Below are 56512 nucleotides of genomic sequence, written 5' to 3'. Positions count from 1 at the left end.
TTACAAACTCATCAAAGTTGGGGGCTTTCCTGCCCCCATCAAAATGGGGCGCAGCTCCCGCTGGCTGAAAAGTGAAGTGGAAGCCTGGCTGCAGGCGCGTATTGCACAGTCCCGTCCGTAATTTTTAACCACTAACCCTTCGCCCAAAGCAGACGCAATCTCCGGCCTGCCGGCGGCGCTCTGCTGCCTGTTATCCCCCGTGAGGAATATGAAAATGAAACAACAGTATCAGACCCGTTACGAGCTGCTCCATGAAAACTACCAGAAATGGCTGACCGGCTTCACCCGGCACGCCGTATCATGGGGCGTGTGTCATCCGAATATCTACTATTTCCATAATCTGACGCCCGGGTGGGTGTCATTCAATGGCGAAAAACCGGAGATTGCCATCGTTCCCCAGAGTCTGCACCGGCTGATTTATGGTCCGGACAAACGGAGCTCCCCGTCCCTGGATGATGATCTGGTGGTGAATTTATGCACCAGCGAACACCTGCTGGTTCATCATCCGATGCTGGAAGGGATCCTGCTGTCTGAATGTGAGCGCCTGAAGCAACATTCTCTGGCAAACAAACTGATCAGCCTCTTCCGTCAGTTTGGCGGCACGGAGTTACGTCTCAAACTGGTCTGGCTCTGCTGGCTTGACTTAATGACCGGAAACAGCCTTGACGACTGGACGAAAAACCTGAAACACAAATCAGAAAAAGATCTGGAGCAATGGATCATTGCACGTCAGGGTCAGAGTGAACCACTGACAAATCTGATGGATCAGTACGTGCTTATGGCATACCGTACATCGGTTGATGCCGCTCACAGTTGATGTCTGATAACCACAGGGCTGGCAGCAGAAAACCAGCCCTGTGGTAAAATACAGTAATAGCGGCGTACATCAGGCACGCCGCTCACTCGTCCACAGATCATATACGTCATTATACTGCGCGATAACGGAGGGCTTCAGCACCCGGTCATTTCTGAGCGGGTATGAATACCATTGATGATGCGAAGCAGCCACGGGCAGAAACGTTCTTCACAACCAGGTGCCTCCATCTTCACTGCAGGCTGAATGTGCCGGCTTGTTATCCACCAGAAATGGTATGCTCCGGTACATGCATACCCCGGAGACTATAAACGCACTGAATCATAGCCTCCCACCTCAGCAGGAGGCAGTCAGCTTTCAGGCGGAAAAACGTTGCAGTTAAAGATCGTGAGAATCGCTGTTTCGTTGCATAGCAACCCGAACAGTTGTAGTTGAAACATTTTACCTGCATCAGCACATGGTCAGGCGCCGTCTGTATGGCGTGGAATACTGATGTTTCGGCTGATGGCAAGCCTCATTCTCTGTGGAAACAGGGGCGCGCATTAGCTTCTCAACCAGAGAGTGTCACAAAGACAAATATTGCTGAAAATCGCATTCATCGTTCAGGCGTGAATGCCCGGAGACAAAAGCCGCTGTCCGCACAGCCCCCCTCTGATCTGAACAAAAAGCATACACACAACAGGCTCACCTGACCCCGAAAAACCATAACTTCAGCAATACCAGTGACACCAGCACGTTACCTCAGTGCCACATCTTCAGACCGCGATCAATCTGAAATGTGACTATCGGGGCAATATCCCAGTTTTGTGGTACACGATAACCAGAAAACATCCCCTGAACCGCCAGCCAGAAAGACCGGCCACAAAAGGGTTAAGCTGAAATCGTTTATGGATTACATCGACATATGCCTGGCAGAGAATGTCCGGAATGACGAGGTTATCTTTGCGGAGATTAAGGCAATGTGTCAACGACGGATGAAAAGTGATCCACTTATATCTCCACCAACGGCCCAATATTGATCCACCGTTTTACTCAGGATTAGCTTCTGCTATAACCCCGGCTTTTCGTTTCTGTCTGAGTCGATAGCTTTCTCCTTTGATTTGAACGACATGTGAGTGGTGTAAGATACGGTCCAGCATCGCTGAGGTCAGTGCTGCATCACCGGCGAACGTTTGATCCCACTGCCCGAACGGCAGATAGCCTATTTCATCAATGATGAGCAGGCGGGGGGCCATTACTCCACGCTGAAGCGTCGTTTTATAACGGCCCTGACGTTGTGCCGTAGATAACTGAAGTAACAGATCTGCTGCTGTTGTGAAGCGAACTTTGATACCTGCACGGACGGCTTCATAGCCCATCGCTATTGCCAGATGGGTTTTCCCCACACCTGATGGCCCCAGTAATACGATATTTTCATTACGTTCTATGAAGCTGAGTGAGCGTAACGACTGGAGTTGCTTCTGCGGTGCTCCGGTGGCGAATGTGAAGTCATACTCTTCGAACGTTTTCACCGCCGGGAAGGCTGCCATTCGGGTATACATCGCCTGTTTACGTTGATGACGTGCCAGTTTTTCTTCATGAAGCAGATGCTCCAGGAAGTCCATATAACTCCATTCCTGGTCTACTGCCTGTTGTGACAGCGCAGGCGCTGCGCTTATAAGGCTTTCCAGTTGCAACTGCCCGGCGAGCGCCATCAGTCGTTGATGTTGCAGTTCCATCATCACGCCACTCCTCTGCAGAATGAGTCGTAGATGGAGAGTGGATGATGCAGGGGGTGTTTGTCGAAGTTCACCAGATTTTCACCAGGATGCACGTCATACTCTTTTTTCTCCGGAGGCAGTGCCAGCATGGACTGCTGCTCTTCGAGCCAGCGATCGCAGGGACGGGCCTGGATTGTTTCATGCTTTCGTTGGTTAGCGACATCGTGCAGCCAGCGCAGACCGTGGCGGTTGGCTGTTTCAACATCGACAGTGATCCCCATCGGGCGCAGGCGAGTCATTAGTGGGATGTAAAAACTGTTACGGGTGTACTGCACCATCCGTTCCACCTTACCTTTAGTCTGTGCCCTGAAGGGGCGACACAGTCGGGGAGAGAAGCCCATCTCCTTGCCGAACTGCCACAGCGAAGGATGGAACCGGTGCTGACCGGTCTGATATGCGTCACGTTGCAGAACCACAGTTTTCATATTGTCATACAACACTTCGCGCGGCACACCACCAAAGAAGCGGAACGCATTACGATGGCAGGTTTCCAGCGTGTCATAACGCATATTGTCAGTGAATTCGATGTACAACATTCGGCTGTATCCGAGAACAGCAACGAACACGTGAAGCGGTGAGCGGCCATTACGCATAGTGCCCCAGTCAACCTGCATCTGTCGTCCGGGTTCAGTTTCGAACCGAACGGCAGGCTCCTGCTCCTGAGGAACCGAGAGAGAACGAATGAATCCCCTGAGAATGGTCATTCCGCCACGATATCCCTGGTCTCTGATCTCGCGAGCGATTACCGTTGCCGGGATTTTGTAAGGATGAGCATCGGCGATGCGTTGACGAATATAATCCCGGTATTCATCCAGGAGTGAAGCAACAGCAGGTCGCGGCGTATATTTTGGCGGCTCAGATTTTGCCTGCAAATAACGTTTAACCGTATTGCGGGAGATCCCCAGTTCTCTGGCAATCGCCCGGCTACTCATTCCCTGCTTGTGCAGGATTTTAATTTCCATAACTGTCTCAAAAGTGACCATAAGCTCTCCTGAATCAGGAGAGCAGATTACCCCCTGGATCTGATTTCAGGCGTTGGGTGTGGATCACTATTGCACCGTTCGTGACACAATGGGCCATACGGGCCGACGTTCCATGCCGCGTTACTACATTCAGCCCGGACGTAAAATGCGCCCGTCAAAAAGAACGGTTCGCTTCGAAACTCAGCCAGGATACCACCTCTCCGCCACACCCGGGAAGAAGTTGATATGGTGGTTGCCGGACAACAGAGCTCTTGGATTGACTGCTGCATCACTCAACCACGCTGAATATCAAAGGAGAGCGTTACCGGTTAAAAGAGAAACGTAAAGCTGTGGTGATGACCCAAAACGCAACGCCTGTCAGTGAGGATGAAATGGTGAAAAGCGGACAGCATCAGTAACGGAAGTATCTTAGCGGGTACGAAAATGGCAGGATCGTGACATTGACAGAATATCTCCTGATCATCCTGAATGACTGCAGTTGCTGTGGAAAAGTAAGCTGTCTCCACCCACGGCACGACTTAACAGGCATTCCGTAACTCCCCCAGACTTACTATGACGCATTATCGGTGCACTTAAAACCGCAGACCGCATTGCGGGTGTTACTGCATGACAGTCTGACCGTATTGTGAGATGTCGGCAGGAACCGATGTCCGCGCAGGGGGGAACTTCCTGCAGTACCTGACGCTTCAAATAGTATTAACCGTAGGGCGTTGTTGGTTCCGGATCGCGGAAATGGGAGCACAGGTCTGCTACGGGGTGTACCTCTGACAGTAAATCCGGCTCGCTCATCTGACAGCCTCTCTCCCGGAAAAGACCAAAAATGAGATCGTCTCCTCAACAGCAGAGAAGAGGTCTTGACAGACAGGCTACATTGCATACGATTTATGAAGAAAAAGACAGCAAATATGGAGGTTATAGCGGAGAACACCCTACGAAATTCCTATGAAAAACGATTGAAAAAAATATCAAATTCGATTCGTTTTTATATGCTTTTTGGGAACGTGGCGATGACGAACTGTTGCATGTGCAGAGGAGAATGCACCCGGAAGCACCAGAATCATCCAGAAAGGCAGAACGATTACGCATCAAACCAGGAGACAGCAATATCAAGGTAATACACTGATTTAAAATGAATTTACAGCAATACGTGAAAACATTTTTTACTTAAAGGAGACAGATGCGCTGAAGAGAGTGCAGGTATTTTTATATAAAAATGAGAAGATTACGGGATATATATCCGGCACACTATGACCGGAGAATACCAGTCAGGCTTAAAAAGACAATAAATACAGTGAGTTAAATACACAGAGAAAACGAAAACGTAGTATCAGAGGGTACATCTTACAACAGAGACTGAATTTCCGGTTTTTCATAACCGGCGCATTCCGGAAAATGCAGGCGGCCCGGAGCTCTTCTGACGCCAGTACCTGATAGATTGTTCTGTACATTCTGTACATCATGTACGGAGGTTTTTGTTTGCTTTCTTAAAATCTGCAAATGTGGGAAGAGCAGGTGAGGTGTATTGTGGGAAAGGAACTGGATGATATCTGCACCAGCTGTCCGTATATCGATGCTGTAAAACGGCACAAACAACAGCTCGGTGCCATAGAGGAATATACAAAGTGGTTAAAAAAAGAACCACGGGCATCTTATTTTTTTCTGTTCCGGCTGTATACCCGCATTCACAATACATTTTTCCCCCAAAAGCAACAACTCCCGTTCACTCCCGGTGGCACTCACTGCCCGGAACCTGATGTCACCCTTCGGGACTTAACGCTTTCCCCGGGCTACCACAGTGATTATGCCCCTCACCCCATTCCGGAGATGGACAGTTCTATTGTTGTTCCCCCCACTAATGAAAACACCTCGCCTCCGGAAGATACTCCCGACAACACTCCGGCCGGAGGCAATACCGGACAAGCGGAAAAGACCAGAAACGCAGGACTCACACCCATTCCTGAAAAACGTTCAGGAATGCCCCCGGAACATCTGCGGTTTGCCATGGGTTTTCCATCGCAACCGAAGATTGCCGGTCCCAGAGAAAAGCCGATGCGCACCGTGCATCCGGATAATATCTACCGTGAAATTATATGGTTCTGCTCCAATTACCTGCTGAAATCCGGACCAGAGGCTACGAGGACGATTATCAACTCAGTATTCTCTGAATGGGCCAGCATAAACAATGATTACCCCTCCCCCTTTTCGTGGGTGGACAGCAGGGACAGTGAACAGTGTGACTGGTTATGGAACGCCATGCAGGTCCGGTGTGTGGGAACCCCGCTGAATCCCCTTACCCCGGAGCAGAAATACTGGTTCGCCTGCGCCACGTTTGATAACTGGGAAGGCTGGAATGAGCAACAGGTACAGTTTTTACTGGAAAGTAATCCCAGACGGAACAGAGCGAAGTTTACGCAGGCCTCCTTCCAGGCCCCCAGGATTCAGCATAAAGCGATTCTTCTTGATGAGCTGAAAAGTGCCCGGGAGCAACAAAAAAGGCGTGATGAACGTGCTGATGGTTCCGTCCCGCTGAAACTGTCCGGAAAAATCCACAAACAGCTTGAAAGTATTGCCCGAAGTCGTGGTGTCCTCCCAAAAAAACTGCTGAATGAAATGATTGAGCAGGCGTACCAGGACTTTGTGGCAAATGAGCAACACAAGACACTGAGTTAAGGACCGCAGGGCCTCCGGTTACCGATTCTGCAGCATACACAACGAATGTGTCCGGCTCTTACCTGTGGGGGCCGCACTAAAGTTACGCATTGAGTATGAGTGGGTAATCCCGGATGAGAATATCCCAGTTTTTACACTATTCACTGAAGGTGCGACATATCATTCAGTCTCTCTGAATTCTTCATTTCAGTGGCCCCGGCTACAGTCGTTTAATCTCCTCCACGAACCGGGGCCGCAACTTGTTGTGTCAATACCAAATTGTTGGTCATTACTGTCTTGTGTCACTGGCGCTGACAAGTGAACTGAAATCCGCACCTTAATATTCTGACTGGCTGCGTACATTCATGGCATGAAGCGGCCGGAGCGGCTGAACTGAAGGTCCGTTGTGAGCGAACAGCGGACATTCACTACACATGGTTCAAACATGAACCGGAGCTTTATTGTCTAGCTGTCAGTGTACTGCGATTTACCCGCTCGGCTGTCCAGAAAATCGGTCTGAAATCCAGTCATTAAAGGGCCTTAGCCTGACATTAAGCAACTTGGTAGGCGGATAGATAATAGAAATAGGAATGCGCAGGTCTGTCATGTTGCCTAGAACGGTGACAAGCTGTCCGGTGCGAAATCATTCCGGCAGCGACAGGCTCATGTGTCAGCCCGACGCCCAGACCGTCAACGAGCATGTGGATCTGCGAGGCGTTATCGTTCGCAGCGATGTTAAAACGAACAATCTGCTCATCTTCTAGAAGCACAAGTGCTTTAATGACATTAAGGCGGTCTATATGTTGCATTACAGACTTCCTATTGATCTTTACCTGAGGCTGAAGCAACCACGTTAATCCGACTATTTTTCGATTGCACCATCCACTATCACCATCGATCTTCCCTGAGCACAACGTTCAACTCTCCCGCGTACGCCGTATACCTGCGCAAGGCTCTCTGCATGGATCACCGTTTGCGGGTCGCCGCTGTCGATAAGTTTCCCCTCTTTCAGCATGATGACCTGGGCGGCATGCCGCAGTGCGATATTGATATCGTGTAAGACGACCAGCGTAACCATATTGCGTCTTCGCGTTTCGCGCGATACAACATCCATCACATGGAACTGATAATTGAGATCCAGCGCGCTCAGTGGTTCATCCAGCAATAATAATTCGGGGCGGCGAATAAGCGACTGTGCAAGCCCCACCAGCTGCTTCTGACCGCCGGACAGGCTATCGAGGTAGTTCATTGCCAGATGTGCGATGCCTAGCTCTTCGAGCAGCGCTATAGCCTGCGCCTGATTTTGCCCGGCGCCGGAGGCGCGCTGGGCGACAACCACCGACTCCAGCACCTGTAAATGCACGCCCTGCGGCAGGGACTGCGGCAGGAACACAACTTTTTCAGCCCGACGAGCAAACGGCAGCGATAAGAGATTCTCTTCATTCAGCCAGGCTTCGCCACTGGCACGATTTAGCCCGGCCAGGGCGCGCAGTAGCGTTGATTTACCGCAGCCATTAGGCCCCAGCAGTACAGTGACTTCGCCGCGCGGCAGCGTAGAAATCGACAGATGCTCAATAATCCGCCGTTTGCCGTAACCGGCGCACAGCGCATTAATCGTAAGCCCGCTCATGACATACTCCCTCGATGACGCATTACAATGCTCAGAAAGAACGGAACGCCTACCAGCGAGGTAACAATTCCTACCGGTAAAATGACACCGGGAATGATGTTCTTCGACGCTACCGAGGCCAGCGATAGCACCAGCCCACCGATAAGGATGCTTCCGGGCAAATAAAAGCGATGATCTTCTCCCAGCAACAGGCGGGAAATATGCGGTGCAACCAGGCCAATAAAGCCAATTGGCCCCACAAACGCAACCGAAAGGGCCGCCAGCAGGCTGATGCGCAGCAGGGAACCCAGGCGCAAACGGCGAACATCAATGCCAAAACTCATCGCCCGCTCTTCGCCGAGGCGTAGCGCGGTAAGCTGCCAGGCACGACGCAGCGACCAGGGTAAAACAATCGCCATCGCCGCCGCCAGCACCGCCAGTTTCTCCCATGATGCGCGAGCCAGGCTGCCCATCGTCCAGAACACCAGGCCCTGCAAAGTATCTTCATCGGCGACAAACTGCATAATGGACACCAGCGCATTGAAGGTAAACACCAGCGCAATCCCAAACAGCACAACGCCCGACGTCGGCACGCGCGTCCAGCGGGTCAGACTATCGAGCAGCAGGGCGGACAGGAGCGCAAAAAGAAAAGCGTTTGCCGGTATAAACCCGCTTTCGGGAACGCCGGGAATACCGATGCCCAGAACAATCGCCAGCGCTGCGCCAAAGGCCGCCGCCGACGAAACGCCAAGCGTAAACGGGCTGGCGAGGGAGTTATTCAGAATAGTTTGCATCTCTGCCCCGGCCAAACCCAGCGCCATTCCTACCAGGAGCGCCATCAGCGCATAGGGCAAACGGATGTCCCAAACGATAACCCGCATGCCGTTAGTCGCCCCGGACGGATGCATCAAAGTCTTTATCAGCGAATGTAAAGGGAGCCCTGAGGGGCCGAGGGTGAAATCGAGCAGCAGCGAAGCAATGATAGCGATAAAAATAACCGCCAGTATTACCAGACGCTGGCGAAAAAGCTGGCGATAGCGGTTCTCGACCGACAGCGTACTTTCCAATACAGTCATGGTTTTTCACAGCCTCCGTTAGCGCGGCGGATTGAGCACATCGCTCATCTGCGCATCGCTTAACGTCAGGCCAAAGAACTGCCGATAAAACTCACGCGTCTCTTTGCGTATATCCACATCAGCAAATCGCGCAGGATAAAGCGTTTTCGCCAGCCACAAAAATTGCAGCGCCTCTTCGCTGGTTTCACGGCACCACCAGAACATTCCTTTCGGATTAACGTAAACGCGATGATGAATGACCGCGTCCACGCTTGCCCACTGCGGAGAACTCAGAATGGCATCCGCGTCGCGCTTGTTCATCGCGATGATAACCGCCGGATTGGCAGTGACAATTTTCTCCAGCGCGACTTCACCCGAACGGTTTTGTTGATGCTCGCCAAACCAATTTTCAGCGATATTTTTGCCGCCGGCCAGGTCAATCCAGTCCTGGTTTAGCGAGGGTCTACCGGTGGTGGTCAGCGGATTGCCCATACTGTGATAGAGCGACACGCGCTGTGACGCAGGAAGATCTTTCAGGCGCCCGGTGACCAGGGCCACGTTGCGATCGAAGTAGCGTTGATAGGCGAGCGCTTTTTGCTGCGCATCGGGCCCCAGCACCGCTGCCGTTTGCTGTACGCGCTGCGTTAACGCCCGCAGTGAATTCGCCTCAAACGCCAGCACCTGCACCCCAGCCTGTTTCAGCAACGCCTGTTGAGGCACTACCATATTCTGCGGTACAAAAAGCATATCGACCCCCAGCGCGATAATCTGTTCGGGATTGATTTCATGCCCGCTGTTTACGCTAACTGCTGCGACTTTCTCTATGCGCGGCAGGCTCTGGCGAAACAGGGGGATCCTTTTTGCAATCATCGAGGTTCCGACAATGTTATCGCCGTACCCCAGCATGGCAATAATGGTATTTTGCGCCGGCCACGGTGACGCGATACGCACCTCCTTGTGCGTATTTTCTGCGTGCAGGCTGGCCGCCAGCAGCAGCGCCAGCAGCGGAAATAAACGGGAGAGTTTCATCATTTATCCATCAGAAATCGAAGGTGACGGATGCACGCACTTCGCGGCCGCCGCCGATAAACGCACTTGGGGAACCGTTATCGCCATCGGTACCCGATGGGAAGATAGAAGCCCAGTAATGTTTATCAAACACGTTGTTTACCACCACGCGGAAAGTGGTTGGGACGTTGCTCACTTTCGTGGTGTAACGCGTTCCCAAATCCCATGTGGTATAGCTGCTGGCGTAAGAGGTGTTGGTATCGTTCGCCGCGCGTTTGCCCGTATAATGGACGTTAGCGCTGTAAACCCATTCCGGTATGGACGGCAAACTGTATTCCGCCAACAGATTGGCCTGCACTTTCGGCACGCCGACAACCTGTTTATTGCTGGTTGAGGCATTCGCCGTATCTTTCAGTTTCGGGTCGAGGAAGGTCACGCCGCTGTAAATATTCAGCCCCTGCCACACATTCCCGGCAGCGGTTAACTCAAGGCCGTTGTTAACCTGGTTACCCTGCTCTTTATACACGTTATCCGTATCAAGATAGGCAAACGGACGTTCCAGTCGGAACAGCGCGGCGCCTAGATTCATCTCGCCGATGTCCGATTTTAGCCCCACTTCATACTGCTTGCTGCGATACGGGTTTAGCGTTTGACCGGCATTTTTTACGCTCTCATCCGTCGGTGCGGTACCGCCCTGCTCCAGCGAATCGGCATAGCTAACGTAGGCCATTGTGTTAGGGGTAATTTTATACATCAGCGCGGCGTTCGGACTTAAACCATTTTCATCAACCTGGTTCGTTTGATTACCGTGCTTATCGTAGTTTTTAGTCTGCAGCCAGCTCTGGCTGAGATAGAACATTGCCGACCACTGCGGCGTAAATGTCACCGTATCGCCGAGCGTAACGCTCTGCTGAGTATTTACGCTGGAGCGGTATCGCGGCCCGCCGGTGCGGATTTTGCCATCGCCCTGCTCATCTATCGCATCCGGGTGATACATATTTGTTGTACCCCAGCTATAGCTGGAACCTGTTCCTTTGGCACTATAAAGCGACCAGACATATCCCGTGGTAGAAAGTGACAGATCGTGGCAGATAGAGCCGGTATCAATATGACCATTCAGCCCGGCGGTGTTGCTCAGGACGCGAAAACGTCCGGCAGCGGTGGAATCCTTCATCGAACGAGAGATATCGCCCTGATTGTTGAGTATTTTACTGGAAACACTACGCATCGCGCGGTCAGCCTGCTGCCAGCCCACGCCAGCGTTCATGGACCAGTCGTCGTTAAAGTAGTGGATCAGGCGAGTGCTGATGGTATCGGTAGTGAGGTCGTTGCCCGCAGTGCTGAGCGCCAGATTTTTGTCCTTCGGATTCGGCGCAGACGGCAGTTTGACGTTCGGCCCATAGTTAAAGCTACCGACATAGCCTTTCTGGATAAATTCGTAATGGCTGGCGTCGAGCTGTAGCTGAGTGCCCGGCTGAATATTCCAGTCGAGCGCAACGGAAACGAGTTTGCGACGCAGCGTGCTGTCATGCACATTGCCTTCCCCTTCCTGATCAAGCAGGTTCACGCGATAGCCAAACCGTTTGTTTTCATCAAAATGGCCACCCAGATCGGCATGGCCGGTAAACGCACTGCGGCTTTGATAGCCCAGCGTCACTTTACGCAGCGTCTCTTCGGTTGGGCGCTTCGCCACGAAATTAAACTGCCCTGCTGGGCTCGCCGGGCCGTACAGCGCGCCGGTCAAACTGTTAAGCACATCCATGCGCTCAAGCATTTCCACCGGAAACGCGGTTGTTGAAACGATATTCAGCCCGTCCAGACGGCTGTTGGCCACCACGCTGCCCTGCATCCCCCGACTTTGCGGACGCCCGACATCCATTCCACCGCGCGCCTGCATTTGCGTACTGGGAGAGTATTTCAGCATCTCGCTGACGCTTTGCGCCTGCTGATTTTCAATCATCTCTTTAGTAACAGTGGTGCTGGAATATGGTGTTTCGATCCAGGATTTCGTTCCCAGCGGGCCGACATCTATATCGTTCGTTTTGAAACCGGCACCGGCGGCAGAATCGGTGGTGTCGGCGGCGGTGTTGCCCGTGACAATCATTTCATCTTCAGAAGTAGACGAGGCATGAGCATGAAGCGGTATGAAAGACGCTAATGCTGGCAAAAGCGCAGCGAAAGTTATTTGAGTTTTCATGAATCACTGATCGTTATGTAAATATTTATATTACGATCGGTGCATAGGCAAAATTATGATCCAGATCACACGTGAATGTAAGTTATTTACAAATTACGCTAACCTTCTGTCTCCGCTCTTTGCAGCATAAAAGTATGGCGGCGCGTTGTTGAAAGCAGGAGCGGCCGGGTTGTCAGAAAGCTGGTTTGGACGCAAGTAATATATAACAACTCTGATTACCGCATACTGTCAGGACAGTATCTACTTGAGCGTCCGCCTTTGGCACAAAGCGGACTGTCAGATTAGATTCAGACCTGTACTCATTAGCTGATACAAATCAGCCACATATACCTGCATTCAAAATAATTTCAGAAAGATATTATCTCCGTGAATCCCCCGCCACCTTTCCGGTGCACGGGGTTTTGTCTTTTTTCACTGGGAATACATGTATGAATCCGTCTGATGCCATTGAGGCAATTGAAAAACCGCTCTCCTCCCTGCCTTACCCGATTTCCCGTCACATCCTGGAACATCTGCGCAAACTCACCCGTCACGAACCCGTGCCTGGCATTATGGGTAAAAGCGGGGCCGGTAAATCCTCACTCTGTAATGCACTGTTTCAGGGGGAGGTCACCCCGGTCAGTGCACTCATGACAGTGCTTCCCGGACATGCCGCCATCCCTCTGATGACACGCCTGCAGGACGAACTGCGCACGGAGTCTGTCCGCACTCAGACCCGTGAACAGTTTACCGGTGCGGTGGACCGGATATTTGACACGGCGGAGAGTGTCTGCATTGCCTCTGTTGCACGCACGGTTCTGCGCGCCGTCCGTGACTCGGTGGTCTCTGTTGCCCGCGCGGTATGGAACTGGATTTTCTTCTGAACCCGGTGGTGATGTACCAGGCTGTTGTTACAGATTTTTAACTCCATGAAAACACTATGCAAACGCAGCCATACCCGGGGTGTCCCCTTGCGTTGTGTTTTTCAAGTTAATAGAATACATCGATCGTTACTATCATATCGATCGTTATAAACGATCGTTTGTGGTAAATGACCTCCTCCGTGGTTGTCATGAAAATGCGTCTCAGGAAGGTTAAATAATGCACGAAAAGAACATCGCCCTGCTTTGTGATGAAGCCGACCGACTTTTGCAACTGAACATTAATCTGCTCCGGCAAATGGTTGAGGAGCCAGATGTGTTATCTGACAGTAAGAACGAAAAAAGACTGCTTTTTGATAAACAGAAAGCACTGAAAAGAATTGAGGAGCTGGAGGGCGAACAAATCAAAACCGCCCGCAGGGAGATGGTGCTGGCTGTTGTCGGCACGATGAAAGCAGGTAAATCAACCACCATCAACGCCATTGTGGGGCAGGAAATTCTGCCTAACCGTAACCGCCCCATGACCTCTGTACCGACGCTCATCCGCCACGTTCCCGGAAAAACTGAGCCGGTTCTCCATCTGGAACATATTCAGCCTGTCCGCAATTTATTAATCACACTGCAGGAAAAACTCGCCACCCCGGCAGGACAGCAGGTCGCACAGACCCTGCAGCAAACCGGGGATACCCGCGAACTGCTGGATATTCTGACGGATGATGGCTGGCTCAAAAATGAATACCACGGGGAGGAGGAAATCTTTACCGGACTGGCATCGTTAAACGATCTGGTTCGTCTTGCTGCGGCAATGGGGAGTGAATTTCCTTTTGATGAATACGCAGAAGTGCAGAAACTGCCGGTGATCGACGTGGAATTCAGCCATCTGGTGGGGATGGATGAATGCCAGGGAACACTCACACTGCTGGATACCCCCGGCCCTAATGAAGCCGGACAACCGCAGATGGAAGTGATGATGCGGGATCAACTGCAGAAAGCCTCTGCGGTGCTGGCGGTGATGGACTACACCCAGATGAACTCGAAAGCCGATGAGGAGGTTCGTAAAGAGCTTAATGCCATTGCTGATGTGTCTGTCGGCCGCCTGTTTGTGCTGGTCAATAAATTTGATGAAAAAGACCGTAATGGCGATGGGGCTGATGCAGTCTGTCAGAAGGTACCGGCAATGCTGAACAGCGATGTGCTGCCCGCCTCCCGCGTTTATCCCGGATCCTCACGCCAGGCATACCTGGCTAACCGTGCGCTTCATGAGTTACGGAAAAACGGAACCCTTCCTGTTGATGAAGCCTGGGTCGATGATTTTGTCAGGGAAGCCTTCGGTCGCATGAAAAAAGATTACGTCTGTAAAGACAGCGAACTGGCAACTGAAGGGGCGACAGACCTGTGGGAAGGCTCACTTATCGATCAACTGATAACGGAAGTCATACTGAGTTCACACTCCAGAGCTGCGGCACTGGCGGTTGATTCTGCCGCCGCAAAACTGATGCAGAATGCAGAAAATATCAGTGAATACCTGTCGTTACGCCATCAGGGGCTGATGCAAAGTATTCAGTCACTGCAGGCGCATATCACCAGCCTGCTTGAGGATATCCGGGAAATAGCAGACTGTCAGGAGCAGGTGACCGCTGATGTCAGAATGGCCATGGAGGAGATCGATGCCAGAACCCGGGAATTACTGACGGGGGTCTGCACCTCACTGGAAGAGGAGCTGAATGACTATTTCAGAAGCGGTAAACGCAAAGAACAGCAAATGCTGGAGGAAGAAAATTCAGCGCAGCCCCGGGAGAGAAACGCATTCGCTTTCTTTCTCGATATTTTCGGAACCGGAAATCAGCATGACAGGATGCGGGACTTTGATCCCGACAGCCCCGAAATAAAATTCAGTGATCGCAGGGAAGCCCTTGAACTGATGACGCAAATCGAATCGACCGTGACCAGCCTGCACCGTGAGGCTGAAGCACAGTTCCGGCCTGAGCTGGAGAAAATCGTCAGCGGGATTGAAACAGGTTTTCGTGGCACGGCCCTGTACGCCACAGAAAACATTGCCGGTCGCATCAATACCCGCCTGGAGGATGAGGGCTTTACCGTAAAAATCAGTTTTCCGGCAGTCAGTCAGTTACAAACCCGGCTCGCGGTAAAAACAAATCTGAGTGCGCTTATGGAGGAAAGAACGGAGACCGTCACCCGTCGCCGTCGGCAGAGTGGTTTATGGGGAAAGATTTGTGGAGCGTTTGGCACCAGTGACTGGGGCTGGGAAACCTATAAAGAGGATGTGAGCCGCAGTGTTATCAATATCAACACCGTCAGGAAGGAAGTTATGTCACTGACCCGGGCATATTTCGGGGAGCTGCAGGCATCCATTGAGCAGGATATTAACCAGCCCGTCCGCCAGGAAATCGATGCCTTTTTCTGCGCATTCAGGGAGAAAGTTGAACAACTGCGTAACACGCTGATTCAGAGCTCTGAAGATCATAAACGCGATCAGCAGGCACAGGAACGGCTTACCAGGAGACTTCAGGCATTAAATGAAAGGGTTCCTGAGCTCATTACTGACAGTAAGGCGCTGAGGGAAGAGCTGGAGACAATGCTGTGACTTCACCATTTATTCAACAAATTGCTGATAACCGGGTATGTCAGGTACTCACCTGTCTTCCTGAAAAATTTGTGGTTGATTTCGCAAACGGAATCGATGTTGCACAGGAGCATATCCGCACGGCCGGAGAGCGCACGTTCTTCCGGCGTTTAAAAGAGGGACTGACCGGCGAAGGCGCTGCACGGCAGAATGCCATCAATGCTTCGGTTGCACAGGGCCTTGAGGCGTCCCTGCGCTGGCTGACGGAGCTGACAACGTCACTTGCCACCACAAACTACGCGATTACCCGGGTAAACGACAGGGTCAGTTCACTGGTCAGTGATACTGCCAGGCTGGCGCATTATTCCGCAGATACACGGGAGCAGTTACTCATCCTGGCCGATCAGGTTCACCATAAACTGAATCATCTTGAAGAAAAACTCCACCGTGTTGACCAGGTTCAGCGGGCGCAGTTACATCTTGAGCAGATATTCTCATGGTGGAGCGCCGGGCGATATGCGTCATTTTCCCCTGCCGGACGTTGTTATGTGGCGCTTGAAGAGCTTCGCTGGGGCGCGTTTGGTGATGTGATACGTCAGGGCGAAACAGGCCAGGTTAACCAGCTACTGGATATTCTCAGACATAAAGCATTAACGCAGATGGCACAGGAGAGTGGCGGTAGTGCAACCGTGCGTCTGAACACTCTGGACTGGCTTGGTGGTCAGGGCCGGGAGCAGGCAGATAACGAGTGGCATGACGCGATTAACTGGCTGGGAGACTGGTGCAGTGAAGAGCAGCATCCGGTGATCTGGTCAACCACGCAGGCTGCAGAACACTTACCGGTTCGCATGCCTCGCCTCTGCTCTGCAGAACGCCTCTCTGAAAGTATGGTCGATGAAATATTTCAGAAGGGGGCTGGATGAGTACAGAAATGAAAACGGGGCTGGTGCTGTCCGGTGGCGGGGCGGTGGGCGCTTATCAGGCGGGAGTGGTTAAGGCACTGGCAGAGTGTGGTACACAGATCAGCATGGTTTCAGGGGCCAGCATTGGCGCATTCAATGGTGCCATTATCGCGGCCTCTCCCGATCTGTCAGAAGCTGCCGTACGCCTGGAGGCGCTCTGGGATCATCTGGGGAATAATCAGGTGCTGTCGGTAAACCGATTGGTTTACTTTTCATTGCTGAAAAAATTGTTCCAGGCAATGAACCTCTGCCAGATCCCCGGACGTGCAGGAGCACTGCTTACGACGCTTCTTCGCCATATATCGATACTCAACGGGTTTGACAATCTGATGGCTCAGCCGTTGTTGTCAGATGAGCCCCTGACAGCGCTGTTGGATCATTATCTTGATACTGATGCTCTGGCAGACGGGCTACCGCTGTATGTGTCGCTGTACCCCACAGAAGGGGGCATGCAGGATATTATTGACTGCATTCGTGCTGAACTGGGTGCCGGAACCACGAAAAACGCCGTTTTTCAGCATATCCAGAGCCTGCCCCGCGGACAGCAGAAAGAGGCTCTGCTTGCGTCAGCCGCGCTGCCCCTGCTGTTCCGTCCCCGTGAGGTTCAGGGGACAATGTTCGGTGATGGTGGTATGGGAGGATGGCGAAATATGCAGGGAAATACCCCTGTGACGCCTCTGGTCGATGCCGGATGCAATATGGTGATTGTGACGCATCTGAGTGACGGTTCTTTATGGGATCGCCAGGCTTTTCCGGACACCACAATCCTTGAGATCCGTCCCCGGAAAAGGCTGAAATATGCAGGTGATGGTGACAACAGCGGCGGTCTGCTCAGTTTCACGTTGGAACATACCGACGCCTGGCGTCAGCAGGGCTATGAAGACACGATGCTGACGATGGAGCATATCCGGAAACCGCTGGCAGCACGTCAGGTACTGTCCCGGTCAGAAACGGTGTTGCAGAAAAGTCTGGAGATAACGGAAGAGGCAGATTTGGCACTGAGAAACGCGATGGCCCGGATTAAATAAAGACGCCCCAAAGAAACGCCACCGCCTGTGGTGGTGTTTTTCCTGGCTGGTGTTATTGAAAATATTTTCAGATATATATTACCTGAGAGAAAGTTTTACCCCTCACCTGTCAATTCACTCACTGGAAATTTAATTATGCAATTACCTGTAAAGTTATTAATGAGCCTTATATCTCTGGTCAGCGTTATTGCACGTGCCGGGAAATATAAAAATTACATCCGGGATGAAATAAAATACTGGCGATATACATCATACAAGGGGGGGGAATTTCCGGAAGGTTTCACTGATGAGAAATTTTCCAGCGCCATTTACAACGGAAGAATATTTACAATGAAACGTTTACATACCCTGATGTTATTTCTGGCGGTTCTGTTTACTGGCTTTAACGTGGAAGCAGCGAGCGTGAAACAAGCGCTCAGCTGCGACCCAAACGCCCGGGCTGAACAACCTGGAGCGTGTCCAACAACGTACGAGTTGTACGAAGGTGACGCTGCCTACAAAGCTGCGCTTGACAAAGCATTAAAACCGGTCGGACTGAGCGGCATGTTCGGTAAAGGCGGGTATATGGATGGCCCTGGCGGAAACGTAACGCCAGTAACCATTAACGGTACAGTCTGGCTCCAGGGCGACGGTTGCAAAGCCAATACCTGCGGCTGGGACTTTATCGTAACACTCTATAACCCAAAAACCCATGAAGTCGTTGGCTACCGCTACTTTGGTTTAGATGACCCGGCCTACCTGGTTTGGTTCGGCGAAATTGGCGTGCATGAATTCGCGTATCTGGTGAAAAACTACGTAGCTGCGGTTAACTAATTTAAGGAGTCTGTCATGAAAACTTTTATCAAAACTTTACTCGTTGCTGTAACTATTCTGTTCTCTGTCTTCGCTGCGGCGAAACAAGTAAAACTGCCAAACAACATCAAATACGTTAATACTACAGAGGCGTTTTCCTGTACTGAGATTGACGGTATGAATTGCCAGACGAAGAATCCGTTCAACTATAAAGATAACAGCTATGTTTTCGTGCTTGAACGTGGTGGTGCCTGGTGTTACGACTACACTGTCTCGGTACTTAACCTGAAAACCGGGAAAGAACAGATGCTCGAATACAAAGACAACCAGCTGTGCTCAGGTAGCAACAAACCGTTCTTCGAAATCAAAAATGGCGTACCGACGGTAGGAGTCATCGACACATCCGGAAAACCTGTCGTTGTGGCTCTGGACAAACTTAAAACCTGAGGAGTAAACCATGCGTTTCTCTGCACATTATTAATATCAAAGGTAAATACAGCCCCAGCCATTGTTGCCGGAAAGCCGCTTAATGCGTGGCTCGCCAGTGAAAGGCTTCTCAGACAATAAACCTCATTCATTTCACCCGTCAGGCCGCGTCTTCTCCGGGAGACGTGGCTTTTTTCATTTATTACACCAGTAAATCTTAACCACCGATAAGGAGCAAATCATGCGATTAACCAGTCGTTTTGGTTATGTAAACCAGATACGCCGTGACCGTCCGCTGACACACGAAGAACTGATGCACCATGTACCGGGTATTTTCGGTGAAGACCGGCATACCTCCTGCAGTGAACGCTATACGTACATCCCCACCATCACCGTACTGGAAAGCCTGCAGCGGGAAGGCTTTCATCCATTCTTCGCCTGCCAGACCCGCGTACGTGACCCGGACCGCCGGGAATACACCAAACACATGCTGCGTCTGCGCCGTAACGGAGAGATAAACGGAGAACATGTCCCTGAAATTATTCTGCTCAACTCTCATGACGGTACCTCCAGCTACCAGATGCTGCCGGGTTACTTCAGGTTCGTCTGCCAGAACGGATGCGTCTGTGGTCAGTCTCTGGGGGAAGTGCGTGTTCCGCACCGGGGAAATGTGGTGGACAGAGTCATTGAAGGGGCTTACGAGGTGGTGGGCGTGTTTGACCGGATAGAGGAGAAGCGTGATGCCATGCAGTCGCTGATTCTGCCGCCACCGGCACGCCAGGCGCTGGCACAGGCGGCACTGACTTACCGTTATGGTGACGAACATCGGCCCGTCACCACCGCCGACATTCTGACGCCACGACGCCGGGAGGATTACGGTAAGGACCTGTGGAGTACTTATCAGACCATCCAGGAGAATATGCTGAAAGGCGGGATTTCCGGTCGCAGTGCAAAAGGAAAACGTATCCACACCCGTGCCATTCACAGCATCGACACCGATATTAAGCTCAACCGCGCATTGTGGGTAATGGCAGAAACGCTGCTGGAGAGCCTGCGCTGATGCAGCATGTCCCTGAAGGCGTGATTCAGGCACCAGAATCACCCGACGCCCCGGAGGCGCTGCCGGGGTGTCGTTCCATTTCTGATGATGACCTGTGCGCCTGGTGTACCCGTCTGCTTTACCGTCCCGGAGAAATCAGTCTGTGCAGACTGAGTACAGGCAATGGCATCTGGCCATCCGTCTGTGACCGGAACGGTTACGCGTACGGCTGTCCGGAATTTCAGCCGAATATCATTCATCCCTGATATTACCGGGTCTCACGGTCAGTGATGAACGTGATGTTGCCAGCTCCCGACCTTTACTCCCTCTCATTTATTCACATTACAAGGATTTCATACATGAAAACATTGTCTCAGAACACCACCTCTTCGGCCTGTGCACCGGAGACTGGCCTGCAACAACTGGTTGCCACCATAGTCCCTGATGAACAGCGCATCAGCTTCTGGCCGCAGCATTTTGGCCTCATTCCACAGTGGGTGACCCTGGAGCCCCGTGTCTTCGGCTGGATGGACCGTCTGTGCGAAAACTACTGCGGTGGTATCTGGAATCTGTACACCCTGAACAACGGCGGGGCATTTATGGCCCCTGAACCGGATGACTATGATGACGAAACATGGGTACTGTTCAATGCCATGAACGGTAACCGCGCTGAAATGAGCCCGGAAGCCGCCGGCATTGCCGCCTGTCTGATGACGTACAGTCATCACGCCTGCCGTACGGAGTGTTATGCCATGACGGTTCATTATTACCGTCTGCGAGATTACGCCCTGCAGCATCCGGAATGCAGCGCCATTATGCGCATTATTGACTGAAAGGGGGCCGGAACAATGCAACAGATTTCCTTTCTGCCCGGAGAAATGACAACCAGAGAGCGCAGCCTCATTCAGCGGGCCCTGAAAACCCTGGACCGCCATCTTCATGAACCCGGCGTGGCCTTCACCTCCACCCGTGCGGCACGGGAATGGCTGATTCTGAACATGGCGGGACTGGAGCGTGAAGAATTCCGGGTGCTGTATCTGAATAACCAGAATCAGCTGATTGCCGGTGAAACCCTCTTCACCGGCACCATCAACCGCACGGAAGTCCATCCCCGGGAAGTGATTAAACGCGCCCTGTATCACAATGCCGCAGCCGTGGTGCTGGCGCACAATCACCCGTCCGGTGAAGTCACACCCAGTAAGGCAGACCGGCTTATCACCGAACGTCTGGTACAGGCACTGGGCCTGGTGGATATCCGGGTGCCGGACCATCTGATAGTCGGTGGCAGCCAGGTTTTCTCCTTTGCCGAACATGGTCTGCTTTAACCCGTCACAACCACATCACACCTGTTTTCACTTTTATCTTCTGTCTTCAGAGGTATCCCACTATGAAAATCATCACCCGTGGCGAAGCCATGCGTATTCACCGTCAGCATCCTGCATCCCGTCTTTTTCCGTTCTGTACCGGCAAATACCGCTGGCACGGCAGTGCTGAAGCGTATACCGGTCGTGAAGTGCAGGATATTCCCGGTGTGCTGGCCGTGTTTGCTGAACGCCGTAAGGACAGTTTTGGCCCGTATGTCCGGCTGATGAGCGTCACTCTGAACTGAGTCAGTAAGGGCATTCTGATGAGCAGAATTATCACCACCACCGTGTATACACTGCATGAGCTATCCTCCACCGCACAGGAAAAAGCCCGCGACTGGTACCGTCAGCATCATGCTGACAGCAACTGGTATGAAAACGTGTATGAGGACTTCAGGGCGGTCTGTGGCATTTTCGGAATTGACCTCCGCCAGCGCGTTTTCCGGCTCAGCAACGGCAGGTTTATGGAAGAGGCGTGCATCTGGTTCAGCGGATTCTGCAGCCAGGGGGACGGAGCCTGTTTTGAAGGACGCTGGCACTGGCAGCCAGCAACAGCCAGAAGGCTCCGGGAGTATGCCACACAGGACCATGAACTCCATCGTATCGCGGATGCCCTGCAGGCGGTGCAGAAACGTAACTTCTGGCAACTGCAGGCTGAAATCCACCACCGGGGACGTTACTGCCATCCGTACAGCATGGATATCACTGTTACCCGGAACAGTCCGACTGGTCAGGCTATGACAGCCGATGCGGAAGCCGCTGTCAGCGAAGCCCTGCGCGACCTGGCCTTCTGGTTGTACCGTCAGCTGGAAAACGAGTACGACAGGCTGACCTCTGATGCCGCTGTGGATGAGGCCCTTCTCATCAACGAATACACCTTCACCGAAGCCGGTCTGCGCGCCGGCTGACCTGAGGACTTTATCGTGTCAGACAAACTCCATGAGACAAATTATCCCGACGACCATAACGACCGCCTCTGGTGGGGACTGCCCTGCACCGTGACGCCCTGTTTCGGGGCACGTCTGGTGCAGGAGGGTAACCGGTTGCATTACCTTGCCGACCGCGCCGGTATCAGAGGCCTGTTCAGCGATGCAGATGCGTACCACCTGGACCAGGCCTTTCCGCTGCTGATGAAACAACTGGAACTCATGCTCACCAGCGGTGAACTGAATCCCCGCCATCAGCATACCGTCACGCTGTATGCAAAAGGGCTGACCTGCAAAGCCGATACCCTCAGCAGTTGTGGTTACGTTTATCTGGCTGTTTATCCGACGCCCGAAATGAAAAATTAACTCTCCAGAATAGCCTTCTGCTACGGCCTGGTGTTTTCACCACGCCACTTTTCCATTTTTATATCTGCATATCAGGAAAATCTTCAGTATGAAAACATTACCTGTATTACCCGGGCAGGCGGCCAGTTCTCGCCCGTCTCCTGTTGAAATCTGGCAGATACTGCTGTCCCGACTGCTGGACCAGCACTATGGCCTCACACTGAATGACACACCGTTTGCCGATGAACGTGTGATTGAGCAGCATATTGAGGCAGGCATTTCACTGTGTGATGCGGTGAACTTTCTCGTGGAAAAATACGCGCTGGTGCGTACCGACCAGCCGGGATTCAGCGCCTGTACCCGCTCTCAGTTAATAAACAGCATCGATATCCTCCGGGCTCGCAGGGCGACCGGCCTGATGACCAGCGACAATTACAGAACGGTAAATAACATTACCCTGGGTAAGTATCCGGAGGCGAAATGATGACACTGGAAGCCGACAGCGTTAACGTACAGGCGCTGGATATGGGGCACATTGTCGTTGACATTGATGGTGTTAATATCACTGAACTGATTAATAAGGCCGCTGAAAACGGTTATTCACTCCGCGTGGTGGATGACCGTGACTCTACCGAAACACCGGCAACTTATGCCAGCCCTCACCAGTTGCTGTAAGACAATGCAGTGATACAGGGTATAGTGCCATTAACCACAGAAACAGCACTGTTGTCCTGTATTAAGCAGGCAAGAGAAGATGTCCTTACCCTGCGCCATCTGCAGCTTCTGCACCAGAACCGGTGAATCTCACTCAACAGGCTTCATTTCCCCTGACGCCAGCCTGAATACAGCTGGCGTTTTCATTTATAAACAGAAAGGAAAACCGATAATAATGGAATGGACGCCCCGACCATGAAGCAACGGTAGGATATTACTGATAAACCTTCCAGTGGAGGTGCGTTATGGCCGTTTTAACGATTAGCATTGACCTGACAAAAAATGAATTCCAAATCCACGGTCTGGGTAGGAACAGAAAAATCTAAGCTCAGAAAACGGATTAAAGTAAGCGTCAACGGAGCACCGTATTGACGCTTATTTATTGGTGAGAACTACGTTCCATGGCAGGAGTTCGTCAACACGGTTGGAGGGCCATTCCGGCAGTATGCTCAGAATATGGCGCAGATACGCTTCCGGATCGATACCGTTCAGACGGCAGGTGCCTGCTTTTCCGGCAACAAGCAGGAATCTCAGCGCTGAAGCAGGAATTAGAGGTAAAAACGCCCTACCGGGCCATGAATCACCCGGTCATTGGAGTAGTAACCAAAGCAGATTTAGCCAGCATGGAACAAATATCTTTGGTGACAAGTTGGTTACGGGAAGCTGGAGCGCACAACGTGTTAGTAACCAGTGCAGTTAATAACAATGGAGTTACAGAACTTTTTGCCTTGCTGCATACAGAAGAAGGCTGTTGTTAATTTCGATTGGTTCTCAGATGAGAATGATGACGGTGATACACAGATAAGAATCAATGAGCAATGAGGGTTGCCGGGCAACCCTCATTGAATAAAACGGGAATTACTTCGCTTCGCCGTTTTTCATTTCGCCCATAGCTTTCAGCTTTTTGGAGATATCGCGGCGTTCTTTGGAGAGCTCGGCATTTTTGATGATGTAATCGTCAACGCGATCTTCATAGTCACCTTTCATGCTGGCGATGATGCCCTGGATTGCTTCAACGCTCATCCCTGGCTTGATGTAATCGCTCAGGTTGTCCAGCAACAGGACGCGCTTCTGGTTGTCACGGATCTTTTTCTCAACGTCCTGAATTTCACGTTGCAGTTTGTTCTTACGACGGAACAGACGAACAAATTCCAGTACGTCCTGGAATGAAGGCTTGGTAGTTTCCATTTTTATACCCCTGATAATGTGAGAGTCGGATTCGTTTAAGCAACCGCTATTCGTTAGGGCCAACATTACTCATAGCTGCCGCAGATGACAATGCTTTTATCCCTTTTCACTATCATACCCTTTATCCTTGCTGAATCGAAGCAGCAGCAAGATGATTCTGAAGTTCAGGAATTATTTGCGCAAGGCCCGGCAAATCAGATTCGATAGCAACTCAAGCTGATGTGCCGTTTCCATGTTCAGCCACACATAACCATAGATTGGTGTTTCCAAGACTTTCAGGTCATGGTGGTTATCGAGCAACTGACGCAGCTCTTCCACAGCATCGTTCAATTTTTCCGTATTGGCAAAAACCGGCTGCGGATTACCTTCGTACAGCGCATGAACAAGGCTCAGCAGTATTTGCTGCATCATGTGCTGGGTATCACGAAGTTTTTGCGCGTTCAATAACACGAAATGGCTGGGGCGCGTGGCCCAGTATGCATTGATTTGCAACTCCAGCATACAAACCAGATTGCGATTAATGGTCTGGATACCTTCATATATCGATTTGGGAATACGGGTTTCTTTGCTGGCGGGCGCAATCAGCCCACGCATTTTCACGGCATCGGTCAGGAGTTTTTGTAGATGGCTTTCCAGACGTGGGCGTTCGAGTAAGTTCGGTGAGAATGCAGATTGATAGACCCGATTATACTCGGTCAGACTTTTCGCCAGTTGAATGCGCCAGTGGATGAACGCCCGTTGTGGCCAGATACCGGTAAACAACATTGCCAGTAAAGAGCCGAGGATCACATCGCCGCTTCGCCATAACGCCGTATCAATTTCACCTGTCGGGGAACCCACAACAATTGCCAGCGTCACCCCAATCAATAATCCTTGATACGGTTTCTTGCCCAGCGCCAGCCAACCGCAAAGAAACATCGCCGCCGCGCACCAGACTAACATCAGCGGTAACGAAATTAACTCCAGTTGCAGAGCGATAAGACCTAAAATCGAACCCAACACCGTACCGCCAATACGTTCGAAGGCACGAGGGACAACGTTCCCCCAGAACGAGATTGGCCCCATAATCACCACCATGGTGACCAGCGGCCAGGTGCTTTCCGGGATAGTAAACAGGCGGATAATGAGAAAAGTGAGCAGGAATGCCAGCGCGACCCGAGTACCATGCACAATGCGGTAATGGCGGTATACCCGGATTTCAAACGGGCTTAATGACTTATCGGCACGCACGCAGAAACTCCGTAATGAAGATGAAAAGCGCTCATAACACATCTGTCGGCCAGAAGGCGCGCCTCTGAGTTATCCGACGGACATACCGGGAACAGTGTAATTTCCCGGCAGGAGCGAAAAATTTGAAAGGCGCATCTTACTCTTTTCGCTTTCAAAAAAAGAGTGGTCTTCGCGTTAACACACCGCCCTGAGATGAATTAGTGATGTTTTGGCTGCACCGCAACATACATTTCGATATCCCAGTACCCATCTTCCGCGCCATTGTTCAAGTAAACCTCGAAGCAGGGCTTTGGTAACATTTCATAAGCACTGTCCTGCAAGAGGCTATTAAAGAACTGATACCAGGGTTTAGCAAAATCATCACCGACTACACGAGCCACCGCCACCGCATACTGACCACCTGAAATTTCTGTCAGAATGACGCCCTCACTGTTTTCGGGGAGCGTAAAGTTATTCGGTACCGTCACGACGGTGTCGCAGCGTAATTTTTCGGCGGGTGTTTCATCTGGATTGTCGTAATAGACAGCAACCCACTCCTTCGGCACAATATTTTTGCTATCTATCCACATCATCAACTGCTCAAAACCTTTCTTTACCATCTGCTCCCACGGGCCAACAAGATGGAAACCTGCAACGGTACGTTTATCTTCCTGCTTAATCTCGTAGTTCATGACGCCTCCACTAACACTGTTTTTATATACAGTATAGTTGCAATATTAAAACCACAAGGAATGAGTGTTGATTATGCGAGCAGACTCGCACTCCTGCCAGTCTGCTGCAAAAGAAAGGTCAGGCCTTATGGTGGAAATAATCACTCAGGCGGGAAAACATGCTGCCTTCCCCGACAGATTCCAGGGTAACCAGCGGCCAGTGCGCCACCTGTTTATCACGGTCGTAAAGTTCAATTTCCCCTACCCGCTGATGGGCGCTAATTGGCGCGGTGAGTTCTTTACCATCAAGGGTATATTTGGCTTTGATATGTGGAATTTCGGCTTTCGGTAGCACCATCCAGAACTCTTGTTCCGTTCCCAGGGCGATATTTTCTTTATCACCATACCAGATGCGTTCCGTACCGACCTTTTTCCCACGGTGCAAAATTTGCACCGTAGTAAAGTTTTGTTGCCCCCAACGCAGTAATTTTCTTGCCTCTTCCTCACGACCTTTTGCGCTGTCAGCCCCCATTACCACTGCAATGAGGCGACGCTGCCCGTCTACAGCCGAAGCAATAAGATTAAACCCGGCACCAGAAGTATGGCCCGTTTTCAGGCCGTCAACATTCATGGTTTTATCCCACAATAACCCGTTACGGTTTTGCTGGGTGATACCGTTCCAGGTGAGGCTTTTCTCACTGTACATATGATAAAACTCGGGCTCGCCGTGGATGATAGCGCGAGAAAGCACGGCTAAATCATAAGCCGAGCTATGCTGGCCAGGTGCATCCAGACCATGCACTGTTTCAAAATGCGTATCCTTGAGATGCAGCTTCTCGGCATAGTTGTTCATCATTTCAACAAACTGCCGTTGCCCACCGGCAATATAGTCAGCCAGAGCAACACAAGCGTCATTTCCGGAATCCACAATTAAACCACGGCTTAAATCACGTACCGATACGCGATCGCCCTCTTTCAAAAACATCAGTGAAGAACCGACAAACACCGGATTATCTTTCGCCCACGCATCACGCCCCACGGTGACAATATCGTCTGGCGTAATGCGATGACTATCGATAGCGCGATCCACGACATAGCCCGTCATCAGCTTTGTCAGGCTGGCGGGATTGCGCTGTTGATGCTCATTACCCGCGGTGAGAATCTGACCGGTGGTGTAATCCATCAATACCCAGGACCCGGCATGAATCTCTGGAGGCTGAGGTGAAAAAGGAATGTTTTCCGCCGCAAAACCAGACGATAAATTAAAAACGAACAAAGAAGCAGCAATAATAAGACGGCGTTTCAACAGCAAACCCTCAGGTGTTTCAAATAGCTGTTCTTTTTACGGAAATACTTATGAACTGGCTGGAATAAAGTGCAAGAAAATGTGACTACTATCTCATTTTTATCTGACATGATCTGTTGCCACTCGCTGCCAAATTGTCGCGCTAAAGCTGATTAGCACGGTGATATTTGATACTCTGGCAGACAGCAGAAATAACGGATTTAACCTAATGATGAATGACGGTAAGCAACAATCTACCTTTTTGTTTCACGATTACGAAACCTTTGGAACGCACCCCGCGTTAGATCGCCCTGCACAGTTCGCAGCCATTCGCACTGATAACGAATTCAATGTCATCGGCGAACCCGAAGTCTTTTACTGCAAGCCCGCGGATGACTATTTACCCCAGCCTGGAGCAGTATTAATTACCGGTATTACCCCGCAGGAGGCACGGGCGAAAGGAGAAAACGAAGCCGCGTTTGCCGCCCGTATTCACTCGCTTTTTACCGTACCGAAGACCTGTATTCTGGGCTACAACAATGTGCGTTTCGACGACGAAGTCACACGCAACGTTTTTTATCGTAATTTCTACGATCCTTACGCCTGGAGCTGGCAGCATGATAACTCGCGCTGGGATTTACTGGATGTTATGCGTGCCTGTTATGCCCTGCGCCCGGAAGGAATAAACTGGCCTGAAAATGATGACGGTCTACCGAGCTTTCGCCTTGAGCATTTAACCAAAGCGAATGGTATTGAACATAGCAACGCCCACGATGCGATGGCTGATGTGTACGCCACTATTGCGATGGCGAAACTGGTAAAAACGCGTCAGCCACGCCTGTTTGATTATCTCTTTACCCATCGTAATAAACACAAACTGATGGCGTTGATTGATGTTCCGCAGATGAAACCCCTAGTTCACGTTTCCGGAATGTTTGGGGCATGGCGTGGCAATACCAGCTGGGTGGCACCGCTGGCGTGGCATCCTGAAAATCGCAATGCCGTAATTTTGGTGGATTTGGCAGGAGACATTTCGCCATTACTGGAGCTGGATAGCGACACATTGCGCGAGCGTTTATATACCGCAAAAGCCGATCTTGGCGATAACGCCGCCGTTCCGGTTAAGCTGGTGCATATCAATAAATGTCCGGTACTGGCCCAGGCGAATACGCTACGCCCGGAAGATGCCGACCGACTGGGAATTAATCGTCAGCATTGCCTCGATAACCTAAAAATTCTGCGTGAAAATCCGCAAGTGCGTGAAAAAGTGGTGGCGATATTCGCGGAAGCCGAACCGTTTACACCTTCAGATAACGTGGATGCACAGCTTTATAATGGCTTTTTCAGTGACGCCGATCGTGCAGCAATGAAAATTGTGCTGGAAACCGAGCCGCGTAATTTACCGGCACTGGATATCACTTTTGTTGATAAACGAATTGAAAAACTGTTGTTCAATTATCGAGCGCGCAACTTCCCGGGGACGCTGGATTATGCCGAGCAGCAACGCTGGCTGGAGCACCGCCGCCAGGTCTTCACGCCAGAGTTTTTGCAGGGCTATGCTGATGAATTGCAGATGCTGGCACAACAGTATGCCGATGACAAAGAGAAAGTGGCGCTGTTAAAAGCGCTTTGGCAGTACGCGGAAGAGATCGTCTGAAAATAAATATCCTCCGGCATAGCCGGAGGTTTTTCAAATGCGCCTTTAAGGCTCTCTTACCAGCCGCGCCCTAACAGGCGCACACGATCTGACATTTGCATCCAACTTCGTTACTTACGGCCCGTAAACGGGCTGCCCGGATAGGGAATCGATAACTGCTCTCCCATTTTATCCTCTTCAAGCTGGTGCTTTATGTAATCCTGTATCTTCGCCGTGTTCTTACCCACCGTATCGACGTAATACCCTCTGCACCAGAACTCCCTGTTCCTGTATTTGAATTTCAAATCACCAAACTGCTCGTAAGGCATCAGACTGCTTTTCCCTTTCAGATATCCCATAAAGCCTGATACGCTCATTTTGGGCGGGATCTCCACAAGCATATGGATATGATCTGCACAGCATTCAGCTTCCAGAATCCGTACACTTTTCCACTCACACAGCTTTCTCAAAATACAGCCTATTGCTCTACACTTCTCTCTGTAGAACACCTGTCTTCGGTATTTTGGCGCAAATACTATGTGATATTTACAGTTCCATCGGGTGTGCGCTAAGCTCTTTTCGTTCCCCATTGGGACCCCCTTTTGATTTCTTGTTTGACACTTGCAGTTGCCAGACCGCAAGGTGTTTTAACAAATCAAAAGGGGTTTTAATAACTGGCTCAAAGCTGAAAGCTTTCCGGAACCCCCAGCCTAGCTGGGGGTTTTCTGTGCACAACAAAAAAGCCGGAGCGACAAACTCCGGCTTTTTGAGATTTACCGGATGATTATGTCATCCGGTTTGTAAGATTACGCTACGTCTTCGTACTGCGGAACCGGGTTACGGAAACTCTTGGTTACGCAAGCCAGGTAAATCAGACCGATAGCAGCCCAGATCAGACCCAGAACCATTGAGCTTTCTTCCAGGTTAACCCACAGCGCACCAACGGTCAGCGCACCACACATCGGCAGGAACAGATACTGGAAGTGATCTTTCAGCGTTTTGTTACGCTTCTCACGGATCCAGAACTGCGAGATGACCGACAGGTTAACGAAGGTGAACGCCACCAACGCACCAAAGTTAATCAGCGCCGTAGCCATTACCAGGTCGAAGTTGATTGCCAGCAGGGCAATCGCGCCAACCAGGATGATATTCATCGCCGGAGTACGCCATTTCGGGTGTACATAACCGAAGAAGCTTTTCGGGAACACGCCGTCACGACCCATTACGTACATCAGACGCGCAACGCCTGCGTGCGCCGCCATACCGGACGCCAGTACGGTAATGGTGGAGAAGATCAGCGCGCCAACCTGGAACGCTTTACCCGCAACGTACAGCATGATTTCAGGCTGTGACGCATCCGGATCTTTAAAACGAGAGATATCCGGGAAGTACAGCTGCAGGAAGTAAGTTGCAAAGATGAAGATCATGCCGCCGATCAGCGCGGTCAGGAAAATCGCACGCGGGATCACGCGCTCTGCATCTTTGGTTTCTTCCGACAGGTTGCTGATGCCGTCAAAACCGGTAAAGGAGAAGCACAGGATTGTCGCCCCGGTAATCATCGGGATAACATGCGCATCGCCAGACCAGAACGGACGAGTGCTCGCCAGCGTACCAGCGCCTTCACCTTCAAATACGCCATAAACAACCATGCCCAGAATCACCGCGATCAGCACTATCTGCAACACGACGATTACAGTGTTGAAGTTCGCTACGGATTTCAGACTACGCAGGTTAAAGGCGGTCATAAAGGCCACCAGAGCCACCACAAACATCCACGATGGAATGGAAGGCACCAGAGCTTCAAAATAGATTTTCGCCAGCAGAATGTTGATCATCGGCGCGAACAGATAGTCGAGCAGAGAAGACCAACCCACCATAAAGCCGACAGTCGGGCTAATGGATTTCTGGGCGTAAGTGTATGCAGAGCCAGCAGAAGGATAGCGGCGAACCAGCTTCCCGTAGCTCAGAGCCGTAAACAGGATCGCAATCAATGCGAACGCATAGGCTGTCGGCACATGACCATCCGTGAGGCCTGAAACGATACCAAATGTATCAAACAGCGTCATCGGCTGCATATAGGCTAGACCCATCATTACAACCGGAACTAACGTAAGCGTTTTACGCAATTCCACGCGAGAGGTGTTTGGAGTAACGTTATGCGACATGGTCATTCTCCTTTACGGTGATAACCGTCGCGTAAGCAAAAAATTGCCCCATTTTTTTGGATTCCTCAGCGACAACAACTGTCGATTTTTAGTAAATATCTATCCGGTACGAAGCCCGGCCTCTTGGTATGAATGATTGGTTTGAAGCAAAAAATAACCGACGCTAATTAAACGTCGGTTTTTAGTCATTTTTTGACAGCGGCGCATTGTGCCTAAATGGGGGGGAAATGACAAGAGAATGAGAGGCTTGCCATAATAATTTTTCTTTAAATGGCTGATTTTCCGTCATCAGATTTTGCATAAACACCGGCGATCGCACTATTTGCTAAAATTTCATCTCGCCACCAGCCGCTGGCAAGCCCTGCGGTCTGTTCATTCCAGCCAATCCAGACGGGTTCAAAGAGAGTTTGGGCGACCACTTTCTTCTCGATTAACGCGCCACTATCGAGAAAACGTTGCGCCAGATACCGTGGTAAATAGCCGCAGCCAAGGCCGCTAATTTGCAGCTCCAGCTTGGTTTTAAAATCGAAAACGGTAATGGCTTCTTGTTCGTCGAGAAGTTGTGAGGCCGTAGAAGCGCCTGCCTGCGCAGTGTCCCCCACCACAATCGCCCGATATCGTTTAATGATACGACGGTTTAACGGTTCTTCTTCCTGGGCTAACGGATGATGAGGCGCGACCGCAAAGACTTGTTCAAGATCGCCCAACCGCGAGAAACCAAACTCACTGGAAGATGGTGGCTCATGCATCGCGCCAACGATAATATCCGCTCGCCCCTGAGTCAGGGCATCCCAGGAACCACCGAGTACGCCATTGATAAACTTCAGGCGCGTCACGCTATGATGTTGATAAAAAGCTTCAATGAGAGGCGCAAGCAGAGAAAAAGGAAACGTGTCGTCCACGCCAATCACCAGCTCGTTTTCCCAGCCTTCATGCAGTTTGATCGCCTGCTTTTCCAGTTCTCGCACGGTATGCAGAACTTCCCGCCCTTTCTCTAATAACATTTTTCCGGTACGGGTGAATTTAGCGCGGTGTCCGCTACGATCAAGCAATTGAATATTAAGGTCGCTTTCCAGCTTGTGAACGGTGTAACTCAGAGCGGACGGCGTCTTGTAGAGTTTGGCTGACGCCGCCGCAAAACTGCCTTCTTTTTCTAAGGCATCGAGGATCATCAACACATCCAGCAGTGGTTTCATACACGCCCCCTTGCAGTGCATGCGGCGTCCTGCTGGCGTGATCGTTTACTCCAGCGGCATTACCAGCGGATCGGGATACTGGTATTCAAATCCCAGTTCATTACAAATCCGACTGCCATCAATAATCTTACCTTTGCCGCTGTCCAGACTATTTCTGAACTGCGGAGGTTCCAGCCCCAGTAAACGGGCCATCTGCGGATAGAAAACATTACGCGCAGGGTGAGCTGGCGCACATATATTATAGATGTGTCCGCCTTTAGGTGCCTGTAACAACAGAGTGATAGCGCCAATAACATCTTCTAAATGGACTAAATTAACACCATGTTCACCATCAGGGGCGGTTTTTCCGGCAAAGAAGCGTCCGGGATGACGTCCCGGTCCGACCAGGCCCGCAAGACGCAGAATATCGACCGAAGTACCGGGTAAATTGTGCAGCCAGTCTTCGAGTTCTTCTAATACTCGTCCACTGTTGGTTACCGGATTACGCGGGGTGGTTTCTTTCACCGTGCCTTGTGCGTCGCCATAGACAGACGTCGAGCTGGTAAAAATAATACGGGGAATACGATGAGCCAGCGCGCTATCCACTAACTCTTGTACCGCTTGTAAATAGAACTCATCGCCGGGGCCGCTACGACGTGCCGGAAGCGTAATGACCAGCGCATCGGCATCCATAAGGGCATCCAGATCGTCAGAATCGCAAACTAACTCAGGCTCCATGCGAAGCAGATAGCTATCAATGCCACTCATTCGGGCCGCTTCGACACCATCTTGTGTGGTTTTACTCCCGGTGACTTGCCAGCCTCGCGCTGAAAGTGACATCGCCAGCGGCATACCTAACCACCCTAACCCGACAATTGCGACCTTTTTCATCCGTTATCTCCTGATACACCTTAGATCTATAAGGCTACGCTAGCGTATCAAAACTGACAATTCATTCTATGAATGAATCTCTTCAATAATGATAACGACATGCTGCAATGAGCAGTGAATCATCAGTAACCGCGTATACCAGAAGGTGCTCCTCTGTAATGCGTCGGGACCAGAAACCTGACAAGTTATGTTTCAGGGGTTCTGGTTTCCCCTTACCTTCAAATGGTGTTCTGCGGGTATCTTTGATAAGTTCATTGATCTTTTTAACAATTCGCTTATCTGCTTCCTGCCAGTACAGATAATCATCCCATGATTCCTCAGACCAGATTAGTTTCACTCAATAATGTCCTTTTCCGTTCCTTTGTCTGATTTCAGGCTATCGATTGAGTCCATCAATCTCCGGGCGTTAGCGGGGGAACGCAGTAGATAAGCCGTCTCTTCCAGCGAGTTGTATTCTTCGAGTGACATCAGAACACAAGCCTCTCCATTCTGACGAGTAATGAGGATCGGGGCATGATCTTCAACGGCTTTCATCATTGTTGCCGACAAATTCTGACGCGCTTCGCTGTAGCTAATTGTACGCATGTAAATCTCCTCTTTTGTACAGTTCATTGTACAATGATGGGTGTTAATTAACTATTTATTAATTAGTTTGTAGATCAAGACATTGCCAGCGAGACGAAAAATCAGACTTTGCTCTTTTTGGTGCTGTCAAGTTAGAGGACAGTCCTCTTAGCCCCCTTCTTTCCCCGCTCATTCATTAAACAAATCTATCGCCATAAAATATATAAAAAAGCCCTTGCTTTCTAACGTGAAAGTGGTTTAGGTTAAAAGACATCAGTTGAATAAACATTCACAGAGACTTTTATGACACGCGTTCAATTTAAACACCACCATCATCACCATCATCCTGACTAGTCTTTCAGGCGATGTGTGCTGGAAGACATTCAGATCTTCCAGTGGCGCATGAACGCATGAGAAAGCCCCCGGAAGATCACCTTCCGGGGGCTTTTTTATTGCACGATTGATAACGGTTCAGACAGGTTTAAAGAGGAATAAGAAAATGACAGACAACACTCGTTTACGCATAGCTATGCAGAAATCCGGCCGTTTAAGTGATGACTCACGCGAATTACTGGCGCGCTGTGGCATTAAAATCAATCTTCACACCCAGCGTCTGATCGCGATGGCAGAAAACATGCCGATTGATATTCTGCGCGTGCGTGACGACGATATTCCCGGTCTGGTAATGGACGGCGTGGTAGACCTTGGGATTATTGGCGAAAACGTGCTGGAAGAAGAGCTGCTTAACCGCCGCGCCCAGGGTGAAGATCCGCGCTACTTTACCCTGCGTCGTCTGGATTTCGGCGGCTGCCGCCTTTCGCTGGCAACGCCGGTTGATGAAGCCTGGGACGGTCCGCTCTCCTTAAACGGTAAACGTATCGCCACCTCTTATCCTCACCTGCTCAAGCGTTATCTCGACCAGAAAGGTATCTCTTTTAAATCCTGCTTACTGAACGGTTCTGTCGAAGTTGCGCCGCGTGCCGGGCTGGCGGATGCGATTTGCGATCTGGTTTCCACCGGTGCCACGCTGGAAGCTAACGGCCTGCGCGAAGTCGAAGTTATCTACCGCTCGAAAGCCTGCCTGATCCAGCGCGATGGCGAAATGGAAGAATCCAAACAGCAACTGATCGACAAACTGCTGACCCGTATTCAGGGTGTGATCCAGGCGCGCGAATCAAAATACATCATGATGCACGCACCGACCGAACGCCTGGATGAAGTCATCGCCCTGCTGCCAGGTGCCGAACGCCCAACCATTCTGCCGCTGGCGGGTGACCAACAGCGCGTAGCGATGCACATGGTGAGTAGCGAAACCCTGTTCTGGGAAACGATGGAAAAACTGAAAGCGCTGGGTGCCAGTTCAATCCTGGTCCTGCCGATTGAGAAGATGATGGAGTGATCGCCATGAGCTTTAACACAATCATTGACTGGAATAGCTGTACTGCGGAGCAACAACGCCAGCTGTTAATGCGCCCGGCGATCTCCGCTTCTGAAAGCATTACCCGCACCGTTAACGATATTCTCGATAACGTGAAAACGCGTGGCGATGAGGCCCTGCGTGAATACAGCGCGAAGTTTGATAAAACCACGGTTACCGCGCTGAAGGTGTCTGCTGATGAGATCGCCGCCGCCAGCGAACGCCTGAGCGACGAGCTAAAACAGGCGATGGCGGTGGCAGTAAAGAATATTGAAACCTTCCACACTGCGCAAAAACTGCCGCCGGTAGATGTAGAAACGCAGCCAGGCGTGCGTTGCCAGCAGGTCACGCGCCCGGTGGCTTCAGTGGGTTTGTATATTCCTGGCGGCTCCGCCCCGCTCTTCTCAACGGTATTAATGCTGGCGACTCCGGCGCGTATTGCGGGCTGTAAAAAAGTGGTGCTGTGCTCACCGCCGCCGATTGCCGATGAGATCCTTTATGCGGCGCAACTGTGCGGTGTGCAGGACGTGTTTAACGTCGGCGGCGCACAGGCCATTGCCGCGCTGGCGTTTGGTACGGAATCTGTGCCGAAAGTGGACAAAATCTTCGGGCCGGGTAACGCCTTTGTCACCGAAGCAAAACGCCAGGTAAGCCAGCGTCTGGACGGTGCGGCGATCGATATGCCCGCAGGCCCGTCGGAAGTGCTGGTGATTGCTGACAGCGGCGCAACGCCGGATTTCGTGGCTTCTGATTTGCTCTCCCAGGCTGAACACGGCCCGGACTCACAGGTGATTTTACTGACACCTGATGCTGATATGGCGCGTCGCGTTGCCGAGGCCGTCGAACGCCAGTTGGCAGAATTGCCGAGAGCTGAAACCGCCCGTCAGGCACTGAGCGCCAGCCGCCTGATCGTAACCAACGATTTAGCGCAGTGCGTAGAGATCTCCAATCAGTACGGTCCGGAGCACCTGATCATTCAGACCCGCAACGCCCGCGATCTCGTCGATAGCATTACCAGCGCCGGTTCGGTATTTCTCGGTGACTGGTCACCGGAATCGGCAGGTGATTACGCCTCCGGCACCAACCACGTGCTGCCGACTTACGGTTACACCGCCACCTGTTCCAGCCTCGGGCTGGCAGATTTCCAGAAACGCATGACCGTACAGGAACTGTCGAAAGAAGGTTTCTCCGCGCTGGCTTCGACCATTGAAACACTGGCCGCCGCCGAGCGCCTGACCGCCCACAAAAATGCCGTTACTTTGCGTGTTAACGTCCTTAAGGAGCAAGCATGAGCACCGTGACTATTACTGATTTAGCGCGTGAAAACGTCCGCAACCTGACGCCGTATCAGTCGGCGCGTCGTCTGGGCGGTAACGGCGACGTCTGGCTGAACGCCAACGAATATCCCACAGCCGTGGAGTTTCAGCTTACTCAGCAAACGCTCAACCGCTACCCGGAATGCCAGCCAAAAGCGGTGATTGAAAATTACGCGCAATATGCAGGCGTAAAACCGGAACAGGTGCTGGTCAGCCGTGGCGCGGACGAAGGTATTGAACTGCTGATCCGCGCTTTTTGCGAACCGGGTAAAGACGCCATCCTCTACTGCCCGCCAACGTACGGCATGTACAGCGTCAGCGCTGAAACCATTGGCGTCGAATGCCGCACAGTGCCGACGCTGGAAAACTGGCAACTGGACTTACAGGGCATTTCCGACAAGCTGGACGGCGTAAAAGTGGTCTATGTTTGCAGCCCCAACAACCCCACCGGGCAACTGATCAACCCACAGGATTTTCGCACCCTGCTGGAGTTAACCCGCGGTAAGGCGATTGTGGTTGCCGATGAAGCCTATATCGAGTTTTGCCCGCAGGCATCGCTGGCTGGCTGGCTGGCGGAATATCCGCACCTGGCTATTTTGCGCACACTGTCGAAAGCTTTTGCTCTGGCGGGGCTTCGTTGCGGATTTACGCTGGCAAACGAAGAAGTCATCAACCTGCTGATGAAAGTGATCGCCCCCTACCCGCTCTCGACGCCAGTTGCCGACATTGCCGCACAGGCGTTAAGCCCGCAGGGAATCGTCGCCATGCGCGAACGGGTGGCGCAAATTATTGCAGAACGCGAATACCTGATTGCCGCACTGAAAGAGATCCCCTGCGTGGAGCAGGTTTTCGACTCTGAAACCAACTACATTCTGGCGCGCTTTAAAGCCTCCAGTGCAGTGTTTAAATCTTTGTGGGATCAGGGCATTATCTTACGTGATCAGAATAAACAACCCTCTTTAAGCGGCTGCCTGCGAATTACCGTCGGAACCCGTGAAGAAAGCCAGCGCGTCATTGACGCCTTACGTGCGGAGCAAGTTTGATGAGTCAGAAGTATCTTTTTATCGATCGCGATGGAACCCTGATTAGCGAACCGCCGAGTGATTTTCAGGTGGACCGTTTTGACAAACTCGCCTTTGAACCTGGCGTGATCCCGGAGCTGCTGAAGCTGCAAAAAGCGGGCTATAAGCTGGTGATGATCACCAATCAGGATGGTCTGGGAGCACAAAGTTTCCCGCAGGCGGATTTCGATGGCCCGCACAACCTGATGATGCAGATCTTCACCTCGCAAGGCGTGCAGTTTGATGAAGTGCTGATTTGCCCACACCTGCCCGCCGATGAGTGCGACTGCCGTAAGCCGAAAGTAAAACTGGTGGAGCGTTATCTGGCTGAGCAAGCGATGGATCGCGCTAACAGTTATGTGATTGGCGATCGCGCGACCGACATTCAACTGGCGGAAAACATGGGCATTAATGGTTTACGCTACGACCGCGAAGCCCTGAACTGGCCAATGATTGGCGAGCAACTCACTAAACGAGACCGTTACGCCCATGTAGTGCGCAACACCAAAGAGACGCAAATTGACGTCCAGGTGTGGCTGGATCGCGAGGGTGGCAGCAAGATTAACACCGGCGTTGGCTTCTTTGATCACATGCTGGATCAGATCGCCACCCACGGCGGTTTCCGTATGGAAATCAACGTTAAAGGCGACCTCTATATCGACGATCATCACACCGTCGAAGATACCGGCCTGGCGCTGGGGGAAGCATTAAAAATTGCTCTTGGCGACAAACGCGGTATTTGCCGGTTTGGTTTTGTGCTGCCGATGGACGAATGCCTTGCCCGCTGCGCACTGGATATCTCTGGTCGCCCGCACCTGGAATATAAAGCCGAGTTTACCTACCAGCGTGTGGGCGATCTCAGCACCGAGATGATCGAGCACTTCTTCCGTTCGCTCTCATACACCATGGGCGTGACGCTACACCTGAAAACCAAAGGTAAAAACGATCACCACCGTGTAGAGAGCCTGTTCAAAGCGTTTGGCCGCACCCTGCGCCAGGCCATCCGCGTGGAAGGCGACACCCTGCCCTCGTCGAAAGGAGTGCTGTAATGAACGTGGTGATCCTTGATACTGGCTGCGCCAACCTGAACTCGGTGAAGTCTGCCATTGCGCGTCACGGTTATGAACCCAAAGTCAGCCGTGACCCGGACGTCGTGTTGCTGGCCGATAAACTGTTTTTACCCGGCGTTGGCACCGCACAAGCGGCGATGGACCAGGTGCGCGAGCGCGAGCTGTTTGATCTCATCAAAGCCTGTACCCAACCGGTGCTGGGCATCTGCTTAGGGATGCAACTGCTGGGGCGGCGCAGCGAAGAGAGCAACGGCGTCGACTTGCTGGGCATCATCGAAGAAGACGTGCCGAAAATGACCGACTTTGGTCTGCCACTGCCACATATGGGCTGGAACCGCGTTTACCCGCAGGCAGGCAACCGCCTGTTTCAGGGGATTGAAGACGGCGCGTACTTTTACTTTGTTCACAGCTACGCAATGCCAGTCAATCCGTGGACCATCGCCCAGTGTAATTACGGCGAACCGTTCACCGCGGCGGTACAAAAAGATAACTTCTACGGCGTGCAGTTCCACCCGGAGCGTTCTGGTACCGCTGGCGCTAAGTTGCTGAAAAACTTCCTGGAGATGTGATGATTATTCCGGCATTAGATTTAATCGACGGCACCGTGGTGCGTCTCCATCAGGGCGATTATGGCAAACAGCGCGATTACGGTAACGACCCGCTGCCGCGCTTACAGGATTACGCCGCACAAGGTGCCGAAGTACTGCACCTGGTGGATCTGACCGGGGCAAAAGATCCGGCTAAACGTCAAATCCCGCTGATTAAAACCCTGGTCACGGGCGTTAACGTCCCGGTGCAGGTTGGCGGCGGCGTGCGTAGCGAAGAAGACGTGGCGGCGTTACTGGAAGCAGGCGTTGCGCGTGTGGTGGTTGGCTCCACCGCGGTGAAATCACCAGAAATGGTGAAGGGCTGGTTTGAACGTTTTGGTGCCGATGCCTTAGTGCTGGCGCTGGATGTCCGTATCGACGAGCAAGGCAACAAGCAGGTGGCAGTCAGCGGCTGGCAAGAGAACTCGGGCGTTTCACTGGAACAACTGGTGGAAACCTATCTGCCCGTCGGCCTGAAACATGTGCTGTGTACCGATATCTCGCGCGACGGCACGCTGGCGGGATCTAACGTCTTTTTATATGAAGAAGTGTGTGCCAGATATCCGCAAGTGGCGTTTCAGTCCTCCGGCGGCATTGGCGATATTAACGATGTGGCGGCCCTGCGTGGTACTGGTGTGCGCGGCGTAATAGTTGGTCGTGCATTACTGGAAGGTAAATTCACCGTGAAGGAGGCCATCGCATGCTGGCAAAACGCATAATCCCGTGTCTCGACGTTCGTGATGGTCAGGTGGTGAAAGGCGTACAGTTTCGCAACCATGAAATCATTGGCGATATCGTGCCACTGGCAAAACGCTACGCCGAAGAAGGTGCAGATGAACTGGTGTTCTACGATATCACCGCTTCCAGCGATGGCCGTGTGGTAGATAAAAGCTGGGTATCTCGCGTGGCGGAAGTAATCGACATTCCGTTTTGTGTGGCGGGTGGGATTAAGTCTCTGGAAGATGCCGCGAAAATTCTTTCCTTTGGCGCAGATAAAATCTCCATCAACTCTCCTGCGCTGGCGGACCCGACGTTAATTACTCGCCTGGCCGATCGCTTTGGCGTGCAGTGTATTGTGGTCGGTATTGATACCTGGTACGACGCCGAAACCGGTAAATATCATGTGAATCAATATACCGGCGATGAAAGCCGCACCCGCGTTACTCAGTGGGAAACGCTCGACTGGGTACAGGAAGTGCAAAAACGCGGTGCCGGAGAAATCGTCCTCAACATGATGAATCAGGACGGCGTGCGTAACGGTTACGACCTCGAGCAGCTGAAAAAAGTGCGTGAAGTTTGCCACGTCCCGCTGATTGCCTCCGGTGGCGCGGGCACCATGGAACACTTTCTCGAAGCCTTCCGCGATGCCGACGTTGACGGCGCGCTGGCAGCTTCCGTATTCCACAAACAAATAATCAATATTGGTGAATTAAAAGCGTACCTGGCAACACAGGGCGTGGAGATCAGGATATGTTAACAGAACAACAACGTCGCGAACTGGACTGGGAAAAAACCGACGGTCTGATGCCGGTGATTGTGCAACACGCGGTATCCGGCGAAGTGCTAATGCTGGGCTATATGAACCCGGAAGCCTTAGACAAAACCCTCGAAAGCGGCAAAGTCACCTTCTTCTCGCGCACTAAACAGCGACTGTGGACCAAAGGCGAAACGTCGGGCAATATTCTCAATGTGGTGAGTATTGCCCCGGACTGCGACAACGACACGTTACTGGTGCTGGCAAATCCCATCGGCCCGACCTGCCACAAAGGCACCAGCAGCTGCTTCGGCGACACCGCTCACCAGTGGCTGTTCCTTTATCAACTGGAACAACTGCTCGCCGAACGTAAATCTGCCGACCCGGAAACCTCCTACACCGCCAAACTGTATGCCAGCGGCACTAAACGCATTGCGCAGAAAGTGGGCGAAGAAGGCGTGGAAACCGCACTGGCAGCAACGGTACATGACCGCTTTGAGCTGACCAACGAGGCATCTGACTTGATGTATCACCTGCTGGTGTTGTTGCAGGATCAGGATCTGGATTTAGCGACGGTAATTGAGAACCTGCGTAAACGGCATCAGTGAGTTGCGTGCTGACCGGATGCGATGTTGTTGTCGCATCCGGAGCCATTGCCCGATGCGCAAGCTTATCGTGCCTACACATTATCTCAACACACGTAGGCCGGATAAGATGCGCCAGCATCGCATCCGGCAAAAAAAACGGGCATGGTGTCACCACCCTGCCCGTTTCTCTTAAATGCACAATAATATTATTTCGCGTTGTAATTACGCAGCGCGTTACGCCCCAACACAATCCCCACGCCAACCATGCCGCCCAGCAGCACCGCCAGAATCAAGGTAATTACCTTTTTCGGGCTATCGCGACGAATAGGTAACGTCGGTTTCATTACATAGCGGTAAGCATGAATATCAAGTTTATCAACGTCAAGATTGTCGATATCCAGCAGGTTTTGACGAGTCTGATAGTAGCTTGATGAGAACACCAACGGACGGGTCGCCTCGTGCTTAATCATCGACTCCAGCGCTTCGCTCCCCAAAAGGAACATAGTATCCTGGGTTACGTCCTGCGTCTGTTGAATCTGCGGCTTTGTCACCTGCGCCTGATTCGCATACTGCAACGCTTCCTGAATCTGACGGATACGCAGATCTTTCTGTTCCTGCGCGACCACTTCCTGGGTTCTTAAAGAGTCCTGCAAGTTTTTCCGTCCCAGAGCAATGTTGTCCTTGAGATCCTTTTCTAGCTCTTGATTCACTTTATCATCAACTTGCTGAATGTATTGGGCCAACTTCATTTGTGCGCCCTCTGCAGTTTGCCCAACATAAGAAACAGTCAATGGTAATTGCTGGTTCTTAACAGAAGGTTCGATGGTAAGTTTTTCTGGCTCTTCCTGATTATCCAGCGTTTCTGCTAATGCAGAGAAGGCAGAACTGAAGCGACCAATTAACGTCTCCTGCAAATCCGATACTTTCGGTGTAGCCTGACCATAGATAACATTCATGGCATTGTTATAGCCAGCAATTTGCCCCACGTCGGGCTGAGTGATAATTGCTGTTGACGTCCATTTCTCCTTCGCTACTGCCAAATAACCAATAGCCAGGGCAATAGCCACAATGACGGAAATGATGATTGTCATCTTGCCACGCCACAACTGCACTAGTAAATCAATCAAATCAATCTGTTCCGGGTCATGGTTTTGCCCAGAAACATTATTATTTTCTACTCTCATCATTACCCTAACTGACGGAAATTTCCAAGTCCGCATAGTTTAGCGATAATCCTCGTGAATGCTATAGGATAAGTGATAAAAATAATGAATTGTTGAGGAAGTAACAAAAGACAATCAGGGCGTAAATAGCCCTGATAACAAGATGTTAATCGCTACCAAAGAGATCGCGGGTGTATACCTTATCTGCCACATCCTTAAGCTCTTCTGCCATACGATTGGAGATAATGACGTCAGCTTGTTGTTTGAAAGTGGCGAGATCTCGTTCCAGGCGAGAGTTGAAGAATGAGTCTTCTTTCATCACCGGTTCGTAAATGATCACTTCAACGCCTTTCGCCTTGATACGTTTCATAATCCCCTGAATGGAAGACGCGCGGAAGTTGTCTGAACCGCTCTTCATAATCAGACGATAAATACCCACCACTTGCGGCTTGCGTGACAAAATGGCATCGGCAATAAAATCTTTACGCGTGCGGTTAGCATCGACAATTGCCGAAATCAGGTTATTCGGCACAGACTGATAATTCGCCAATAACTGTTTGGTATCTTTCGGCAAACAATAACCACCATAACCAAACGACGGATTGTTGTAATGGTTGCCGATACGCGGGTCGAGACAAACACCTTCGATAATCTGACGCGTATTCAGACCCAAACTTTCTGCATAGCTATCCAGTTCGTTAAAGTACGCCACGCGCATCGCCAGATAGGTATTAGCGAAAAGTTTAATCGCTTCTGCTTCAGTGGAGTCGGTAAACAGGGTCGGGATATTTTGCTTAATCGTGCCTTCCTGTAACAACGCAGCAAAACGTTCTGCGCGTTCTGAACGCTCACCGATGACAATACGTGACGGATGAAGGTTATCGTAAAGGGCTTTACCCTCACGGAGAAATTCCGGGGAGAATATAATATTTTCAGTACGATATTTTTTATGCATCGCTGCGGTAAAACCAACGGGAACCGTTGATTTGATGACCATAACCGCATAAGGGTTTATCTCAACTACGTCTTTAATTACTGATTCTACACTGGATGTATTGAAATAATTAGTTTTAGGATCATAGTCGGTTGGAGTGGCGATGATGACATAATCAGCATCCCGGTAGGCTTCATTTTTATCTAATGTGGCATTAAAGTGTATTTTATCTGATTGCAAAAACTGCTGAATTTCCTTATCAACAATAGGAGATATCCGATCATTCAGCATAGCAACGCGTGACGGTAAAATATCTAATGCCACAACCTCATGATTTTGTGCGATTAGAAGCCCGTTTGACAAGCCTACATAGCCAGTACCGGAAATGGTAATTTTCATTTCATGCTCTCAGAATTAACTTAACTGTGAATCATGATGTTTTTAGCATCCTGACAAGAGTTAAAAGTTTTAACGCTACGTCGATAGCTGGTCAACGCAACGAAAAACAATTCAGAATTTCTTTATAAGAATAGCTGATATTTATTAAGTTAATATTAAGCAGTGAAATTTAGTCTATAAGATAAATGGCAAAAAAAGCCCGGCACAATATACGCCGGGCCTCAATTTATTGTTAGTTAAGTCAGATTAATCCAGCCATTCGGTATGGAACACACCTTCTTTATCGATGCGCTTATAAGTATGTGCACCGAAATAGTCACGCTGTGCCTGGATCAGGTTTGCAGGCAGAACAGCGGCACGGTAGCTGTCATAATAGGCAACCGCAGCGGCGAAGGTCGGAACCGGGATACCGTTCTGTACTGCATAAGCAACGACATCGCGCAGCGCCTGCTGATAGTCATCGGCGATTTGCTTAAAGTACGGAGCCAGCAGCAGGTTAGCGATCTGCGGATTTTCGGCGTATGCATCGGTGATTTTCTGCAGGAACTGCGCACGGATGATGCAGCCAGCACGGAAAATCTTCGCGATTTCGCCGTAGTTCAGATCCCAGTTGTATTCTTCAGACGCAGCACGCAACTGAGAGAAGCCCTGAGCGTAAGAAACGATTTTGCCCAGATACAGCGCACGACGAACCTTCTCGATAAACTCAGCTTTGTCGCCTGCTCGCTGCGCTTGCGGGCCAGAGAGAACTTTAGACGCGGCAACGCGCTGATCTTTCAGAGAAGAGATATAACGTGCAAACACAGACTCGGTAATCAGCGACAGCGGTTCGCCGAGATCCAGCGCGCTCTGGCTGGTCCATTTACCCGTACCTTTGTTTGCAGCTTCATCCAGAATCACATCAACCAGGTAGTTACCGTCTTCATCTTTTTTGGTGAAGATATCTTTGGTAATGTCAATCAGGTAGCTGCTCAGTTCACCGTTATTCCACTCGGTAAAGGTCTGCGCCAGTTCTTCGTTGGTGAGGTTCAGGCCACCTTTAAGCAGAGAATAGGCTTCAGCAATCAGCTGCATATCACCGTATTCAATACCGTTGTGAACCATCTTCACATAGTGGCCTGCGCCATCGGCACCAATATAGGTAACGCATGGCTCCCCGTCTTCAGCCACTGCGGCGATTTTGGTCAGGATCGGCGCAACCAGTTCATAGGCTTCTTTCTGGCCACCAGGCATAATGGAAGGTCCTTTCAGCGCGCCTTCTTCACCGCCAGAAACACCAGTACCGATGAAGTTAAAGCCTTCTGCAGAAAGCTCACGATTACGACGAATAGTGTCCTGGAAGAAGGTGTTACCACCATCAATGATGATGTCACCTTTATCGAGGTACGGCTTAAGGGAATCAATAGCAGCATCCGTGCCTGCACCTGCTTTCACCATTAACAGGATGCGACGAGGCGTTTCCAGAGATTCAACAAACTCTTTCACCGTATAGTAAGGAACCAGTTTTTTGCCTGGATTTTCGGCAATCACTTCTTCCGTTTTTTCACGGGAACGGTTGAAAATAGAGACGGTATAACCACGGCTTTCGATGTTGAGCGCAAGGTTGCGCCCCATCACTGCCATACCGACGACGCCGATCTGTTGCTTTGACATTGTTTACTCCTGTCAGGGCGTTAAAAAATTGGTATATAAAGCAAAGATCTTTAAATAAAGATACCATTTCAGTAGTAAAATTAGGACTTTATTTAATCACTTTACCAGTTCGGATGTAATTTTTCTATAGTTTTTATAAGAAAGAATTGGTTTCCGTAATATGTAGCGCGTAATACTCCTTATATGCCATCGAAATGCTTTAGTAAATATTCTTCTATTTTCATGCTGCGCATAATGAATAGCATCAAAATGGGGAGTATAGTAAAGATCTACTCCACTTAATTTTAAACGCATACAAAGGTCAATATCTTCACAATACATAAAATATTTTTGATCAAAACCATTCACATTTAAGAAACTTAAAGCATGAATAAGCATAAATGAGCCAGCACACCAATCAACTACAGTATCAGAAAGTATATTTTCCTTCTTAATTTTACTTTTATTCACCCCCAATAAAAAAGAACAAAGAAAATCATATAAAGTTGGAAAACTCCGTATTGAATAATCATGTTTGCTTTTAGTAAAATCTCGATAAAGACATAATGTGCTAAACTTATAATCATTACTAATTATATAATCAACATAATTAATCAAACTTTCACTGGTTATGAATACATCGGGGTTAAGAAAGAGAAAATAATCATTATTCATAATCATGAAGTTATTAATTATATATGACACTGCTATGTTATTATTATGTCCAAATCCATATTGCCCTCCATGCAAATAGGTTACGCAATTTTTTTCGCATGTTTTTTTTAAAACCATTGAACTTTTGTTATCACGAACTATTATTTTAAATCTTCCAGAGGGCAACTTTAAATTTAATAAAAGATTTTCTATATAGTCATCATGGCCATGTGAAACGATTATAATATAAACCACGTCAGTTCCCCTTGAGGATATATTCAATAAACTGTTCAAAACCAGTCAATGCATCATTATTAAAATTCACCCTACTATTTTTTATATCTTCATGCATATTTTTACTTGTGTACTCTAATATGTAGCGAACAAGTATTTTCTCATCGTCAAATGGAAAATATCTAGTTTTTGAATAGTTATATAAAACTTCATGAGCATAAGGTAAGTCTGCCGCAAATATCCATTTTTTGTATGTTTTAGCTTCTGATAATGGTAATCCCCACGTTTCTAGTTTCGATGGGAAACAAATAATATCTGAATCTTGATAAAAGTTAACCATCTCGGTTGCATTAAGGTAACCGAGGAAATGTACATTTTTCAGTTCGGAAGCTAATTTATATATTCTTTTTGCATACTTATTTTCAGTACCATCAAAAGTAAGATAAAAATGAATATTTTTATCTTGTAATATTTGTGCAGCACGTATGATAACTTCAAAGTTTTTAAATATACGGGGCACTGCTGGGTAAAATATCCTCACATCCTTTTTATTATTATTTCTTACCAAACCATCACTTTCAAAAGGGCAAATATCTTCAGGGCGACTAACAACAACATTCTTTAACTTATATTTTTTTTCGAATTCTTTTTTTAGCCACTGCTGCTGAACAAAAACTGCTGTGTTCTTTTTTATATTGATATTGTATAAAAGCCCATAAAAAAGATAAAAAAGATAAAATTTAGGTTCTCCTATAATATCTCGATAGCTTAAATATTTATAGAACGGTGCAGGATTGTGGCAATAAACAAATCTATAGGGTACACTAACATTTGCTGTAATATCATGTAAGCATACCCAATGAGTTGCCTTAATCACCTTAGATAATCTATTGCAAGTTATATATTCGAAATATAATCTTTTAACCCACGAAGACTTGACTTCTGGATACTCTATAAATTCAACCCACGGAAATAATTCCATTAGTTCAGCAGAGCTATGAACCAGTGCAATAAATTTACATTCGGCTCTATCTTTAGTTGCTGTAAGCACATTTTTTAGTACGGTAAAGGGGCCTCCGGTTGTAAAATTAACAGCCGATATTACAACTATATTCTTTCCCATTGCATACGCTCATAGTTATATTTTTTAACAATTTTAGCTGGAACACCAGCAATGATCACATTATTAGGAATCTCACCACGAACAACACTGTTTGCGCCAATAACTACACCATTACCTATACACGCACCTGGTAATATTGTCACATTTTCGCCAATCCACACACGCTCTCCAATATACACAGGTGCAGATTCAAGGGGCCTAGACGAAGGAATAATAGTTGGTGAACTATGGATATCGGATTTAGAAAAAATACCATGATTATGATCACTAATAAATACTTTACTTGCTATTAATGTATCTCTACCAATAATGACATTATTAATAGCCGCGATGTGAACATAGTCATTAATTTGAACATTTTCTCCAATGGAAACTACGGCATCCATAAATGCATCAACTCGTAATCCTACACCTGATGTAAAACCTTTTCCAAAACTAACACTTCCATCTTTTCTAATATAACATGGAAATCTAATAATCCTAACATTTGAACAAAATAAAAATTTTGTTAAGAATATATCTTTAAGAAGCCTAAGACCACCATAAAGGCCATATCGTTTAATTAACTTAAGTTTTTTTTTAATGCACATTATTTATGTCCTAGTTATCATATATGCTATTAATATGTAATTTACGTGATAATGATAATATAATCTACTATTATATAGCTATCTGGACATTAGATTTCATCAAGATATTTTTAGCGTGATATTTGCACAAAAATATTGATGAAAATAACATAAACACATAGGGGTTTATATAACCAGCACCACGTATAAAAAGAGGGATGAAGAAACACATGTAGAAGCTATATGCTAAAATATACTGCGGTGAATATCTCTTACTTTTTTTGAAACGCAGATAAAATCGGGAAAAATAAAAAAAATAGAAAATACACATTAATGCACCAATAACCCCAAACTCAGATATTAACTTAGAAGAAATAAATGAGCCATCGTATATATTTAACATAGGGGCATCAAGTTCAGCTAAAATTTGTTGATATATTCCTATCTCCCCATTCACTCCCATTTGTTGAAAACCAATACCAAGACCATAACTTGTAATAAAATTCAAGAAAGCTCTTTCAATTCCTGAAAGATATACAAGCACTGATAGGTTCGTAGTATTTTTAAAATCAAGCCGCGATGTATAGTAAGAAATGTCTAAATCACTTAATATCATGGAAAAAATCCATGCCCCCAAAAGTATAACAATAGTTTGCCTTATAGTTATTTTTTTCATCACAAAAACACTAATCACAATGCCTACCAACATTGTTAAATTCTGGATACCTAACGCAATACCCAAAGATAATATATAGAGCAATAGTAGCCCCCCCCCTCTTGTATAGTATAAACAAAATGAAAAGATAGGTATAAAAACCAATGCAAATGCTGATGGTTCAGGAAAAAGAATCATACTTTTATCATGTATAATCTCAGTCTTCTGTAAAAGAATACTTATAATGCCAATAAGGCAAAGAAATGCGAACAAATAAAAGACGGATCTCTTAAGTATTTCTTCAGAACATAACCACAACGTCTGTGCATAACAAGAGGAGACGTATGCCATTATTAAGATGCTATATATTGAAAGTACAACTTTAAATGTTAAAGCCTGTTCAATATTAAATAGCATACTTAACAAACAGTTAAAACACAACAATATGAATAACGCTACTATTATTAGAAAATTATCTTTGCAAATATTTTTAGCTCTTAAAAAAACAAAAAGCAATGTAATTGAGATTATCGTTGAAATGCTAAAATTATCAACCCCTAATGTATAAAACAAAAAATCAGGGAAAACAAGAAAAAGTATAAATAAACATATAATTCTTTTTGTGCTATTTGATTCTTCTATTCTTATGCTCATACATAATCTCAATTATCTTTTTAGCCCAATTGTCCCAATGCAATATATTATTATATCTAATTCTTGCGTTTTGGGAGTAGTTTTGATAAGTCTCTACGGAACTAATTATTTTATGAATTGCATTTCCAAAGTGCTTATAGTCTAACGGGTCTTTAATTAATATCCCCGTCCTTTCGTTGATAACTATAGAACTGACTCCACCTGTATCTGTAGCGACAACAGGCAATCCAAAAGCAGCAGCTTCACAAAATACCATTCCATAACATTCAGCAATGGTTGGTAAAAGAAGTATATCAGCGTTAGATAACACATCGATGAATTTCTGATATTCGTCAACGTTATTTTTATCTACTTTATCAATTAATTCAACCCAAGTAGGTAAAATCTTTTGATTCGGAGTACATCCACAAATTTTTAGTCTAACATCGATCCCATATAACTGCCTTACATATTCAATTGCTTTCAAGGCTGTTTTCCCACCTTTTCTTTCCCAATCAACTCCCAAGAAAAGACAAGTATAACTATTCTTTTGAATTATATTTTTATTAGCAAAGTGAATATCATCAAATAAATTAGCCCCCCATGGTATTTCAACTAATTTATCAAAATCTAATCTGTAATAATTCCTGCAAAAATCCATTGCCCATTTAGATGGGAAAGATACTACTGTTGCTTTTTCAATAGCCTTGCGTTCGATTAAACTTGCATCCTCATCATTTATAATTGTTTTTTTATTTAAATTCGGATAATAGCTTTTTAATTGATCATATGTTGTATCCGATAGATATATTATTGGTATGGTTGTTTTTAAAAAAGCAATTTGTGAGGAACCTGCAGGTGCGATAATAAAATCCAAACCATCAATTTTTTTTAATTTCCTACCGAATATTCTACCGTAATACCTGGAAAGCAACTTCGAATGACTATAATCATATTCTTTTCCGAAACACCTTAATATTAATTTATATACTTTTAACATGTATATCATATAGCTATTTACCGGTCCTAATATTTCAATGGAAATATTTCTCTTCGATAATGCCTTTAGCATATAATAAGGTGTGCCAGACCAACTGGATGTAGATAGTGGATCATAAGCAGATAAAAAAGCCACTTTCATTAAATACCCTTTAATAACATATCAAACTATAGATTTATTAACACCATGATTAAGTGCATATTCTAATGGCATTTGCTACCTTTGTTTCGTTTGAAGTTAAACATAACATTCAAACATCTTTTCATCTTATTAAACTCACCTCTTCTAGCACGGTTAAATGCTACAACAAAAAGTGACAACCATACCGTCCAATAATATTGGGGATAAAACCTTTCTGTAATGACCAGCCTATTTTTTATTGAGCAAAGATCAGCCATCATGCTCTTTCCCCCATCAGTACTTGCACCTATTTTATGATAAACCAAACTTTCTGAGCAAATACCTAATTTAAAGTTCTTTGCTTTTGCTCTGAGGCAAATATCTAACTCTTCATAGTATAAAAAATATTCTTCATTCATCAATCCAACTGTTTCCAAACATTCTCTAGAGAAAAACATCGATGCGCCAATTATATAATCTATATCATTACTAATGACTTCATCATCATATTTTTTGGAAACTAATCTTCCCATTTCATAATTTTTTGTAGTGCATAACCATTTGTTATGCACCCCACCTAGTCCTTGCTGCATCTCTCTGTCGGCAAAATAGACTAAACGAGAACCGCAAATCCCTATACTTTTATCTGAATCACATTTACTAATTAAATGAGTTAAAGCCTCTTTATCCACTTCAGTATCATTATTCAGAACCCAGACGTATTTCATATTCTCCTGATTAAGAGCGAACTCTATGCCAATATTATTACCACTTGCGTACCCATTATTTTGCGGAGATTGTATTAATATGATTTTATCGTTTTCTAAGGTTTTATATTTATTTCTATCCTCATACTTCACCTCAATGATACTTTTATCAGCAATATATAATGAATTAAGATTTTCTTTTATAGTATCATATGAGTTATCCATAGAACAGTTATCAACAATGATAATTTTATAATCGCTAACATTTAAATCCATTAAACTTTTAACACAATTAATGGTATCTATAGCCCCATTCCAATTTAATACCACAATATATATCATCAGGCTACCCTTTTTTCATAAGATTATTACAACGATAACTCATATATAAAAGCATCAAAAAATCAATTATTACTCGAATTGTCCATAACCACGCAACACCAATAACCCCATATTCCTTTGAAATTATATATAACATTATCAAATAAGGAATAAATTCCATCATATGGATGTATGCAGTGTATTTTGCTTTTCCAAAGGCCTGTATGTTGGCAAAAGAGATTTGTGAATAACAGTTAAAAATATACCCTATAAGCATAATCCGTAATATTTCGACCGAAATCCCTGCATACTCAGCCCCCATCCACAATGTTAAAATAAACTTTGCGTAATAATATACAAATAAAACCAAAGGCATTACAATGACAGTCATTAATATATAAGCTTTTTTTTGCTCTGCATATGACGCTGTAAAATTCCTTGCATGACTTAATTTTGGAAAAACAGCTTTCCCAAGAGAGCCTGGAACTATTCCAAGCCTAGTTACCAGCTCATTAGGGACTGTATAGAATGATATTTTTGATGCTCCCTGGATATGGGATAGAATAAATCTATCCATACTCGCTAATATAGGAGATATTATGTTACTTATAGTTACCCACCCGCCATATCTAAATAACCGCTTTAAAACAGTTATTGAAAAAAATGAGATATCGATAGTTATTCTTTCCCTGCTCATAATGTAGCTTAACCACAAGCATATAACTCTTGCAATCGCTACACCAATAATTGCAGAAAAAAGCGTTTGATTAATTAAAACAAATAATGCAGGTAACCCTGCAATTAAAGAATTCCCTACACTTTTTTGTATATTTAGAATCCCAAAATATTCCCGACCCTCAAGCTCTGCTAATAGTATTTGCGTGACTAAGAATACAGGTATCAGAGATGATAATAATACTAGAGACTTTATCGAATCGGCGTAATATATTGGTGAGATATTTAACAGTTCAATAATATCGCCTTTAAGCAGAAACACTCCCCCGCCTCCGATAAACCCTAAAAATATCACAGCGATAATAGAAGTTACTATTATCGTATTACAATCGTCCACTCTGTTTTTTAGTAATGCTATTTCACGCACAACAGCTCTTGTTAACCCAGCATCAAATATACTTGCATACCCTATAAAAATCATTGCTAACGTATACAAACCAAATAGTTCTACACCAATTTTCCTCGCAATTAATCCAAAGGCGGGAATTGCAATTAATGTTGGTATAAAGTAGCCCGCAACATTCCATATACTATGTTTTAAGAGAGACATTTCAAAACTCACTTAGTTCAAATCTTTCCCCATTTGCATCCTTATCAGACAGAGTGATCAGTGCTGTGCTCGGCCATTTAATATTAAGCAAGAGGTCATTCCATATAATATTTTTTTCATGTGATGGAGCATAATATTGATTCGTTTTATATAAAACTTCTGCTAAATCACTCAGCACCAAAAAACCATGTGCAAATCCCTCAGGAATCCACAACTGACGCTTATTCTCAGCAGACAAATTCACCCCAACCCATTTCCCAAATGTAGGTGACGATTTACGAATATCAACCGCAACATCAAAAACCTCGCCAACAACACAGCGCACCAGTTTTCCTTGAGCATAAGGTTCTAACTGATAATGAAGACCACGTAAAACACCTTTACTGGACTTAGAATGGTTATCCTGAACAAACTCAACCTTACGACCTACTGCTTCTTCAAAAATCCTCTGATTAAAACTCTCAAAAAAGAAGCCACGTTCATCCCCAAAAACTTTTGGTTCAAAAATCAGCACATCAGGAATTTCAGTTTTAATTACGTTCATCTTATTAATAACCTTTAATCATTTTGAGCAGATACTGACCATAAGCATTTTTCTTCAACGGTTCGGCTAATACTTTTACCTGCTCAGCATCAATAAACCCTTTACGATAAGCAATTTCTTCCGGACAGGAAACCTTTAGTCCCTGGCGCTCTTCAATGGTGGCAATGAAGTTGCTTGCTTCAATAAGACTTTGATGCGTCCCTGTATCCAGCCATGCATAGCCACGCCCCATCATAGCGACAGACAAACGTCCTTGTTCCATATAAATACGGTTAATATCGGTAATTTCCAGTTCACCTCGGGCAGAAGGCTTAAGGTTTTTCGCCATTTCCACAACGTCATTGTCATAGAAATAAAGCCCAGTAACCGCATAGTTACTTTTTGGTTCCAGCGGTTTTTCTTCCAGGCTAATTGCAGTACCGTTATTATCAAACTCCACGACACCATAACGTTCAGGATCATTAACGTGATAGGCAAATACCGTTGCACCACTTTCTTTGTTAACAGCTACGTCCATTAACTTCGGCAGGTCGTGGCCGTAGAAGATATTATCACCAAGTACCAAAGCACAATCATCACCACCAATAAACTCTTCACCGATAATAAACGCCTGCGCAAGACCATCCGGACTCGGTTGCACTTTGTACTGAAGATTCAGGCCCCACTGGCTCCCGTCACCCAGCAGTTGTTGAAAACGAGGAGTATCCTGTGGTGTACTGATAATCAGAATATCGCGAATACCCGCTAACATCAGTGTAGAGAGCGGGTAATAGATCATCGGTTTATCATAAATCGGTAACAGCTGTTTACTGACGGCCATCGTCACAGGATAAAGACGAGTACCAGAACCACCCGCCAAAATAATACCTTTACGCGTTTTCATTTCATCATTCCTTTTAATACATCTTGCTCCACCATTACGAACAAGATGCAAAAACTATTAAATTGCTGTAGTCGTAAATAATTCGTTAAGCATTCGTTTCACGCCAACCTGCCAGTCAGGCAAGACAAGCGCAAAGTTCTGCTGAAATTTTTCTGTATTAAGGCGAGAGTTATGTGGACGACGAGCTGGTGTAGGATAGGCTGTTGTTGGTACTGCGTTGAGCTTGTTGAGTGCAAGGGGAATGCCTGCTTTGCGCGCCTCTTCAAAAACCAGCGCAGCATAATCGTGCCACGTTGTGGTACCACTAGCTACCAGATGGTACAAGCCTGCGACTTCCGGTTTATTCAGTGCCACACGAATAGCATGTGCCGTACAATCAGCCAGTAACTCTGCGCCAGTTGGCGCACCAAACTGATCATTAATAACGGCTAATTCTTCACGCTCTTTTGCCAGACGCAACATTGTTTTGGCGAAGTTATTTCCTTTACCTGCATAGACCCAGCTGGTCCGGAAAATAAGGTGCTTCGCACAATGCTCTTGTAATGCTTTTTCTCCCGCTAACTTGGTTTCACCGTAAACATTTAGCGGTGCGGTTGCATCCTCCTCCTGCCATGGTATTTCACCGGTCCCCGGAAATACGTAGTCAGTAGAGTAGTGAATAACCCAGGCGCCGACTTCATTGGCTGCTTTCGCGATCGCTTCGACACTCGTCGCGTTCAGTAATTGTGCAAACTTCGGTTCTGATTCTGCTTTGTCTACTGCGGTGTGAGCGGCTGCGTTGACAATAATATCAGGCCGAATGCTTCTTACGGTTTCAGCTACACCTTCAGGATTACTAAAATCACCACAGTAATCAGTGGAGTGAACATCAAGAGCAATCAAATTACCCAGAGGTGCCAGAGCACGCTGTAGTTCCCAACCTACCTGCCCTGTTTTGCCAAAAAGGAGGATATTCATTACTGGCGGCCCTCATAGTTCTGTTCAATCCACGATTGATAGGCACCACTTTTCACATTATCAACCCATTTTGTATTGGACAGGTACCATTCCACCGTTTTACGAATCCCACTCTCAAACGTTTCCTGTGGTTTCCATCCCAATTCGCGACCAATCTTCTCAGCATCAATCGCATAACGGCGATCGTGTCCCGGACGATCGGTAACATAAGTAATTTGCTCGCGGTAAGATTTCTCTTTCGGGACTATCTCATCCAACAAATCACAAATAGTGAACACTACGTCGATGTTTTTCTTTTCGTTGTGTCCACCAATGTTATAAGTTTCGCCCGCTTTACCTTCGGTTACGACGGTATATAACGCTCGAGCATGATCCTCTACATACAACCAGTCGCGGATCTGATCTCCTTTGCCATAAATAGGTAATGCCTTACCTTCCAGTGAATTAAGAATAACCAGTGGAATAAGCTTTTCCGGGAAATGATAAGGACCATAGTTGTTCGAGCAATTAGTCACAATGGTCGGTAAACCATAAGTACGTTTCCATGCGCGAACCAAATGATCGCTGGAAGCTTTAGAAGCAGAATATGGACTACTTGGCGCGTATGCTGTCGTTTCCGTAAATAGCGGCAACGTTTCATTGCTATTTACTTCATCCGGATGGGGTAAGTCACCATACACCTCATCAGTAGAAATATGATGAAAACGGAAGTTTTTTTTCTTTTCATCATCCAGACCAGACCAATAATTCCGAGCCGCTTCTAAAAGGACATAAGTACCCACAATATTGGTTTCAATAAATGCCGCAGGGCCTGTAATTGAACGGTCAACATGGCTTTCAGCTGCCAGGTGCATCACTGCATCCGGCTGATGCTGAGCAAAAATCCGTGCCATTGCAGCTGCATCACAAATATCCGCATGTTCAAAGAAATAGCGTTCAGAATCAGAAACATCTGCAAGTGATTCCAGGTTTCCGGCGTATGTTAATTTATCGACATTAACAACACTATCTTGCGTATTATTTATTATGTGACGAACAACAGCAGAACCAATAAATCCTGCGCCACCAGTAACAAGTATCTTCACTTTTTTATTCCATATAGCCAGAGAGCATGCTGTGAAATAGACTGCTCCAGATTTGATTAATAGATGCATTAATGCACGCTACCGCCCCTGGCTTAACCGCTACCAGAGCACTGCGTACATTTCCACGATGTGACGAGCGTAACCCACTCGTGCCAAATCCGAAAAATTCAAACGCTAATTGTCTTACCAAACAGCTGTAGAAA

Annotated in this window: 61 protein-coding genes, 6 pseudogenes and 1 other annotated feature (1 of these 68 only partly in view); of the genes and pseudogenes, 34 read left to right on the top strand and 33 right to left on the bottom strand. The window is 48.1% G+C overall.

Annotation, left to right across the window (positions count from 1 at the left end):
* From ACJHX4_RS06635 to ACJHX4_RS06620, 4 genes and pseudogenes are all read left to right on the top strand, one after another.
* Positions 1-121: the 3' portion of a helix-turn-helix transcriptional regulator gene (locus ACJHX4_RS06635; RefSeq protein WP_000235219.1), read on the top strand. It extends 86 nt beyond the left edge of the window; only the last 121 of its 207 coding nucleotides appear in the window; its start codon lies beyond the left edge, outside the window; its stop codon occupies positions 119-121.
* Between the two features lie 93 nt (positions 122-214).
* The gene (locus tag ACJHX4_RS06630; RefSeq protein ID WP_000813432.1) at positions 215-817 is read left to right on the top strand and encodes a hypothetical protein; all 603 of its coding nucleotides are present in this window, start codon (positions 215-217) and stop codon (positions 815-817) included.
* A gap of 473 nt (positions 818-1290) precedes the next feature.
* Positions 1291-1506 (top strand): hypothetical protein, encoded by a 216-nt coding sequence (locus ACJHX4_RS06625; protein ID WP_001327829.1) that lies wholly within the window; start codon positions 1291-1293, stop codon positions 1504-1506.
* A 141-nt stretch (positions 1507-1647) separates the two neighbouring features.
* Positions 1648-1776 (top strand): annotated as a pseudogene (locus tag ACJHX4_RS06620) (IS21 family transposase); the annotation flags it as partial.
* Between the two features lie 66 nt (positions 1777-1842).
* On the opposite strand, the gene ACJHX4_RS06615 reads toward ACJHX4_RS06620, so the two are convergent.
* Positions 1843-2538: an AAA family ATPase gene (locus ACJHX4_RS06615; RefSeq protein ID WP_072093906.1), complete on the bottom strand. Its 696-nt coding sequence runs from the start codon at positions 2536-2538 to the stop codon at positions 1843-1845.
* Positions 2535-3557 carry an IS21-like element IS100 family transposase gene (istA, locus tag ACJHX4_RS06610; protein WP_000255956.1) on the bottom strand — a complete coding sequence of 341 codons (1023 nt, stop codon included), beginning with the start codon at positions 3555-3557 and terminating at the stop codon, positions 2535-2537. Before istA ends, ACJHX4_RS06615 begins: the two co-directional genes overlap by 4 nt.
* Positions 3558-3645: 88 nt before the next feature.
* On the opposite strand from istA, the pseudogene ACJHX4_RS06605 reads away from it, so the two are divergent.
* The 3 genes and pseudogenes from ACJHX4_RS06605 to ACJHX4_RS06595 all read left to right on the top strand — a co-directional run.
* A pseudogene (locus tag ACJHX4_RS06605) lies at positions 3646-3803 on the top strand (IS21 family transposase); the annotation flags it as partial.
* Positions 3804-3817: 14 nt separating this feature from the next.
* Positions 3818-3955: pseudogene (locus ACJHX4_RS06600) on the top strand (AAA family ATPase); the annotation flags it as partial.
* A gap of 1126 nt (positions 3956-5081) precedes the next feature.
* Entirely contained in the window at positions 5082-6227 is a 1146-nt protein-coding gene (locus tag ACJHX4_RS06595) for a hypothetical protein (protein WP_001531794.1), read from the top strand.
* Positions 6228-6757: 530 nt separating this feature from the next.
* Here the strand turns inward: ACJHX4_RS06595 and ACJHX4_RS06590 are convergent.
* The 5 genes from ACJHX4_RS06590 to ACJHX4_RS06570 all read right to left on the bottom strand — a co-directional run bounded on the left by ACJHX4_RS06590 (position 6758) and on the right by ACJHX4_RS06570 (position 12075).
* The gene (locus ACJHX4_RS06590) at positions 6758-6976 is read right to left on the bottom strand and encodes a hypothetical protein (RefSeq protein WP_072276226.1); all 219 of its coding nucleotides are present in this window, start codon (positions 6974-6976) and stop codon (positions 6758-6760) included.
* Between the two features lie 92 nt (positions 6977-7068).
* Positions 7069-7836, bottom strand: a complete 768-nt coding sequence (locus ACJHX4_RS06585) for an ABC transporter ATP-binding protein (RefSeq protein ID WP_000016207.1) — start codon at positions 7834-7836, stop codon at positions 7069-7071.
* A complete protein-coding gene (locus tag ACJHX4_RS06580; protein ID WP_000217077.1) occupies positions 7833-8891 on the bottom strand; it encodes a FecCD family ABC transporter permease in 1059 nt (352 codons plus the stop codon). Before ACJHX4_RS06580 ends, ACJHX4_RS06585 begins: the two co-directional genes overlap by 4 nt.
* An 18-nt stretch (positions 8892-8909) precedes the next feature.
* Positions 8910-9899 carry an ABC transporter substrate-binding protein gene (locus ACJHX4_RS06575; RefSeq protein WP_000778018.1) on the bottom strand — a complete coding sequence of 330 codons (990 nt, stop codon included), beginning with the start codon at positions 9897-9899 and terminating at the stop codon, positions 8910-8912.
* Positions 9900-9909: 10 nt separating this feature from the next.
* Positions 9910-12075, bottom strand: coding sequence for a TonB-dependent receptor (locus tag ACJHX4_RS06570; RefSeq protein ID WP_000856948.1), 2166 nt, complete (start codon positions 12073-12075; stop codon positions 9910-9912).
* Positions 12076-12503: 428 nt separating this feature from the next.
* Here ACJHX4_RS06570 and ACJHX4_RS06565 point away from each other — a divergent pair, with 428 nt between their 5' ends.
* From ACJHX4_RS06565 to ACJHX4_RS06490, 16 genes and pseudogenes are all read left to right on the top strand, one after another.
* Positions 12504-12938 (top strand): hypothetical protein, encoded by a 435-nt coding sequence (locus tag ACJHX4_RS06565; protein WP_001069649.1) that lies wholly within the window; start codon positions 12504-12506, stop codon positions 12936-12938.
* Between the two features lie 217 nt (positions 12939-13155).
* Positions 13156-15540 carry a dynamin family protein gene (locus ACJHX4_RS06560; protein ID WP_001531797.1) on the top strand — a complete coding sequence of 795 codons (2385 nt, stop codon included), beginning with the start codon at positions 13156-13158 and terminating at the stop codon, positions 15538-15540.
* Entirely contained in the window at positions 15537-16442 is a 906-nt protein-coding gene (locus tag ACJHX4_RS06555) for a diguanylate cyclase regulator RdcB family protein (protein ID WP_000203551.1), read from the top strand. Before ACJHX4_RS06560 ends, ACJHX4_RS06555 begins: the two co-directional genes overlap by 4 nt.
* Positions 16439-17509: a patatin-like phospholipase family protein gene (locus ACJHX4_RS06550; protein ID WP_247773318.1), complete on the top strand. Its 1071-nt coding sequence runs from the start codon at positions 16439-16441 to the stop codon at positions 17507-17509. The genes ACJHX4_RS06555 and ACJHX4_RS06550 overlap by 4 nt, the downstream gene beginning before the upstream one ends.
* Positions 17510-17644: 135 nt before the next feature.
* Positions 17645-18322 (top strand): hypothetical protein, encoded by a 678-nt coding sequence (locus ACJHX4_RS06545; protein ID WP_001362823.1) that lies wholly within the window; start codon positions 17645-17647, stop codon positions 18320-18322.
* Between the two features lie 15 nt (positions 18323-18337).
* Positions 18338-18748, top strand: coding sequence for a hypothetical protein (locus ACJHX4_RS06540; RefSeq protein ID WP_000846703.1), 411 nt, complete (start codon positions 18338-18340; stop codon positions 18746-18748).
* A gap of 220 nt (positions 18749-18968) precedes the next feature.
* The gene (locus ACJHX4_RS06535) at positions 18969-19787 is read left to right on the top strand and encodes a DUF932 domain-containing protein (RefSeq protein WP_001542275.1); all 819 of its coding nucleotides are present in this window, start codon (positions 18969-18971) and stop codon (positions 19785-19787) included.
* Positions 19787-20032 carry a hypothetical protein gene (locus ACJHX4_RS06530; protein ID WP_001164966.1) on the top strand — a complete coding sequence of 82 codons (246 nt, stop codon included), beginning with the start codon at positions 19787-19789 and terminating at the stop codon, positions 20030-20032. The genes ACJHX4_RS06535 and ACJHX4_RS06530 overlap by 1 nt, the downstream gene beginning before the upstream one ends.
* A 93-nt stretch (positions 20033-20125) precedes the next feature.
* Entirely contained in the window at positions 20126-20599 is a 474-nt protein-coding gene (locus ACJHX4_RS06525; RefSeq protein ID WP_001542276.1) for an antirestriction protein, read from the top strand.
* 15 nt (positions 20600-20614) lie between these two features.
* Complete coding sequence (locus ACJHX4_RS06520; RefSeq protein ID WP_001186200.1) at positions 20615-21091, top strand: RadC family protein; 477 nt, start codon at positions 20615-20617, stop codon at positions 21089-21091.
* A 62-nt stretch (positions 21092-21153) separates the two neighbouring features.
* Positions 21154-21375 (top strand): DUF987 domain-containing protein, encoded by a 222-nt coding sequence (locus ACJHX4_RS06515; RefSeq protein WP_000692345.1) that lies wholly within the window; start codon positions 21154-21156, stop codon positions 21373-21375.
* A gap of 18 nt (positions 21376-21393) precedes the next feature.
* Positions 21394-22038, top strand: a complete 645-nt coding sequence (locus ACJHX4_RS06510) for a hypothetical protein (protein WP_000086752.1) — start codon at positions 21394-21396, stop codon at positions 22036-22038.
* 15 nt (positions 22039-22053) lie between these two features.
* The gene (locus ACJHX4_RS06505) at positions 22054-22422 is read left to right on the top strand and encodes a type IV toxin-antitoxin system YeeU family antitoxin (RefSeq protein ID WP_001280918.1); all 369 of its coding nucleotides are present in this window, start codon (positions 22054-22056) and stop codon (positions 22420-22422) included.
* An 88-nt stretch (positions 22423-22510) separates the two neighbouring features.
* Entirely contained in the window at positions 22511-22885 is a 375-nt protein-coding gene (cbtA, locus tag ACJHX4_RS06500) for a type IV toxin-antitoxin system cytoskeleton-binding toxin CbtA (protein WP_000854815.1), read from the top strand.
* On the top strand, positions 22882-23076 hold the full coding sequence (locus ACJHX4_RS06495; RefSeq protein WP_000988600.1) for a DUF5983 family protein: 195 nt from the start codon (positions 22882-22884) through the stop codon (positions 23074-23076). The genes cbtA and ACJHX4_RS06495 overlap by 4 nt, the downstream gene beginning before the upstream one ends.
* Positions 23077-23109: 33 nt before the next feature.
* Positions 23110-23202, top strand: a pseudogene (locus ACJHX4_RS06490) (DUF957 domain-containing protein); the annotation flags it as partial.
* A gap of 288 nt (positions 23203-23490) precedes the next feature.
* Here ACJHX4_RS06490 and ACJHX4_RS06485 read toward each other — a convergent pair.
* Positions 23491-23628, bottom strand: a pseudogene (locus ACJHX4_RS06485) (transposase domain-containing protein); the annotation flags it as partial.
* 62 nt (positions 23629-23690) lie between these two features.
* Here ACJHX4_RS06485 and ACJHX4_RS06480 point away from each other — a divergent pair.
* On the top strand, positions 23691-23873 hold the full coding sequence (locus tag ACJHX4_RS06480; protein ID WP_001296208.1) for a EutP/PduV family microcompartment system protein: 183 nt from the start codon (positions 23691-23693) through the stop codon (positions 23871-23873).
* Positions 23874-23973: 100 nt separating this feature from the next.
* On the opposite strand, the gene ACJHX4_RS06475 is transcribed toward ACJHX4_RS06480, so the two are convergent.
* From ACJHX4_RS06475 to dacD, 4 genes are all read right to left on the bottom strand, one after another.
* Positions 23974-24303: a DUF496 family protein gene (locus ACJHX4_RS06475; RefSeq protein WP_000450409.1), complete on the bottom strand. Its 330-nt coding sequence runs from the start codon at positions 24301-24303 to the stop codon at positions 23974-23976.
* Between the two features lie 171 nt (positions 24304-24474).
* A complete protein-coding gene (locus tag ACJHX4_RS06470) occupies positions 24475-25533 on the bottom strand; it encodes an FUSC family protein (protein ID WP_001200889.1) in 1059 nt (352 codons plus the stop codon).
* A 197-nt stretch (positions 25534-25730) separates the two neighbouring features.
* Entirely contained in the window at positions 25731-26204 is a 474-nt protein-coding gene (sbmC, locus tag ACJHX4_RS06465; protein WP_001105368.1) for a DNA gyrase inhibitor SbmC, read from the bottom strand.
* Between the two features lie 118 nt (positions 26205-26322).
* Complete coding sequence (gene dacD / locus ACJHX4_RS06460; protein ID WP_001296209.1) at positions 26323-27489, bottom strand: serine-type D-Ala-D-Ala carboxypeptidase DacD; 1167 nt, start codon at positions 27487-27489, stop codon at positions 26323-26325.
* Positions 27490-27697: 208 nt separating this feature from the next.
* Here dacD and sbcB point away from each other — a divergent pair, with 208 nt between their 5' ends.
* A complete protein-coding gene (gene sbcB / locus ACJHX4_RS06455; protein WP_000980556.1) occupies positions 27698-29125 on the top strand; it encodes an exodeoxyribonuclease I in 1428 nt (475 codons plus the stop codon).
* Positions 29126-29235: 110 nt separating this feature from the next.
* On the opposite strand, the gene tnpA is transcribed toward sbcB, so the two are convergent.
* From tnpA to yefM, 7 genes are all read right to left on the bottom strand, one after another.
* Positions 29236-29694 carry an IS200/IS605-like element IS200C family transposase gene (tnpA, locus tag ACJHX4_RS06450; protein ID WP_001531805.1) on the bottom strand — a complete coding sequence of 153 codons (459 nt, stop codon included), beginning with the start codon at positions 29692-29694 and terminating at the stop codon, positions 29236-29238.
* A gap of 216 nt (positions 29695-29910) precedes the next feature.
* Complete coding sequence (plaP, locus tag ACJHX4_RS06445) at positions 29911-31269, bottom strand: putrescine/proton symporter PlaP (RefSeq protein WP_000019194.1); 1359 nt, start codon at positions 31267-31269, stop codon at positions 29911-29913.
* Positions 31259-31321: a membrane protein YoeI gene (gene yoeI / locus ACJHX4_RS06440; RefSeq protein ID WP_010723108.1), complete on the bottom strand. Its 63-nt coding sequence runs from the start codon at positions 31319-31321 to the stop codon at positions 31259-31261. Before yoeI ends, plaP begins: the two co-directional genes overlap by 11 nt.
* Positions 31322-31535: 214 nt before the next feature.
* A complete protein-coding gene (locus ACJHX4_RS06435) occupies positions 31536-32465 on the bottom strand; it encodes a LysR substrate-binding domain-containing protein (protein WP_000803366.1) in 930 nt (309 codons plus the stop codon).
* A 45-nt stretch (positions 32466-32510) separates the two neighbouring features.
* Entirely contained in the window at positions 32511-33335 is an 825-nt protein-coding gene (locus ACJHX4_RS06430; protein WP_000754737.1) for an SDR family oxidoreductase, read from the bottom strand.
* Positions 33336-33417: 82 nt separating this feature from the next.
* The gene (yoeB, locus tag ACJHX4_RS06425; protein ID WP_000767819.1) at positions 33418-33672 is read right to left on the bottom strand and encodes a type II toxin-antitoxin system mRNA interferase toxin YoeB; all 255 of its coding nucleotides are present in this window, start codon (positions 33670-33672) and stop codon (positions 33418-33420) included.
* Positions 33669-33920 carry a YoeB-YefM toxin-antitoxin system antitoxin YefM gene (gene yefM, locus ACJHX4_RS06420; RefSeq protein ID WP_001259253.1) on the bottom strand — a complete coding sequence of 84 codons (252 nt, stop codon included), beginning with the start codon at positions 33918-33920 and terminating at the stop codon, positions 33669-33671. The genes yoeB and yefM overlap by 4 nt, the downstream gene beginning before the upstream one ends.
* A gap of 282 nt (positions 33921-34202) precedes the next feature.
* On the opposite strand from yefM, the gene hisL reads away from it, so the two are divergent.
* The 9 genes from hisL (at position 34203) to hisIE (ending at position 41432) form a co-directional block, all read left to right on the top strand.
* On the top strand, positions 34203-34253 hold the full coding sequence (gene hisL / locus ACJHX4_RS06415) for a his operon leader peptide (protein WP_001364200.1): 51 nt from the start codon (positions 34203-34205) through the stop codon (positions 34251-34253).
* Positions 34229-34352: a sequence feature (His leader region), on the top strand. (Overlaps the previous gene by 25 nt.)
* Positions 34353-34398: 46 nt before the next feature.
* Positions 34399-35298, top strand: a complete 900-nt coding sequence (gene hisG / locus ACJHX4_RS06410) for an ATP phosphoribosyltransferase (RefSeq protein ID WP_000131782.1) — start codon at positions 34399-34401, stop codon at positions 35296-35298.
* Between the two features lie 5 nt (positions 35299-35303).
* The gene (gene hisD, locus ACJHX4_RS06405; protein ID WP_001296211.1) at positions 35304-36608 is read left to right on the top strand and encodes a histidinol dehydrogenase; all 1305 of its coding nucleotides are present in this window, start codon (positions 35304-35306) and stop codon (positions 36606-36608) included.
* Positions 36605-37675, top strand: coding sequence for a histidinol-phosphate transaminase (gene hisC / locus ACJHX4_RS06400; protein WP_000108967.1), 1071 nt, complete (start codon positions 36605-36607; stop codon positions 37673-37675). The genes hisD and hisC overlap by 4 nt, the downstream gene beginning before the upstream one ends.
* On the top strand, positions 37675-38742 hold the full coding sequence (hisB, locus tag ACJHX4_RS06395) for a bifunctional histidinol-phosphatase/imidazoleglycerol-phosphate dehydratase HisB (protein WP_000080057.1): 1068 nt from the start codon (positions 37675-37677) through the stop codon (positions 38740-38742). Before hisC ends, hisB begins: the two co-directional genes overlap by 1 nt.
* Entirely contained in the window at positions 38742-39332 is a 591-nt protein-coding gene (gene hisH / locus ACJHX4_RS06390) for an imidazole glycerol phosphate synthase subunit HisH (protein ID WP_001103571.1), read from the top strand. Before hisB ends, hisH begins: the two co-directional genes overlap by 1 nt.
* A complete protein-coding gene (hisA, locus tag ACJHX4_RS06385) occupies positions 39332-40069 on the top strand; it encodes a 1-(5-phosphoribosyl)-5-[(5-phosphoribosylamino)methylideneamino]imidazole-4-carboxamide isomerase (protein ID WP_000586468.1) in 738 nt (245 codons plus the stop codon). Before hisH ends, hisA begins: the two co-directional genes overlap by 1 nt.
* A complete protein-coding gene (gene hisF / locus ACJHX4_RS06380) occupies positions 40051-40827 on the top strand; it encodes an imidazole glycerol phosphate synthase subunit HisF (protein ID WP_000880182.1) in 777 nt (258 codons plus the stop codon). The genes hisA and hisF overlap by 19 nt, the downstream gene beginning before the upstream one ends.
* Positions 40821-41432, top strand: coding sequence for a bifunctional phosphoribosyl-AMP cyclohydrolase/phosphoribosyl-ATP diphosphatase HisIE (gene hisIE, locus ACJHX4_RS06375; RefSeq protein ID WP_000954913.1), 612 nt, complete (start codon positions 40821-40823; stop codon positions 41430-41432). Before hisF ends, hisIE begins: the two co-directional genes overlap by 7 nt.
* Positions 41433-41617: 185 nt before the next feature.
* Here the strand turns inward: hisIE and wzzB are convergent, their stop codons facing one another.
* The 14 genes and pseudogenes from wzzB to rfbB form a co-directional block, all read right to left on the bottom strand.
* Positions 41618-42595: an LPS O-antigen chain length determinant protein WzzB gene (wzzB, locus tag ACJHX4_RS06370; RefSeq protein WP_001531810.1), complete on the bottom strand. Its 978-nt coding sequence runs from the start codon at positions 42593-42595 to the stop codon at positions 41618-41620.
* Positions 42596-42740: 145 nt separating this feature from the next.
* On the bottom strand, positions 42741-43907 hold the full coding sequence (gene ugd, locus ACJHX4_RS06365; RefSeq protein ID WP_000704867.1) for a UDP-glucose 6-dehydrogenase: 1167 nt from the start codon (positions 43905-43907) through the stop codon (positions 42741-42743).
* Positions 43908-44153: 246 nt separating this feature from the next.
* Complete coding sequence (gndA, locus tag ACJHX4_RS06360; protein ID WP_000043486.1) at positions 44154-45560, bottom strand: NADP-dependent phosphogluconate dehydrogenase; 1407 nt, start codon at positions 45558-45560, stop codon at positions 44154-44156.
* Positions 45561-45656: 96 nt separating this feature from the next.
* Entirely contained in the window at positions 45657-46448 is a 792-nt protein-coding gene (locus tag ACJHX4_RS06355) for a glycosyltransferase (protein WP_000262536.1), read from the bottom strand.
* A 1-nt stretch (position 46449) separates the two neighbouring features.
* Positions 46450-47550, bottom strand: coding sequence for a glycosyltransferase (locus tag ACJHX4_RS06350; RefSeq protein ID WP_000517629.1), 1101 nt, complete (start codon positions 47548-47550; stop codon positions 46450-46452).
* Positions 47535-48140 carry an LPS biosynthesis protein gene (locus tag ACJHX4_RS06345; protein ID WP_001296213.1) on the bottom strand — a complete coding sequence of 202 codons (606 nt, stop codon included), beginning with the start codon at positions 48138-48140 and terminating at the stop codon, positions 47535-47537. Before ACJHX4_RS06345 ends, ACJHX4_RS06350 begins: the two co-directional genes overlap by 16 nt.
* Before the next feature lie 225 nt (positions 48141-48365).
* A pseudogene (locus ACJHX4_RS06340) lies at positions 48366-49428 on the bottom strand (hypothetical protein).
* On the bottom strand, positions 49400-50548 hold the full coding sequence (locus ACJHX4_RS06335) for a glycosyltransferase family 4 protein (protein WP_001296214.1): 1149 nt from the start codon (positions 50546-50548) through the stop codon (positions 49400-49402). Before ACJHX4_RS06335 ends, ACJHX4_RS06340 begins: the two are co-directional and overlap by 29 nt.
* A 62-nt stretch (positions 50549-50610) precedes the next feature.
* Complete coding sequence (locus ACJHX4_RS06330; protein WP_000639413.1) at positions 50611-51576, bottom strand: glycosyltransferase family 2 protein; 966 nt, start codon at positions 51574-51576, stop codon at positions 50611-50613.
* Between the two features lie 4 nt (positions 51577-51580).
* A complete protein-coding gene (gene wzx, locus ACJHX4_RS06325) occupies positions 51581-52840 on the bottom strand; it encodes an O25 family O-antigen flippase (RefSeq protein WP_001296215.1) in 1260 nt (419 codons plus the stop codon).
* Between the two features lies 1 nt (position 52841).
* Positions 52842-53384 (bottom strand): dTDP-4-dehydrorhamnose 3,5-epimerase, encoded by a 543-nt coding sequence (gene rfbC, locus ACJHX4_RS06320; protein ID WP_001100793.1) that lies wholly within the window; start codon positions 53382-53384, stop codon positions 52842-52844.
* Between the two features lie 4 nt (positions 53385-53388).
* A complete protein-coding gene (gene rfbA, locus ACJHX4_RS06315; RefSeq protein ID WP_000857525.1) occupies positions 53389-54267 on the bottom strand; it encodes a glucose-1-phosphate thymidylyltransferase RfbA in 879 nt (292 codons plus the stop codon).
* A 57-nt stretch (positions 54268-54324) separates the two neighbouring features.
* Positions 54325-55224 carry a dTDP-4-dehydrorhamnose reductase gene (rfbD, locus tag ACJHX4_RS06310; RefSeq protein ID WP_001023641.1) on the bottom strand — a complete coding sequence of 300 codons (900 nt, stop codon included), beginning with the start codon at positions 55222-55224 and terminating at the stop codon, positions 54325-54327.
* Positions 55224-56309: a dTDP-glucose 4,6-dehydratase gene (gene rfbB / locus ACJHX4_RS06305; protein ID WP_000699407.1), complete on the bottom strand. Its 1086-nt coding sequence runs from the start codon at positions 56307-56309 to the stop codon at positions 55224-55226. Before rfbB ends, rfbD begins: the two co-directional genes overlap by 1 nt.
* Positions 56310-56512: the final 203 nt, after the last annotated feature.

The organism is Escherichia sp. WS2035 (genome assembly GCF_046487065.1).
In the GTDB taxonomy this organism is placed as follows: Bacteria; Pseudomonadota; Gammaproteobacteria; order Enterobacterales; family Enterobacteriaceae; genus Escherichia; species Escherichia coli.
The sequence above is the reverse complement of the archived record's forward strand: the minus strand, read 5'-3'. Positions and strand labels throughout refer to the sequence as shown.

What these genes read in the sequence shown, in the direction of transcription:
- ACJHX4_RS06630 (WP_000813432.1), top strand. Translation starts at nt 215, where the DNA reads ATGAAACAACAGTATCAGACCCGTTACGAGCTGCTCCATGAAAACTAC.
- ACJHX4_RS06625 (WP_001327829.1), top strand. Translation starts at nt 1,291, where the DNA reads ATGGCGTGGAATACTGATGTTTCGGCTGATGGCAAGCCTCATTCTCTG.
- istA (WP_000255956.1), bottom strand. Translation starts at nt 3,557, where the DNA reads ATGGTCACTTTTGAGACAGTTATGGAAATTAAAATCCTGCACAAGCAG.
- ACJHX4_RS06585 (WP_000016207.1), bottom strand. Translation starts at nt 7,836, where the DNA reads ATGAGCGGGCTTACGATTAATGCGCTGTGCGCCGGTTACGGCAAACGG.
- ACJHX4_RS06580 (WP_000217077.1), bottom strand. Translation starts at nt 8,891, where the DNA reads ATGACTGTATTGGAAAGTACGCTGTCGGTCGAGAACCGCTATCGCCAG.
- ACJHX4_RS06575 (WP_000778018.1), bottom strand. Translation starts at nt 9,899, where the DNA reads ATGAAACTCTCCCGTTTATTTCCGCTGCTGGCGCTGCTGCTGGCGGCC.
- ACJHX4_RS06570 (WP_000856948.1), bottom strand. Translation starts at nt 12,075, where the DNA reads ATGAAAACTCAAATAACTTTCGCTGCGCTTTTGCCAGCATTAGCGTCT.
- ACJHX4_RS06565 (WP_001069649.1), top strand. Translation starts at nt 12,504, where the DNA reads ATGAATCCGTCTGATGCCATTGAGGCAATTGAAAAACCGCTCTCCTCC.
- ACJHX4_RS06560 (WP_001531797.1), top strand. Translation starts at nt 13,156, where the DNA reads ATGCACGAAAAGAACATCGCCCTGCTTTGTGATGAAGCCGACCGACTT.
- ACJHX4_RS06550 (WP_247773318.1), top strand. Translation starts at nt 16,439, where the DNA reads ATGAGTACAGAAATGAAAACGGGGCTGGTGCTGTCCGGTGGCGGGGCG.
- ACJHX4_RS06545 (WP_001362823.1), top strand. Translation starts at nt 17,645, where the DNA reads ATGCAATTACCTGTAAAGTTATTAATGAGCCTTATATCTCTGGTCAGC.
- ACJHX4_RS06540 (WP_000846703.1), top strand. Translation starts at nt 18,338, where the DNA reads ATGAAAACTTTTATCAAAACTTTACTCGTTGCTGTAACTATTCTGTTC.
- ACJHX4_RS06535 (WP_001542275.1), top strand. Translation starts at nt 18,969, where the DNA reads ATGCGATTAACCAGTCGTTTTGGTTATGTAAACCAGATACGCCGTGAC.
- ACJHX4_RS06530 (WP_001164966.1), top strand. Translation starts at nt 19,787, where the DNA reads ATGCAGCATGTCCCTGAAGGCGTGATTCAGGCACCAGAATCACCCGAC.
- ACJHX4_RS06525 (WP_001542276.1), top strand. Translation starts at nt 20,126, where the DNA reads ATGAAAACATTGTCTCAGAACACCACCTCTTCGGCCTGTGCACCGGAG.
- ACJHX4_RS06520 (WP_001186200.1), top strand. Translation starts at nt 20,615, where the DNA reads ATGCAACAGATTTCCTTTCTGCCCGGAGAAATGACAACCAGAGAGCGC.
- ACJHX4_RS06515 (WP_000692345.1), top strand. Translation starts at nt 21,154, where the DNA reads ATGAAAATCATCACCCGTGGCGAAGCCATGCGTATTCACCGTCAGCAT.
- ACJHX4_RS06510 (WP_000086752.1), top strand. Translation starts at nt 21,394, where the DNA reads ATGAGCAGAATTATCACCACCACCGTGTATACACTGCATGAGCTATCC.
- cbtA (WP_000854815.1), top strand. Translation starts at nt 22,511, where the DNA reads ATGAAAACATTACCTGTATTACCCGGGCAGGCGGCCAGTTCTCGCCCG.
- ACJHX4_RS06495 (WP_000988600.1), top strand. Translation starts at nt 22,882, where the DNA reads ATGATGACACTGGAAGCCGACAGCGTTAACGTACAGGCGCTGGATATG.
- ACJHX4_RS06480 (WP_001296208.1), top strand. Translation starts at nt 23,691, where the DNA reads ATGAATCACCCGGTCATTGGAGTAGTAACCAAAGCAGATTTAGCCAGC.
- ACJHX4_RS06475 (WP_000450409.1), bottom strand. Translation starts at nt 24,303, where the DNA reads ATGGAAACTACCAAGCCTTCATTCCAGGACGTACTGGAATTTGTTCGT.
- sbmC (WP_001105368.1), bottom strand. Translation starts at nt 26,204, where the DNA reads ATGAACTACGAGATTAAGCAGGAAGATAAACGTACCGTTGCAGGTTTC.
- sbcB (WP_000980556.1), top strand. Translation starts at nt 27,698, where the DNA reads ATGATGAATGACGGTAAGCAACAATCTACCTTTTTGTTTCACGATTAC.
- tnpA (WP_001531805.1), bottom strand. Translation starts at nt 29,694, where the DNA reads ATGGGGAACGAAAAGAGCTTAGCGCACACCCGATGGAACTGTAAATAT.
- plaP (WP_000019194.1), bottom strand. Translation starts at nt 31,269, where the DNA reads ATGTCGCATAACGTTACTCCAAACACCTCTCGCGTGGAATTGCGTAAA.
- ACJHX4_RS06435 (WP_000803366.1), bottom strand. Translation starts at nt 32,465, where the DNA reads ATGAAACCACTGCTGGATGTGTTGATGATCCTCGATGCCTTAGAAAAA.
- ACJHX4_RS06430 (WP_000754737.1), bottom strand. Translation starts at nt 33,335, where the DNA reads ATGAAAAAGGTCGCAATTGTCGGGTTAGGGTGGTTAGGTATGCCGCTG.
- yefM (WP_001259253.1), bottom strand. Translation starts at nt 33,920, where the DNA reads ATGCGTACAATTAGCTACAGCGAAGCGCGTCAGAATTTGTCGGCAACA.
- hisG (WP_000131782.1), top strand. Translation starts at nt 34,399, where the DNA reads ATGACAGACAACACTCGTTTACGCATAGCTATGCAGAAATCCGGCCGT.
- hisD (WP_001296211.1), top strand. Translation starts at nt 35,304, where the DNA reads ATGAGCTTTAACACAATCATTGACTGGAATAGCTGTACTGCGGAGCAA.
- hisC (WP_000108967.1), top strand. Translation starts at nt 36,605, where the DNA reads ATGAGCACCGTGACTATTACTGATTTAGCGCGTGAAAACGTCCGCAAC.
- hisB (WP_000080057.1), top strand. Translation starts at nt 37,675, where the DNA reads ATGAGTCAGAAGTATCTTTTTATCGATCGCGATGGAACCCTGATTAGC.
- hisH (WP_001103571.1), top strand. Translation starts at nt 38,742, where the DNA reads ATGAACGTGGTGATCCTTGATACTGGCTGCGCCAACCTGAACTCGGTG.
- hisA (WP_000586468.1), top strand. Translation starts at nt 39,332, where the DNA reads ATGATTATTCCGGCATTAGATTTAATCGACGGCACCGTGGTGCGTCTC.
- hisF (WP_000880182.1), top strand. Translation starts at nt 40,051, where the DNA reads ATGCTGGCAAAACGCATAATCCCGTGTCTCGACGTTCGTGATGGTCAG.
- hisIE (WP_000954913.1), top strand. Translation starts at nt 40,821, where the DNA reads ATGTTAACAGAACAACAACGTCGCGAACTGGACTGGGAAAAAACCGAC.
- wzzB (WP_001531810.1), bottom strand. Translation starts at nt 42,595, where the DNA reads ATGAGAGTAGAAAATAATAATGTTTCTGGGCAAAACCATGACCCGGAA.
- ugd (WP_000704867.1), bottom strand. Translation starts at nt 43,907, where the DNA reads ATGAAAATTACCATTTCCGGTACTGGCTATGTAGGCTTGTCAAACGGG.
- gndA (WP_000043486.1), bottom strand. Translation starts at nt 45,560, where the DNA reads ATGTCAAAGCAACAGATCGGCGTCGTCGGTATGGCAGTGATGGGGCGC.
- ACJHX4_RS06350 (WP_000517629.1), bottom strand. Translation starts at nt 47,550, where the DNA reads ATGGGAAAGAATATAGTTGTAATATCGGCTGTTAATTTTACAACCGGA.
- ACJHX4_RS06345 (WP_001296213.1), bottom strand. Translation starts at nt 48,140, where the DNA reads ATGTGCATTAAAAAAAAACTTAAGTTAATTAAACGATATGGCCTTTAT.
- ACJHX4_RS06335 (WP_001296214.1), bottom strand. Translation starts at nt 50,548, where the DNA reads ATGAAAGTGGCTTTTTTATCTGCTTATGATCCACTATCTACATCCAGT.
- ACJHX4_RS06330 (WP_000639413.1), bottom strand. Translation starts at nt 51,576, where the DNA reads ATGATATATATTGTGGTATTAAATTGGAATGGGGCTATAGATACCATT.
- wzx (WP_001296215.1), bottom strand. Translation starts at nt 52,840, where the DNA reads ATGTCTCTCTTAAAACATAGTATATGGAATGTTGCGGGCTACTTTATA.
- rfbC (WP_001100793.1), bottom strand. Translation starts at nt 53,384, where the DNA reads ATGAACGTAATTAAAACTGAAATTCCTGATGTGCTGATTTTTGAACCA.
- rfbA (WP_000857525.1), bottom strand. Translation starts at nt 54,267, where the DNA reads ATGAAAACGCGTAAAGGTATTATTTTGGCGGGTGGTTCTGGTACTCGT.
- rfbD (WP_001023641.1), bottom strand. Translation starts at nt 55,224, where the DNA reads ATGAATATCCTCCTTTTTGGCAAAACAGGGCAGGTAGGTTGGGAACTA.